This is a genomic window from Caldisericum sp. (assembly GCF_049967455.1).
Classification (GTDB): Bacteria; Caldisericota; Caldisericia; order Caldisericales; family Caldisericaceae; genus Caldisericum; species Caldisericum exile_A.
Genome location: NZ_JBMFSR010000001.1, coordinates 1 through 57,671, shown reverse-complemented (window position 1 = coordinate 57,671; position 57,671 = coordinate 1). Strand labels below are relative to the sequence as shown.

The 57,671-nt window shown below is 34.4% G+C and carries 49 protein-coding genes, 8 tRNA genes and 1 other RNA gene; 36 read left to right on the top strand and 22 right to left on the bottom strand.

What is annotated here, in order from left to right; genetic code table 11:
- Positions 1 to 32: 32 nt before the first annotated feature.
- From ACP5SP_RS00290 to ACP5SP_RS00130, 33 genes are all read left to right on the top strand, one after another.
- Positions 33 to 848, top strand: a complete 816-nt coding sequence (locus ACP5SP_RS00290; protein ID WP_416084494.1) for a DUF2877 domain-containing protein — start codon at positions 33 to 35, stop codon at positions 846 to 848.
- Positions 839 to 2,392 (top strand): acyl-CoA synthetase FdrA, encoded by a 1,554-nt coding sequence (fdrA, locus tag ACP5SP_RS00285; protein ID WP_424586396.1) that lies wholly within the window; start codon positions 839 to 841, stop codon positions 2,390 to 2,392. Before ACP5SP_RS00290 ends, fdrA begins: the two co-directional genes overlap by 10 nt.
- A 2-nt stretch (positions 2,393 to 2,394) precedes the next feature.
- Positions 2,395 to 3,822, top strand: coding sequence for a DUF1116 domain-containing protein (locus ACP5SP_RS00280; RefSeq protein ID WP_424586397.1), 1,428 nt, complete (start codon positions 2,395 to 2,397; stop codon positions 3,820 to 3,822).
- An 18-nt stretch (positions 3,823 to 3,840) separates the two neighbouring features.
- Complete coding sequence (locus tag ACP5SP_RS00275; RefSeq protein WP_416084497.1) at positions 3,841 to 4,656, top strand: cyclase family protein; 816 nt, start codon at positions 3,841 to 3,843, stop codon at positions 4,654 to 4,656.
- Positions 4,657 to 4,668: 12 nt separating this feature from the next.
- On the top strand, positions 4,669 to 5,550 hold the full coding sequence (locus ACP5SP_RS00270) for an FAD binding domain-containing protein (protein ID WP_424586398.1): 882 nt from the start codon (positions 4,669 to 4,671) through the stop codon (positions 5,548 to 5,550).
- 9 nt (positions 5,551 to 5,559) lie between these two features.
- The gene (locus ACP5SP_RS00265; RefSeq protein WP_424586399.1) at positions 5,560 to 6,024 is read left to right on the top strand and encodes a (2Fe-2S)-binding protein; all 465 of its coding nucleotides are present in this window, start codon (positions 5,560 to 5,562) and stop codon (positions 6,022 to 6,024) included.
- A gap of 9 nt (positions 6,025 to 6,033) precedes the next feature.
- Positions 6,034 to 8,376, top strand: a complete 2,343-nt coding sequence (locus ACP5SP_RS00260) for a xanthine dehydrogenase family protein molybdopterin-binding subunit (protein ID WP_424586400.1) — start codon at positions 6,034 to 6,036, stop codon at positions 8,374 to 8,376.
- A gap of 154 nt (positions 8,377 to 8,530) precedes the next feature.
- Positions 8,531 to 9,925, top strand: a complete 1,395-nt coding sequence (locus ACP5SP_RS00255) for a uracil-xanthine permease family protein (protein ID WP_428075805.1) — start codon at positions 8,531 to 8,533, stop codon at positions 9,923 to 9,925.
- 123 nt (positions 9,926 to 10,048) lie between these two features.
- Positions 10,049 to 10,126: transfer RNA gene (locus ACP5SP_RS00250), tRNA-Pro, on the top strand.
- A 6-nt stretch (positions 10,127 to 10,132) separates the two neighbouring features.
- Positions 10,133 to 10,209: transfer RNA gene (locus tag ACP5SP_RS00245), tRNA-Arg, on the top strand.
- 6 nt (positions 10,210 to 10,215) lie between these two features.
- A tRNA-His gene (locus ACP5SP_RS00240) sits at positions 10,216 to 10,292 on the top strand.
- A gap of 2 nt (positions 10,293 to 10,294) precedes the next feature.
- Positions 10,295 to 10,371: transfer RNA gene (locus tag ACP5SP_RS00235), tRNA-Arg, on the top strand.
- A gap of 3 nt (positions 10,372 to 10,374) precedes the next feature.
- Positions 10,375 to 10,451 (top strand) — tRNA-Arg (locus ACP5SP_RS00230).
- A 14-nt stretch (positions 10,452 to 10,465) separates the two neighbouring features.
- Positions 10,466 to 10,541: transfer RNA gene (locus ACP5SP_RS00225), tRNA-Lys, on the top strand.
- A gap of 25 nt (positions 10,542 to 10,566) precedes the next feature.
- A tRNA-Leu gene (locus ACP5SP_RS00220) sits at positions 10,567 to 10,651 on the top strand.
- Between the two features lie 59 nt (positions 10,652 to 10,710).
- Entirely contained in the window at positions 10,711 to 11,931 is a 1,221-nt protein-coding gene (gene tig / locus ACP5SP_RS00215; RefSeq protein ID WP_416084502.1) for a trigger factor, read from the top strand.
- Position 11,932: 1 nt separating this feature from the next.
- Positions 11,933 to 12,520, top strand: a complete 588-nt coding sequence (locus ACP5SP_RS00210; protein ID WP_424586402.1) for an ATP-dependent Clp protease proteolytic subunit — start codon at positions 11,933 to 11,935, stop codon at positions 12,518 to 12,520.
- An 8-nt stretch (positions 12,521 to 12,528) separates the two neighbouring features.
- Entirely contained in the window at positions 12,529 to 13,746 is a 1,218-nt protein-coding gene (gene clpX, locus ACP5SP_RS00205; protein WP_424586403.1) for an ATP-dependent Clp protease ATP-binding subunit ClpX, read from the top strand.
- Positions 13,747 to 13,761: 15 nt separating this feature from the next.
- Positions 13,762 to 16,101 (top strand): endopeptidase La, encoded by a 2,340-nt coding sequence (gene lon / locus ACP5SP_RS00200; protein ID WP_416084505.1) that lies wholly within the window; start codon positions 13,762 to 13,764, stop codon positions 16,099 to 16,101.
- Positions 16,067 to 16,819, top strand: a complete 753-nt coding sequence (locus ACP5SP_RS00195; RefSeq protein ID WP_428075803.1) for a helix-turn-helix domain-containing protein — start codon at positions 16,067 to 16,069, stop codon at positions 16,817 to 16,819. The genes lon and ACP5SP_RS00195 overlap by 35 nt, the downstream gene beginning before the upstream one ends.
- On the top strand, positions 16,816 to 18,105 hold the full coding sequence (gene rimO, locus ACP5SP_RS00190; protein ID WP_428075801.1) for a 30S ribosomal protein S12 methylthiotransferase RimO: 1,290 nt from the start codon (positions 16,816 to 16,818) through the stop codon (positions 18,103 to 18,105). Before ACP5SP_RS00195 ends, rimO begins: the two co-directional genes overlap by 4 nt.
- On the top strand, positions 18,102 to 18,644 hold the full coding sequence (gene thpR, locus ACP5SP_RS00185) for an RNA 2',3'-cyclic phosphodiesterase (protein ID WP_424586406.1): 543 nt from the start codon (positions 18,102 to 18,104) through the stop codon (positions 18,642 to 18,644). Before rimO ends, thpR begins: the two co-directional genes overlap by 4 nt.
- A 35-nt stretch (positions 18,645 to 18,679) precedes the next feature.
- On the top strand, positions 18,680 to 19,696 hold the full coding sequence (gene recA / locus ACP5SP_RS00180) for a recombinase RecA (RefSeq protein ID WP_424586407.1): 1,017 nt from the start codon (positions 18,680 to 18,682) through the stop codon (positions 19,694 to 19,696).
- Entirely contained in the window at positions 19,659 to 20,087 is a 429-nt protein-coding gene (locus tag ACP5SP_RS00175) for a regulatory protein RecX (protein WP_416084510.1), read from the top strand. The genes recA and ACP5SP_RS00175 overlap by 38 nt, the downstream gene beginning before the upstream one ends.
- A 17-nt stretch (positions 20,088 to 20,104) precedes the next feature.
- Entirely contained in the window at positions 20,105 to 21,652 is a 1,548-nt protein-coding gene (gene rny / locus ACP5SP_RS00170; RefSeq protein WP_428075799.1) for a ribonuclease Y, read from the top strand.
- 19 nt (positions 21,653 to 21,671) lie between these two features.
- The gene (gene uvrC, locus ACP5SP_RS00165; RefSeq protein ID WP_424586409.1) at positions 21,672 to 23,279 is read left to right on the top strand and encodes an excinuclease ABC subunit UvrC; all 1,608 of its coding nucleotides are present in this window, start codon (positions 21,672 to 21,674) and stop codon (positions 23,277 to 23,279) included.
- A complete protein-coding gene (locus ACP5SP_RS00160) occupies positions 23,269 to 23,619 on the top strand; it encodes a phage holin family protein (protein WP_424586410.1) in 351 nt (116 codons plus the stop codon). Before uvrC ends, ACP5SP_RS00160 begins: the two co-directional genes overlap by 11 nt.
- A complete protein-coding gene (gene hflX / locus ACP5SP_RS00155) occupies positions 23,606 to 24,871 on the top strand; it encodes a GTPase HflX (protein WP_428075797.1) in 1,266 nt (421 codons plus the stop codon). Before ACP5SP_RS00160 ends, hflX begins: the two co-directional genes overlap by 14 nt.
- 32 nt (positions 24,872 to 24,903) lie before the next feature.
- Positions 24,904 to 25,611, top strand: coding sequence for a hypothetical protein (locus tag ACP5SP_RS00150; protein WP_428075795.1), 708 nt, complete (start codon positions 24,904 to 24,906; stop codon positions 25,609 to 25,611).
- A 1-nt stretch (position 25,612) separates the two neighbouring features.
- Positions 25,613 to 26,638 (top strand): tRNA preQ1(34) S-adenosylmethionine ribosyltransferase-isomerase QueA, encoded by a 1,026-nt coding sequence (gene queA / locus ACP5SP_RS00145; protein ID WP_424586412.1) that lies wholly within the window; start codon positions 25,613 to 25,615, stop codon positions 26,636 to 26,638.
- An 8-nt stretch (positions 26,639 to 26,646) separates the two neighbouring features.
- Positions 26,647 to 27,759 (top strand): tRNA guanosine(34) transglycosylase Tgt, encoded by a 1,113-nt coding sequence (tgt, locus tag ACP5SP_RS00140; RefSeq protein ID WP_424586413.1) that lies wholly within the window; start codon positions 26,647 to 26,649, stop codon positions 27,757 to 27,759.
- Positions 27,760 to 27,845: 86 nt separating this feature from the next.
- Complete coding sequence (locus ACP5SP_RS00135; protein ID WP_428075792.1) at positions 27,846 to 31,514, top strand: glucodextranase DOMON-like domain-containing protein; 3,669 nt, start codon at positions 27,846 to 27,848, stop codon at positions 31,512 to 31,514.
- 56 nt (positions 31,515 to 31,570) lie between these two features.
- A complete protein-coding gene (locus ACP5SP_RS00130) occupies positions 31,571 to 32,743 on the top strand; it encodes an ROK family protein (RefSeq protein ID WP_424606402.1) in 1,173 nt (390 codons plus the stop codon).
- Here ACP5SP_RS00130 and ACP5SP_RS00125 read toward each other — a convergent pair.
- Genes ACP5SP_RS00125 through hisS form a run of 3 tightly spaced genes read right to left on the bottom strand, consistent with a single transcriptional unit; the run spans position 32,727 to position 36,277 of the window.
- Entirely contained in the window at positions 32,727 to 33,290 is a 564-nt protein-coding gene (locus ACP5SP_RS00125) for a hypothetical protein (RefSeq protein ID WP_416084520.1), read from the bottom strand. The two genes, ACP5SP_RS00130 and ACP5SP_RS00125, sit on opposite strands and share 17 nt — an antisense overlap.
- Complete coding sequence (gene aspS, locus ACP5SP_RS00120; protein WP_416084521.1) at positions 33,283 to 35,031, bottom strand: aspartate--tRNA ligase; 1,749 nt, start codon at positions 35,029 to 35,031, stop codon at positions 33,283 to 33,285. The genes ACP5SP_RS00125 and aspS overlap by 8 nt, the downstream gene beginning before the upstream one ends.
- Positions 35,024 to 36,277 (bottom strand): histidine--tRNA ligase, encoded by a 1,254-nt coding sequence (gene hisS / locus ACP5SP_RS00115; RefSeq protein WP_428075789.1) that lies wholly within the window; start codon positions 36,275 to 36,277, stop codon positions 35,024 to 35,026. The genes aspS and hisS overlap by 8 nt, the downstream gene beginning before the upstream one ends.
- Positions 36,278 to 36,363: 86 nt before the next feature.
- Between hisS and ACP5SP_RS00110 the strand changes: the two genes are divergently transcribed.
- Together ACP5SP_RS00110 and ACP5SP_RS00105 are read left to right on the top strand one after the other, a co-directional pair.
- Positions 36,364 to 37,218 (top strand): VIT1/CCC1 transporter family protein, encoded by an 855-nt coding sequence (locus tag ACP5SP_RS00110; protein WP_416084523.1) that lies wholly within the window; start codon positions 36,364 to 36,366, stop codon positions 37,216 to 37,218.
- Positions 37,219 to 37,227: 9 nt separating this feature from the next.
- On the top strand, positions 37,228 to 37,959 hold the full coding sequence (locus ACP5SP_RS00105; protein WP_424586419.1) for a tetratricopeptide repeat protein: 732 nt from the start codon (positions 37,228 to 37,230) through the stop codon (positions 37,957 to 37,959).
- Here the strand turns inward: ACP5SP_RS00105 and ACP5SP_RS00100 are convergent.
- The 13 genes from ACP5SP_RS00100 to ACP5SP_RS00040 form a co-directional block, all read right to left on the bottom strand.
- Positions 37,946 to 39,157 carry an MFS transporter gene (locus ACP5SP_RS00100; RefSeq protein WP_428075787.1) on the bottom strand — a complete coding sequence of 404 codons (1,212 nt, stop codon included), beginning with the start codon at positions 39,155 to 39,157 and terminating at the stop codon, positions 37,946 to 37,948. The two genes, ACP5SP_RS00105 and ACP5SP_RS00100, sit on opposite strands and share 14 nt — an antisense overlap.
- Before the next feature lie 100 nt (positions 39,158 to 39,257).
- The gene (locus ACP5SP_RS00095) at positions 39,258 to 39,560 is read right to left on the bottom strand and encodes a LapA family protein (RefSeq protein ID WP_424596449.1); all 303 of its coding nucleotides are present in this window, start codon (positions 39,558 to 39,560) and stop codon (positions 39,258 to 39,260) included.
- Positions 39,560 to 40,672 carry an alanyl-tRNA editing protein gene (locus ACP5SP_RS00090; protein ID WP_428075785.1) on the bottom strand — a complete coding sequence of 371 codons (1,113 nt, stop codon included), beginning with the start codon at positions 40,670 to 40,672 and terminating at the stop codon, positions 39,560 to 39,562. The genes ACP5SP_RS00095 and ACP5SP_RS00090 overlap by 1 nt, the downstream gene beginning before the upstream one ends.
- On the bottom strand, positions 40,669 to 41,484 hold the full coding sequence (gene dapF / locus ACP5SP_RS00085; protein WP_416084528.1) for a diaminopimelate epimerase: 816 nt from the start codon (positions 41,482 to 41,484) through the stop codon (positions 40,669 to 40,671). Before dapF ends, ACP5SP_RS00090 begins: the two co-directional genes overlap by 4 nt.
- Positions 41,462 to 42,721: a UDP-N-acetylglucosamine 1-carboxyvinyltransferase gene (gene murA, locus ACP5SP_RS00080; protein WP_428075783.1), complete on the bottom strand. Its 1,260-nt coding sequence runs from the start codon at positions 42,719 to 42,721 to the stop codon at positions 41,462 to 41,464. The genes dapF and murA overlap by 23 nt, the downstream gene beginning before the upstream one ends.
- Positions 42,708 to 43,835 carry a non-hydrolyzing UDP-N-acetylglucosamine 2-epimerase gene (wecB, locus tag ACP5SP_RS00075; RefSeq protein ID WP_424586424.1) on the bottom strand — a complete coding sequence of 376 codons (1,128 nt, stop codon included), beginning with the start codon at positions 43,833 to 43,835 and terminating at the stop codon, positions 42,708 to 42,710. Before wecB ends, murA begins: the two co-directional genes overlap by 14 nt.
- Positions 43,835 to 44,809, bottom strand: coding sequence for a glycosyltransferase family 4 protein (locus ACP5SP_RS00070; RefSeq protein ID WP_428075781.1), 975 nt, complete (start codon positions 44,807 to 44,809; stop codon positions 43,835 to 43,837). Before ACP5SP_RS00070 ends, wecB begins: the two co-directional genes overlap by 1 nt.
- On the bottom strand, positions 44,806 to 45,432 hold the full coding sequence (gene upp, locus ACP5SP_RS00065; RefSeq protein ID WP_424586426.1) for a uracil phosphoribosyltransferase: 627 nt from the start codon (positions 45,430 to 45,432) through the stop codon (positions 44,806 to 44,808). Before upp ends, ACP5SP_RS00070 begins: the two co-directional genes overlap by 4 nt.
- 10 nt (positions 45,433 to 45,442) lie before the next feature.
- On the bottom strand, positions 45,443 to 46,690 hold the full coding sequence (glyA, locus tag ACP5SP_RS00060) for a serine hydroxymethyltransferase (protein ID WP_428075779.1): 1,248 nt from the start codon (positions 46,688 to 46,690) through the stop codon (positions 45,443 to 45,445).
- Positions 46,691 to 46,701: 11 nt separating this feature from the next.
- Positions 46,702 to 47,190 carry a ComF family protein gene (locus ACP5SP_RS00055; protein WP_428066278.1) on the bottom strand — a complete coding sequence of 163 codons (489 nt, stop codon included), beginning with the start codon at positions 47,188 to 47,190 and terminating at the stop codon, positions 46,702 to 46,704.
- Between the two features lie 136 nt (positions 47,191 to 47,326).
- A complete protein-coding gene (gene csaB, locus ACP5SP_RS00050; protein WP_424586429.1) occupies positions 47,327 to 48,337 on the bottom strand; it encodes a polysaccharide pyruvyl transferase CsaB in 1,011 nt (336 codons plus the stop codon).
- Positions 48,334 to 49,773: a WecB/TagA/CpsF family glycosyltransferase gene (locus ACP5SP_RS00045; protein WP_416084535.1), complete on the bottom strand. Its 1,440-nt coding sequence runs from the start codon at positions 49,771 to 49,773 to the stop codon at positions 48,334 to 48,336. The genes csaB and ACP5SP_RS00045 overlap by 4 nt, the downstream gene beginning before the upstream one ends.
- Entirely contained in the window at positions 49,770 to 51,062 is a 1,293-nt protein-coding gene (locus ACP5SP_RS00040; protein WP_424586430.1) for a nucleotide sugar dehydrogenase, read from the bottom strand. The genes ACP5SP_RS00045 and ACP5SP_RS00040 overlap by 4 nt, the downstream gene beginning before the upstream one ends.
- A 117-nt stretch (positions 51,063 to 51,179) precedes the next feature.
- On the opposite strand from ACP5SP_RS00040, the gene ACP5SP_RS00035 reads away from it, so the two are divergent.
- Positions 51,180 to 51,256: transfer RNA gene (locus ACP5SP_RS00035), tRNA-Arg, on the top strand.
- A gap of 3 nt (positions 51,257 to 51,259) precedes the next feature.
- On the opposite strand, the gene hutU is transcribed toward ACP5SP_RS00035, so the two are convergent.
- The 6 genes from hutU to tmk all read right to left on the bottom strand — a co-directional run bounded on the left by hutU (position 51,260) and on the right by tmk (position 57,588).
- Positions 51,260 to 52,912, bottom strand: a complete 1,653-nt coding sequence (gene hutU, locus ACP5SP_RS00030; protein ID WP_424586431.1) for a urocanate hydratase — start codon at positions 52,910 to 52,912, stop codon at positions 51,260 to 51,262.
- A gap of 9 nt (positions 52,913 to 52,921) precedes the next feature.
- Positions 52,922 to 55,450, bottom strand: coding sequence for a cation-translocating P-type ATPase (locus ACP5SP_RS00025; RefSeq protein ID WP_424586432.1), 2,529 nt, complete (start codon positions 55,448 to 55,450; stop codon positions 52,922 to 52,924).
- A 15-nt stretch (positions 55,451 to 55,465) separates the two neighbouring features.
- Positions 55,466 to 55,753 (bottom strand): MoaD/ThiS family protein, encoded by a 288-nt coding sequence (locus ACP5SP_RS00020; RefSeq protein WP_416084539.1) that lies wholly within the window; start codon positions 55,751 to 55,753, stop codon positions 55,466 to 55,468.
- 29 nt (positions 55,754 to 55,782) lie between these two features.
- Positions 55,783 to 56,048, bottom strand: an RNA gene (ffs, locus tag ACP5SP_RS00015) — signal recognition particle sRNA large type.
- Positions 56,049 to 56,068: 20 nt separating this feature from the next.
- Positions 56,069 to 57,001, bottom strand: a complete 933-nt coding sequence (locus tag ACP5SP_RS00010) for a PEGA domain-containing protein (protein WP_424586433.1) — start codon at positions 56,999 to 57,001, stop codon at positions 56,069 to 56,071.
- Positions 56,998 to 57,588, bottom strand: a complete 591-nt coding sequence (tmk, locus tag ACP5SP_RS00005; protein ID WP_416084541.1) for a dTMP kinase — start codon at positions 57,586 to 57,588, stop codon at positions 56,998 to 57,000. The genes ACP5SP_RS00010 and tmk overlap by 4 nt, the downstream gene beginning before the upstream one ends.
- Between the last annotated feature and the right edge of the window lie 83 nt (positions 57,589 to 57,671).

Sequence of the window (57,671 nt, the reverse complement as noted above, 5' to 3'; positions counted from 1 at the left end):
GGGGAATTATTTCTTTTTACAAAAAGGTAGAAATGAAGGTAATTTCGGTGGGAGATAAGATAGATTTAAGAATTGAAATTTTGGGTGTCCATTCTTCATTTGCACGAGCTGTTAATCTATATACTAATAGCGGAATTGTATTTTTAGTTTCAAAAGATGTTGGTGGAGGACCTAATTCAATTGTTTTACAAAGTGATTTGGTTATGAATTTTTCTCTTGGTGAATTAAGGGAAGCACTGTCTAAGGATAAACCCTTTATATATGATTCATCTTTCTCATTGCCGCACAAAGATGTTGATTTAATAGTTAGGAATGTCGAAAAGGTTAAAAATCTTTTAATACAACATTCGCATCCTTTAAGTTCCGCTTTTATAATCAATCCGTCAAGAAAGGTATTTTTTGAGGGAAAATTCAATTTGAATCTTGCAAATGAATTAGAAGAGAATTTTAATCGTTTGATAAATTTTGATTTTAATTCGATTTTGTTACTTAAGGGTTTGGGCTATGGTTTTACTCCTCAGGGTGATGACTTAATTGAGGGGTTTTTGGCCGCATTATACGTGTATGAGAAATTATTCGAAATTGATCTTTCTCAAATTAGGAATTACATTCGTATTTTGGCAAAAACTCAAAATGAAGTTTCCAATACATTCCTCAATTTTACATCTCAAGGATTTTTCTATGAGAGATTTAAAAACGTACTTGAATCAATTTTTACTGGGCGTAATTTGGAGATACATGTTTTAAAGATGTTATCCTTTGGTGAGACTTCTGGTTCTGATATTCTTACAGGTTTCATTAAGGGTTTTGGAAAACTTTTAGAAGGAGGTAATCAATTATGGCAGTAAAAGGTATATTAAAAAAGGGTGAATACTATGACTCGGTTACATTGATGTTGGTTCAAAAGGATGCCTTGAATATTCCAGGAGTTGAAGATGCAGCTGTTGTTATGGGGACTTTGCAAAATAAATCAATTCTCGATAACTCAGGAATGTTGATTGACGAATTTAAAAATGCAAACGATTCGGATCTTTTAATAGTTGTCAAAGGTAAAGATGATGAAACTTTAACAAAAGCTTTAGTGGAAATCGAAAAGCTACTAAAAAAGAGCAGATCAAAATCTGAGGAGTCTCAGGATTATGTACCAAAGAGTTTGGATGGTGCTTTAAAATTAATGAGAGATGCAAACTTAGTACTTATTTCTGTTGCAGGTAAATACGCGGGAGATGAAGCAATTAAAGCATTATCGAAAGATTTGCATGTTATGATTTTCTCAGATAATGTTCCTAAGGAAAAAGCATTGCTTGCAAAGAAGATCGGTTACGAAAAAGGTCTTCTTGTTATGGGACCAGATTGTGGAACTGCAATAATAAATGGTGCACCTCTTGGTTTTGCAAATGCTGTCGAGAGAGGTGATATAGGCATTGTGTCTGCGGCGGGGACTGGTCTTCAGGAAGTCTCTTCAATTATTTCAAATGCTCACGGTGGAATATCGCAAGCAATTGGAACAGGCGGAATAGACATGAAAGAGTATTATGGAGGATTATCATTTCTTACCGGTCTTAAGGCATTAATTGAGGACGATGAGACTAAAGTAATTGTTCTAATCTCGAAACCTCCTCATGAAAGTATTCTTCAGAAACTTAAGGAAGTTCTAAAAAATAACAAGAAACCTGTAGTAGGATGTTTCCTTGGTGCATCGAAAGAATTAGTTGAAAGTCTTGGTGTATATCCTGTTTCAACACTTGAGGATGCAGCGCTTCTTGCGGTGAGTCTTTCGAAAGGAACATCCTTCGACACTTTTAAAAAAGAGATAGAAGAAAGAGAAGAACTGATTAAGAAAGAAGCGTATGAACTTGCAAAACAACTCAAACCTGGTCAGAAGTATTTTAGAGGACTTTTCCAGGGTGGTACACTTGCTTATGAAACAGAATTAATACTAACGAATATGATAGGAGAAGTATATTCGAATGTTCCCCTTAAACCGGAATTTAAGCTCAAGGATTCCTGGAAGAGTGAAAAACACACAATAGTTGATCTTGGAGAAGATGAGTTTACAGTTGGTAGACCTCATCCTCAAATTGATTTCCAGTTAAGAAACAAGAGAATTCTTGAAGAAGCAAAAGATAAAGAAGTTGCAATAATTTATCTTGATGTGGTTATTGGATATGGAACCAATATGCATCCTATTGAAGATCTTGTGCCTGTGATTGAGGAAGTTAAAAAGATAAGCGATGCACTTGTTATTGTTAATGTTACAGGAACAGACAAAGACCCGCAGAACAAAAGAGCACTTATTTCTGCATTGAAGAATGCATCTGCACATGTTTACGAGAGGAATGCTTATTCATCTAAGGTAGCAGGCTACGTCATAAAGGAAATAGGAGGTTAATAATGGGCAAGGTAAACGAGTTGTTCAAAAGCGAGTTAAAGGTTATTAATATTGGATTATCTGCTTTTGCTGAAAGCCTACAGATGACTGGTTATAAAGTTGTTCATGTAGAGTGGTCTCCGCCTCTTTTTGGAGAAGATGTTAGGGAAGCACTTGATAAATTTAATGAAATAGTAGTATCCAAGAAAGTAGATGTAGAAAAAGCTAATGAAGAGGCCTTTAAGAGACTTGTTTCTGCAAGACCAAAACTTGTGCGTATGGGAAAGGCAATCGACCTTATACCCGGTATGAAGAAGAATATGCTGCTACATGCTGGTCCCCCAGTGACTTGGGACAGAATGTGTGGTCCAATGAAGGGGGCAGTTCTTGGTGCGATAATTTATGAAGGATGGGCTGAAACTCTTGAAGAAGCCGAAAAACTTGCACAATCAGGAAAAATTGAATTCTCTCCGTGTCACCAACATCAGGCAGTAGGACCTATGGCAGGTGTTGTCTCTCCTTCAATGCCAGTTTTTGAGGTTGTTAATGAGACATATGGTAATAAGGCTTACACTAATATGAACGAAGGACTAGGAAAAGTTCTTAGAATGGGTGCATATTCAAAAGAGGTAATTGAAAGACTAAAGTGGATGGAGAAGGTTCTCTACCCAACTATTTCAAGGGCAATTGAATATCTTGGTGGAATTGATCTCAAAAACATTCTTGCACAGGCTCTTCATATGGGAGACGAAGGGCATAACAGAAACAGGGCTGCAACATCCCTTTTGTTTAGACAACTTGCTCCTGCAATTGTAAAAACCACTAATGATCCAGATGTTGTAGAACGTGTTCTTAAATTTATTGATGGTAATGATCATTTCTTCCTTAATCTTTCAATGGTAACTGCAAAAGCAAGTCTAGATGCTGCAAGAAATATTGAAGGTTCTACAATGGTTGTTGTAATGGCAAGAAATGGAACAGATTTTGGAATTCAGGTTTCTGGTTTAGGTGACGAATGGTTTACAGCACCAGCAGAAGTTCCTCCTAATGCACTTTACTTCCCCGGATTTACCAAAGAAGATGCAAATCCAGATATTGGTGATAGCTCAATAACAGAAACTGCAGGATGGGGTGGCTTTGCAATTGCTGCTGCACCTGCAATTGTTCAATTCACTGGTGGCACACCTCAAGAAGCGGTTAATAAGACGAAAATGATGTATGAGATAACCATTGGTGAAAATACAACTTATCAAATTCCTTACTTGAATTTCAGAGGTACACCGACTGGTATAGATATAAAGTCTGTTGTTGAAAAAGGAATTCCGCCTTTTATCGACACAGGTATTGCTCATAAAATGCCGGGCATCGGACAAGTAGGCGCAGGACTTGTTGATGCACCAATTGAAGTATTTAAAAAGGCATTAATTGCTTTTGTAAAAAAATATTCATAATAAGGGAGGCAAAATATCATGACAACAGAAGAATTTATTAAGTTAATGACTGAAGAAGTCAAAATGTATGATTTAACTCAACCTCTTAGTGTACACACACCACCGTGGCCGAGTTATATGCCACTTGGGATTCAATATTTCAAACGTATTGCTGGTGCCGATAGAGGTCAAGGTGCAAACGGACAGATTATCACATCGAGCAATCATGTTGGCACTCACATGGATGGAGAAATTCATTTTTATGGGGCAGGTAGAGCCATTGGTGCTGTACCACTTGAAGAATGGGTAGGTGCTGGGGTTGTTGTAGATATTTCTGATGAAGTGGGGGATTACGATCTATATACTCCAGAAATGCTTATGAGGAAAGCTGATATAAGACCAGGAGATATTCTTATTATTAATACTGGGTACCATAGATATGCATGGTATGAAAAAGAAGCAGACGAAGTGCGATATATGGTAAAGCACCCTGGACCAAGTCCTGATTTTCCTGATTGGGCATTGAAGATGCAATTCAAATGGATTGGTGTTGACTGTGGAAGTGCAGATCACCCAATGAATACAATACTAAGGAATTGGCATCCAAAATTGTTCCTTGAAGCTGAGAAAAAATTAAAAGAAAAGTATGGTAAATCCTGGGATGAAATGTTCCCACCTGAAGAATTCTACCAAATTATGCATCTCAAACTCTTCCCAAGGGGATTAGTTCATGCAGAAAATCTTGGTGGAGACATTGATAAACTCAGCAACAAAAGAGTTTATGTCGGAGCTTTTAACGTTAAGGGAATTGAAATGGAGTCAGCCTGGACACGTATAGTTGCGTGGGCTCCATAGTAGGAGGTTTATATGAAGACCTTTGAGTACTTTAAACCGAGAACAATTGAGGAAGCGCTGCGGTTACTAAAGGAATTTGGTGGAAAGGCAAAACTGCTTGCGGGTGGTACTGATGTTGCAGTTATGGTTGATGATGGGATGCTTTCTCCAGATTATATCATTGATCTAAAAGGACTTGATATCCTAAAAGGAATTGAAGTTAGGGAGAATAACTATCTTTGGATTGGAGCACTAACAACTTTTTCTGAAATAATTCACTCTGATTTGGTTAAGAAGTACTTTCCAGTGCTTTTTGAAGCTTCAAAAACTGTTGCCTCGGTTGGTGTAAGAAATAGGGCAACACTTTTGGGCAATATCTGTTCTGCAGTTCCCTCTGCTGATTCAGCGCCAACACTTCTTATTCTTAATACCCTTGTTGAGGTTAAAGGAGACAGTGATAGACTTATTCCTATAGTAGAGTTTTTTACAGGTCCAAGAAAGACTGTTCTTCAAGTTACCGAAATTGCTACAGGAATTAGAATTCCTCTTGAACCAAGAAAGTATGGTGCAAACTATATCAAACTTGGTCGTTATGATGGCGAAGATCTTGCACAGGTTGGCGTTTCAACATTTATCTCTGAGGATCTCGAATATCGTGTATCATTCGGCGCTGTTGCTCCAACACCAGTTAGAGCCTTTGAAGTTGAAGAATTCTTAAAAGGAAAAGAATTAAGTGATTCGCTTATACAAGAGGCTATTCCCATTGCGCTTAAATCTATATCGCCAATTTCAGATGTTAGAGCAAGCAAGGAATATAGATTGCATGTAAGTGGTGTTCTATTCAAGAGATCTCTAAAAGCTTCATATGAAAGGCTCCATGGAAATGGTCCTATTTATGGGACGAATTTAGTTTAGGAGGGTAACATGCAGAAAAAAGAGATAAATTTTATATTAAATGGTAAAAAGGTGTGGGTTGAAGTAAAACCATACGAAAAACTCCTTGAAGTTTTACGAGATAAACTTGGAGTTAAGAGCCCTAAATACGGTTGTGGGAGAGGTGAATGTGGAGCTTGCTCCGTTTTGCTTGACGGTAAAGCAATTAGGTCATGCATAGTTTATGCAATTGAAGTTGATGGTCATGAAATAACAACTCTTGAGGGTCTTCAAGCAAATGGTCTTACGCCACTCCAAAAATCATTTCTTTCACATAATTCTTTTCAGTGTGGTTTTTGTGCGCCAGGCATGATAATTCAAGCAACAGAACTCTTAAATGAAAACCCTCATCCAGATGAAGAAGAAATTAGAGAATACATTGCAGGAAATCTCTGCAGATGTACAGGATACAATTCTATTGTTGAAGCAATTTTGGATGTAGCAAAAAAGGGATAGGAGGGAGTTATGAAAGAATTAGAGCTTAAATACGTCGGGCATGAAGCAACCAGGCTTGATGGGCTCGAAAAAATTACTGGAGCAGCCAAATACGTAGATGATATCGACCTAGGTCCTGCAACCCTTTATGTTTCAATTTTGAGAAGTCCATATGCACATGCTATAATTAAGAGAATTGACACATCTAAAGCTGAAGCACTTGATGGCGTTTATGCGGTAGTTACAGGAAAAGATTTCCCATATAGGTACGGTCTTTATCTTAAAGATAATTATGTTTTTCCTCTTGATAGAGTTCGTTACGTTGGACAACATGTTGCAGCGGTAATTGCTGCAACTCAAGAAATTGCAGATGAAGCAGTTAAACTTATAGAAATAGAATATGAACCACTTCCTGTAATTCAGGATCCCCTTGTTGCAATTAAGGAAGATGCACCTTTAGTTCATCCGGATCTTGGAAATTACGAAGTTGTTCCCTGGCTTTATCCTCAACCAGGTACTAATATAGCCCACGTAAGAAAAATTCGAAAAGGTAATATTGAAGAAGCATTCAAAGAAGCAGATTTTATTTTGGAAGATTGGTATGTTGTGCCCCATGTAGTTCATGCACCTATTGAAACGCATGTATCTGCAGCATTATATACTCCTGATGGCAGATTGACAATGTGGAACTCTTCACAATCACCACATACCCAGCGAAATATAATTGCTCGTTCGTTTAAAATGAAGCATAAAGATATTAGAGTTATCGCTCCTTATGTTGGTGGTGGATTCGGAGGAAAAGCAGGTGTAAATATGGAAGTTGTTGCTGCAGCTTGTGCATTGAAAGTTCCTGGGCATCCTGTGAAAATAAGGTATACAAGGAAAGAAGAGTTCTATGATACCTCGATGCGTCAAGAACTTCATGCGTATATTAAGATGGGTGTGAAGAAAGATGGGACAATTGTTGCATTAAAGCATCAACTCTATTGGGATGTTGGAGCATCTGCTGAGTATGGTTCAAACGTAGTCAATGCAACAGGATTTTCAGCCATCGGACCTTATAGAATTCCAAATGTTTGGATAGACTCATTTGCAATTTATACCAATAGACCTCCCTGTGGAGCGTATAGAGGCTTTGGATATTCAGAATTTCACTTCGGACTTGAAAGCCACATGGATAGAGTTGCAAAAGCTATTGGTATGGATCCTGTTGAATTTAGAAAGAAGAATGCAATACAAGAAGGTGACACGGTTGCCTATGGTGTTGAAATGGGACCAACTGGAATACTTCAGTGTATTGATGAGGTTGCAAAGGCAATAGAGTGGGATAAGCCATCTCAAAAACCATCTGAACCTCACAAAGTTAGGGCAAAAGGGTTTGCGGCAGTTTGGAAAGCACCAGCAATGCCCGCAAATGAGTCGTCTGCTGCTTTTATTAAGTTTTCTGAAGATGGGAGTATTAATGTGCTTGTGTCAGGAATGGAGCTTGGGCAAGGGTTCTTAACTGCAATGGCCAAAATTGCAGCAGAAGAACTTTCGCTTCCTCTCGAAAAAATTAGAGTTGAACTTCCAGATACCGATAGAAACCCATATGAGTGGCAAACTGTTGCTTCACATGTGACCTGGTCTTGTGGAAATGCTGTAAGGCGTGCGGCAATTGATGCAAAAGAGCAAATTCTTGACGTAATTTCGAGGGCTTACCATATAGAAAAAGCAAATCTTTATCTTGAAGACGGGAAGGTTAAGTGTTATACAAAACCTGATTTCGAGGTTCCATTTGAGAGTTTTGTAATTGATGGAGTACAGATGCATGATGGGACTTATCGTGGAGGTCCAATTCTTGGTAGAGGATCGTTTATGCCAGAGTTTACCTCGGCGAAGGTGAATCCTGAAACAGGCCAGGGTGGTCATCCTAATGTTCACTATACAACTGGTGCAGGTGCCGTCGAGATTGAGATTGATACTGAGACTGGAAGAATTAGGGTTTTAAGAATGGCTGAGGCTTTTGATGCAGGAAAGGCAATAAACCCAGATATTGTGAAGCAACAGATAGAAGGCGGTTTTGTGCAAGGTTTAGGAACTGCACTCTGGGAAGAAGTCAAGTTTTCAGATGATGGAAGAATTCTCAATCCTAACTTTACAGACTATAAGATTCCAACTGCACTTGACGTGCCGAGAGAAATGCATCCGATTATAGTTGAAGTGCCTCAACCAGATGGTCCATTTGGAGCAAGAGGGATTGCTGAACATACAATGATCCCTGTAATGCCCGCTATTGCAAACGCTGTTGAAAATGCGCTAAATATAAGAATAAAGAACCCACCAATAACTGCTGAGAAAATTATAAATGGTCTTAATGAAAAATCCTCTTAGTTTTGAAGTATAAATGTCAAAAATGTGGGTGTCGTGTTAGGCACCCACTTAAGTTGGGAGGAGGTGATAGAGGTAAGAAAATATCGAAAAGTGCTTAAAATTTAGAAGTTCTGAAAAGGCTAAAAACAAAAAAATTTTAAAAAGGAGGTTTAAAATGGCAGAAGAACAATTCAAGGCAACAAGAATTGTACCATGGCCAGTGGATTCCTATCCGCCATGGGGATTTTCTATTGTAGCTGGCTTGCAGCACATTCTAACACTTTTTGGGGCAACAACACTGGTTCCCATTCTTTTTGGTCAGGCGATGGGAATGAATCCTCAACAACTAGGTATTTTTATTGCTACTGTTTACATGGTAACAGGAATTGGAACACTTTTACAGTGTGATTCAAGAATTGGATCTGGACTTCCGATTGTTCAGGGATCATCATTCTCCTTTATTCCTGCTGCTACTGCAATTTTTGATAATGTTAAAAAAGGTGGCGGTGGTGTAAATGAGATGATGACAGCCCTTGGAAGTGCTTTAGTTTATGGTGGTATTTATGAGTTAATTGTTGGTTATTCGGGTTTAATTGGTTTGTTGAAGAAGGTTATTACTCCTGTTGTAATAGGACCTACAATTATGCTAATAGGTTTTAGTCTTGCATCAGTTGCAGTTAGTACAGCATCAAGCTTCTGGCCAGTCTCTATTGCCGGAGTCATTTTAATTTTTACCTTCGCTTTAATTGTAAAGAATAGCAAAATTAATTCATTTCCTGTATTTATTGCAATTGCGATCCTTTATCTTTTTGCACTTATTGGTACTTTAGTAAAGCTATTTCCTGAAGGGCATCCTATGTTTGTGAATTTAAAAGCAATTGCAGAAGCTCCTTGGATTGTGTGGCCAAAACCATTAAGGTATGGTAATGTTTTTAAATTCGATTCATTTGGATTTGCTGCAATTCTTGCTGCCTATACTTCTTCAATGATAGAATCGTTTGGAGACTATCATAGTGTTTCTTATGCATCAGGTCTTCCAGATCCAACGCCTGAAATGATTTCAAAAGGAATTGGTTCCGAGGGTCTTGGATGCATTATTTCTGGTATCCTTGGTGGTGTTGGAACGACATCTTATACGGAGAATATTGGAGTTATTGCTCTTACAGGAATTGCATCAAGAAGAGTTATTAGAACAGGTGCGGTTATTCTTATTGTCTTTGGTTTCCTTTGGAAAGTAGGAACTATAATCGGTACCTTGCCGACTCCTATAATTGGAGCAGCATACCTTTCACTTTTTGGCCTTATTGGTGCTCTTGGAGTCCAGGTTTTTGCACGTGCTGATGTAACTTCAACAAGGAATCTTATGATCCTTGGGTTTGCATTCCTTTTTGGTCTTGGACTACCACCTGTCATATCTCAACATCCAATAACAATTCCGGGTGCAACATGGCTTGCAAATATACTTAATGGAATATTGCACACAAGCATGGCTGTCGGTGGAATTACCGCAGGAATTCTTGATAATATTATTCCAGGAACGGAAAAAGAAAGAGGAATTGGTGTAAGATAGTGCTTTAGGGCTTATGTTTGAGGGAAGACGAATCTGTCTTCCCTCTTTTTTATGAGAGCGGTTAAATATTATGCAAAACCTCTTGATTTTTTTTATAAACTAAATACAATATACTTGCCTGATCGGGGCGTGGCTCAGTTTGGCTAGAGCGTTTGGTTTGGGACCAAAAGGTCGAAGGTTCAAATCCTTCCGCCCCGACCATTAGGTGCGCCCATAGCTCAGCAGGATAGAGCAACGGATTTCTAATCCGTCGGTCGCTGGTTCAAGTCCGGCTGGGCGCGCCATTTATGGTGGGTGTAGCTCAACTGGTTAGAGTACCGGACTGTGGATCCGGCCGTTGGGAGTTCGAGTCTCCTCACCCACCCCAAGGCGCCCATAGCTCAGAAGGATAGAGCGGTGGATTCCTAATCCGCAGGCCACAGGTTCGAATCCTGTTGGGCGCACCACGTGCGCCTATAGCTCAACTGGATAGAGCAACGGACTTCGGATCCGTTGGTTGCGGGTTCGACTCCTGCTAGGCGCGCCATTTTATATATATGTGGGTTCTTAGCTCAACTGGTAGAGCAACGGACTCTTAATCCGTAGGTTGCGGGTTCGAGCCCCGCAGAACCCACCATTTTTATTTCAAGGACAATAAGAGTGCGAGGGTGGCGGAACTGGCAGACGCGCTGGACTTAGGATCCAGTGAGGAAACTCATGCGGGTTCAACTCCCGCCCTTCGCACCATTTTTTATTTTTACAGTTTTTATTAAAATATGTTGGACTATTTTATGGAGAGGTGAAAAATGGATTACATAGTAAAAGAAAAAACTCAGTCAAAAATTGTTGGAGAAATTACTCACAGTAAGGATGAAATTGAGAATGCAAAAAAAGAAGCTTATCTTAATCTTTCAAAAAAAATAAAAATTCCAGGTTTTCGTTTAGGAAAAGCTCCATATGAGGTAGGCTCTGCTTACATTGGCCCTGAGCGCTTGCTTGAAGAAGCTTTTGAACTACTCCTTGATAAATCTATACCTGAATTTCTTGAAAAGGAAAATATTGATCCTTTTACAAAGCCTTCTGTCGATGTAAAGGAATTTTCAAACGATAGAATTGTTTATGAGGTTACAGTTGAATTTCTTCCACAAATTGAATTTGATCCTGATAGAAAAATAGAGATAAAAAGAACAATTGAAATTAGTGAAAGTGAGATTGAAGAAAAATTAAAGGAACTTCAAGAAACTTTTACAGAACTTGAACCTAAGAATTCCCCTGTAGAAAATGGAGATATAATTGAAGTTGCATATAAAATTGGGGACAAAGAGGAACAAACCATAACAGTCGAAGTTGGAAAAGATAAGGTAGTTGGAAATTTTAATGAATTAGTTTTAGGGAAAGTTGTGGATGATGAATTTGAAGTTCAAACACAAAATACGGTCATAAAATTTAGAGTTGTTTCTATAAAAACAAAGAAAATCCCCGAAATAAACGACGATTTTGCTAAGGAAATTGGCTCAGATTCCTTAGATGCACTAAAGGAGAAAATAAAATCTGAACTTCTTGAGAATAAGAAACTCCAATTAGAAGAGAATAGGGGAAGAGAAGCATTACATGATCTTGCATTAGAGTTAAACGTTGAGCTACCCCAAAAGTACATTGAAGAAGAGGTTGAATCTCGTTATAAAGAGTATGAAACTGAGTATCTGAAGCATGGTTTGAAGCTCGAATCTCTCCTTGAAAAAGAAGGAAAAACCGTTCTTCAATTCAAGGAAGAAATTAAGAAAAATATTATTCAGGAATTATTGGAAACTCTTATATTGAGGGAAATCATAAGAAAGAAAGGGCTCACTGTATCTAAGGAAGAAATTGAAGAGGAGTTTGAAAGAATTCTTATGGAGGAACATATTGAGAAAGGTACAGCAAAACTGAATGATGAAATTGTAAGATATATAAAGAATGAGATTTTAAAAAACAAAGCTATTTCAATATTGAAGGAAAATACTATAATATTGTTTGGAGGTGAGTGATTTGCCAATTATTCCAAGTGTAGTTGAAACAACAGGAAGAGGTGAAGTAAGCTTTGATATTTACTCAAGGCTATTAAAAGATAGAATTATTTTCTTGACAGGAGAGATTGAAACAATTCATGCAGATTTAATTGTTGCTGAACTTCTCTATCTTGAATCTCTTGATTCAACTCAGGATATATATCTTTACATTAACAGCCCTGGTGGAGAAGTCATTCCTGGAATGGCCATATATGATACTATGCAGTATATAAAAGCGCCTGTTGCAACAATTTGTTTAGGGCAGGCTGCGTCTCTTGCTGCGGTTATTCTTGCTTCAGGAAGGAAAGGAAAGCGATACGCTCTTCCACATTCAAGAATACTTATCCATCAACCCTGGGGTGGTGCGCAAGGTCAAGCTACTGATATTGAAATACAGGCAAAAGAACTTATTAGGATAAAACGCATGATAAATGAGATACTTTCAAAACATACGGGACAACCGGTTGAAAAGATCCAAAAAGATACTGAAAGAGACTACTTTATGTCTCCTGAAGAAGCTAAAGAGTATGGGATTATAGACCAAATTATATCTATAAGAGAGCCATAGGATAAGGTATGGAAGAACCAAGATGTTCTTTTTGCGGAAAATCTTATAGTGAGGTTGATAAGCTAATCACTGGTCCTGATGGTGTATATATTTGCGATGAGTGTGTTGTAAAGGCATACAATCTACTTGTGCATGAAGGAAAGAAGAAACAGTCAAAAAAACATATACCTCTTCCAAGTGAAATAAAGTCATTTCTTGACGAGTATATAATTGGTCAAGAAGAAGCAAAACTTGTGATTTCCGTTGCAGCATACAATCACTATAAAAGAATTTTCCAAAATGAAGGAGAAGTTGAAATAGAAAAGAGTAATATTTTGTTAATTGGTCCAACTGGTTCTGGAAAAACTTTTATTGCGAAAGTATTATCAAAAATTCTTGATGTACCACTTGCAATATCTGATGCAACTAGCATTACAGAAGCTGGATATGTTGGAGAAGATGTAGAAAGTATCATACAGAGACTTCTTATTGCATCTGATTTTGATGTTTCAAAAGCAGAGAAAGGAATAGCATACATTGATGAGATAGATAAAATTGCAAGAAAAGGCGAGAACCCTTCTATTACAAGAGATGTGTCAGGGGAAGGGGTTCAACAGGGTTTGCTTAAAATCCTTGAGGGTACAATTGCAAATGTTCCTCCACAAGGAGGAAGAAAGCATCCACTCCAAGAATTTATTAAGGTAAATACAAAAGATATTCTTTTTATTGGAGGCGGAACTTTTGAAGGTATTGAAAAAATTGTTGAAGAAAGGATTAAAAAGAGAAGAATTGGTTTTGCACAAGAAATTTTAACTGATGATAACGAAAATTCAAGAATTTTGCCTCAGGACTTGATAAAATTTGGAATGATTCCTGAATTTGTAGGAAGGTTCCCAGTCATAGCAAAACTCAACAAACTTACAAAGGAAGAACTTGTTAGGATCTTAATTGAGCCAAAAAATGCACTTGTAAAACAGTACCAGAAGATGTTTGAGATTGATGGAGTTTCCCTTGAATTTGAGAAGGAAGCTCTTGATTATATTGCAGATAAAGCATTAGAACTTAATATTGGTGCCCGAGGTTTACGTTCAGTTATGGAACAATCAATGATAGAACTTATGTATAAGATACCTCAAAATAAATCTATCAAAAAGTGTATTATAACAAGAGCCTTTCTCGAAGATGATGTTGAACCAATTTTATTGAATGCAAAGAATGAAAGAGTCGCTCTTAAAGAGGCAGCGTAGAGTGGAGGTAAACTTATGAATGAAAGAAATTGGAAAAAAAATTATGCACCATATTTTCCACTAAGAGGAATAGTGATATTTCCAGGGATGGTCGTGCCACTTATAGTTGGCCGTCCAAAATCAATAAATGCAATAGAAGAAGCACTTGCAACCGATAAGTTAATTGTTGTCTCAACACAGAAAAATGGACTTATTGAAGAACCTGAACCTAAGGATGTATACGATGTTGGTGTTGGATGTGAAATTATTCAGGTCTTAAGACTTCCTGATGGCACATACAGGATAATAGTTGAAGGAATTGAAAGAGTAAAGATAACCCAATTCGACTTATCTCCAACAGTTTGGCATGTCTATGTTGAGCCCCTAAAAAGCACTTTTGAATCGTCTACAGAAACAGAAGCTTTGATGAGGCTTGTTTCCGATAAATTCGCTCTTTATTCAGAACTTAATAAAAAGGTTCCTCAGGATGCAATTCTCAGTTTGACAAATGTTGATTCTCCAGATAGGCTTATAATGGTAGTAGTGTCAAACCTCTTTATACCTGTTGAAGAAAAGCAAAAAATCCTTGAAATGACAGATGTAAAGGAACAGTTAAACTATCTACATGAAGTTCTTGAAAGGGAAAATACAATTCTTGAAATATCAAGAAAAATTGACGAAGAGGTACGAAATAGAATTGAAAAAAGCCAAAAAGAATACTTTTTAAGGGAAAAACTAAAGGAAATTGAACGAGAACTTGGCGAAGAAGGAGAAGGAGCAGGAACTATATCCGAGATAAAGAATAAGATGAAGGGAAGAAAGCTTCCCAAATATGTAGTGGATAAGATTAACGAAGAACTTGAAAAGCTCAAAAAGATACCACCAATGAGTCCTGAGAGTGGTGTGATTCAAAATTATATAGATTGGCTTCTTGCACTTCCATGGGATAAAGCAACAACAGATACAATTGACATAAAAAAGGCACAGGAAATTCTTGATAAAAATCACTATGACTTAAAAGATGTGAAAGAGAGAATTCTTGAATTAATTGCAGTCAAGAAACTAAAAAGCGATGTAAAAGGCCCAATTCTCTGTTTTGTTGGTCCACCAGGTGTTGGAAAAACCTCCCTTGGAAAATCTATTGCTGAAGCACTTGGAAGAAAATTTGTAAGAGTTTCTCTTGGTGGTATCAGAGATGAAGCAGAGATAAGGGGACATAGAAGAACCTATGTTGGTGCATTACCAGGAAGAATTATTCAAGGAATAAAGCAAGCAGGAGTGAAAAACCCAGTTTTCCTTTTAGACGAGATTGATAAAGTTGGGGCTGATTTTAGAGGGGATCCAACTGCAGCACTTCTTGAGGCATTGGATCCAGAACAAAATAATGCCTTTTCTGATCACTATATTGAATTACCATTTGATCTATCAGAGGTGCTTTTTATAACAACTGCAAATGTAGTTGATACTATACCTCCAGCGCTTCTTGATAGAATGGAAGTTTTGACATTGCCTGGCTATATTGATGAAGAAAAACTTCAAATTGCAAAGAAGTTTATTATCCCAAAGCAACTTGAAGCACATGGTCTTGAACCTCAGGACTTAGTAATTTCTGAGAAAGCAATTCTTAAAATTATAAATGAATATACAAGGGAAGCAGGCCTGCGAAATTTGGAAAGAACTATCACAAAGATAATAAGAAAAGTTGCAAAAGAAAAAGCTGAAAAAGGAAAAATCAGGAGAAGAATTACGGAAGAAAACTTGCGTAAGTACCTTGGTAAACCAGAGTTTTCAAGGGAGTTACAAGAAAAGAAAAGCCTTGTGGGTGTTGCTTGTGGTATGGTTGTGACACTTGCAGGAGGCGATATCGTTTATATTGAAGCAACAAAAATGTCAGGAAAGGGAAGTTTAATCCTTACAGGACAACTTGGTGATGTGATGAAAGAATCTGCTCAAGCCGCATTGAGTTACATTAGGGCTAATGCAGAAAAACTTGGTATTCAACCAGATTTTTATGATAAGTATGATATACATATCCACGTACCTGAAGGAGCTGTGCCTAAAGAAGGCCCATCTGCGGGAATTACAATGTTTGTTGCACTTGTTTCTGTTTTGAAAGGAGTCCCAGTTAATAAAGATGTTGCAATGACTGGCGAAATTACCCTTAGAGGTAGAGTGTTGCCGGTAGGCGGGATAAAGGAAAAAGTACTTGGGGCATACAGAGCAAATATTAGAACAATAATTTTGCCTAAAGCAAATGAAATTGATGTTGAGGATATTCCCGAAAAAGTTCGATCCAACATAAAATTTTACTTTATAGATAATGTTGAGGAAGCACTGAATATTGCACTGGAAAATGAGCATAGGGAAGATACTTAGAGAAGAACGTGAAAAAAGAAATTTAGCACTTGAGGACATCTCTAAGGAGACCCTTATAAGAGAATATTATCTTGAAAAAATTGAAAATGACGACTTTGGTTCTGAATTTGATGGTTTTATTCTTTCGTATATTAAGAAATATGCGGACTTTTTAGGAATTGATTCTCAACCTCTTTTAAGCGAGTACAAGGAGCTTTTTAAAAAAAAGGAAATCGTTTATAAAACAAAAAATAAGAATATTGGATTAATTGTATTAGTAATCGTTTTGTTAATTATTATTGGAATTGCTCTGGCTATTGTGCAAAAAAGTAAAAACAGTGGATCTTCATTTGCTCCGAAAGAAAATATCACTCAAACTGAAACTTTACCCCAAAAAACTGAGTCTCCTCCACAAACTAATTCTCCAGTACAAAAAGCTCCTTCAACACCAACCACTTCTCAAACAGAAAACCTTGTCTATCCTGTGAGCATTACACTAAAAGGCAATGGAAGGTGTTGGCTTGGCATTACTGTGGATGGAAAATATACGCAAAGATTTATAAATGCAAATGAGACTTTGGAACTGCATGCAAACAATTATATACAAATTCGGTTTGGAAATGCAAAAGTTGTTAGTGTTATCTATAATGGCAAAGATCTTGGAATTGTAAGTAGTAGTGAAACTGTTGTTGAATATAAATACACTCCAAATGGAGTAGAAAAGATAAAAATTCCATGAAAAGAGTTTCTTTAATTAGTTTAGGCTGTCCTAAAAATCTTGTTGATTCTGAAAGGGTACTTGGTGAAGTTTCCTCCAAGTATTCAATTACATTTGGTACTGATAATGCAGATATCGTTTTGATTAATACATGCGCATTTCTTAAGGAATCAAGAGAAGAAAGTGAAGAAGTAATAAAGGAATTTATAGAAAAGAAGGAAAAAGGGAAAATTGAAAAATTGATTGTTATTGGCTGTTATCCATCATTAGATGTTGGAAATCTTAAAAAGAAATTTCCTTTTGTTGATGGTTTTGTTGGAACGAATAATCTCAAAGATGTATTATTGGCGATAGAAAATGGTGGAGTTTATGTTGATAAGACCCCTGAATACGCAGATTTGCCCCGACTTCAGGTTACTTTATCGCATTACAGTTATCTAAAGATTGCTGATGGATGTTCTCATCGTTGTGCCTTTTGCCTTATACCAAAAATAAAGGGTGATACACATAGTTTTGATATAGATTTTCTTGTTCATGAAGCAGAAGCCCTCTCTAAAAATGGTGTCAAGGAACTTGTTTTGATTGCACAAGATACAACACAATATGGTATTGATTTGTATAAACAAGTTAAATTGGTTGATCTTTTGGAGGAATTAGAAAAAATAGATGGAGTATCATGGATAAGACTTCTTTACACATATCCTTCCCCTTATATGCATAAAGTAATTGACTACATTAAAAGATCAAAAAAAGTTGTGCCATACATTGATATGCCAATTCAGCATGCATCAGATAGGATGCTTAGAGCAATGTTGCGTATGTACTCTAAAAAAGACCTTGAACAAATTGTTGAAAGTATGAAATCATCTCACATAGCTTTTAGAACTTCTGTGATTGTAGGTTTTCCAACAGAAACAGAAGATGATTTCAAGGAACTTGAGAAATTTATTGAAAAATATGAGATTGACCATATTGGCATTTTTAAATACTCGAATGAATATGGTACAATAAGTTACAATATGAAACAAGTCGAGGAAGAAATTAAACAAGAGAGATTTGAAAGATTAAATGAACTGAAAGATAAACTTGCTATTAAGAGAAGTAAGTCATTTGTTGGTAAAGAGATATCTTTTATCGTTGATTATTATGATTCTACTTCTAAAAATTCTTATGGGCGCTCTATTTATGATGCTCCCGATATTGACAATGTTGTGATAGTAAAGGGAAAACTAAAACAAGGTGGAATTTACAGGGGGATTGTTAGACAGGTTAATCCTTATGAATGGTTGGTTGAGGTAATAAAATGAGAGTATTTATTGCTCTAAAAACAACATCCTATGAAGAGAGACTTTTTAAAATTTTGGAAGATATCAAAAAGGAAATTAAAGGTGATATAAAGTGGGTTTCAAAGAATAACCTACATGTTACAACAAAGTTTCTTGGAGAAATAGAAGAGTCGTTTCTAAAAGAAGTATTTAAAATTACTGAAGAAACTTCAAAATTTAGCAAACCTTTTTCGTTTGAAATTAAGGGTATCTCTGGTTTTCCAAAAAGAGACTTTGCAAGAGTTTTATTTTTTTCAATAGTTGACGTTGATAAGAATATTGAAAGTATAATGAGAAGACTTGACAAGGATTTTGAGAGGTATCATTTTAAGCGCGAAGAATCTTATGTCCCTCATATTACCTTTGGAAGATGCAGGACAAGCTATGTAAACCTGGACGAATATAAGTTTGGAGATTTTGGTTTTATCGTAAATGCTTTCGGACTTACAGTTTATGAAAGTATACTGATGAATACTGGGCCTATTTATAAGGAAATTGAAACTTTTAATTTTCACAATTAATCAGTATAATAAATAAAAAAGAGAGGTTGACGCGTATGGCAAATAATGAAAACGACAAGGAACAAGCTCTTAAACTTGCGATGATGCAAGTTGAAAAGGAATATGGAAAAGGTTCAGTAATGCGGCTTGGCGATAAAAAGGCAAATTTAATTATAGAAGCAATTCCTACTGGTATCTATTCGCTTGATCTTGCCTTAGGAGTAGGAGGATTTCCAAGAGGTCGTATCATTGAAATTTTTGGACCAGAGGGAAGCGGAAAAACAACCCTTGCGCTTGAGGCAATTGCAAATGCTCAGCGTATGGGCGGAAAAGCTCTATTTGTAGATGTAGAGCATGCCTTTTCGCCAGAATATGCGAAAAGTCTTGGCGTAAATATTGACGATCTTATAGTTTCTCAACCAGATTATGCAGAACAAGCACTCGATATTATTGATATATTTGTAAGATCTGGTGCTGTAGATATTGTGGTGCTTGATTCAGTTGCTGCCTTAGTCCCTAAAGCAGAATTAGAAGGAGACATGGGCGACTCCTTTATGGGAGTCCAAGCAAGGCTAATGTCCCAAGCTTTACGAAAACTTGCAGGAACAATTAACAAATCAAAAACATGCATGATTTTTATAAACCAGTTGCGTGAGAAAATAGGTGTTGTTTTTGGTAACCCAGAGGTGACTCCAGGAGGGCGTGCACTTAAATTTTATGCTTCCGTTAGACTTGATGTAAGACGTGTTGAATCGATTTCTGGTGATGGAGCAGATCGTGGCAATAGGATTAGAATAAAAGTTGTAAAAAATAAAGTTGCACCACCTTACAAAGAAGCAGTTGTAGATCTAATATTTGGTGAAGGAATTTCAAGGCTTGGAGACTTGTTTGATGTAGCTGTGGATAACGGAATTATCAAGAAAAGCGGCTCTTTCTTCTCCTATGGTGATATTAAATTAGGGCAAGGAAGAGACAACGCAATAAAAGTATTACAGTCGAATGAGGAATTACTTAGCAAGATAAAAAAAGAACTCGATGAAAAACTTTTTGCAAAGAAAGAAGAAGCCCAATAGTATTTTGAATTATGCATTAAATTTACTTTCAAGGAAAGATTATTCAGAGTATGAATTGAGAGAAAAACTTAGTATGTATTTTGATAGCGGCGTTGATGAAATTATAGATAAATTAAAGGAAAGAGGACTTCTTTCAGATGAACGATATGCTTTGAGGCTTATAGATAAGTATATAAAAAAGAAGTATGGTTTTTTAAAAATAAAAATGGAACTTGAAAAACGTGGATTAAAAAATTTTCAAGATATTTTGACCAATGCATACACAGCCGAATTAGAAAGAGATAATGCGAGATATTTCTTAGATAAAAAGCCAAAAGAAAAATTATATGCATATTTAATTCAAAAGGGTTTTAGGCCTCATATCGTTCAAGAAGTCCTCGCCGAAAAATAATAGAGGAGGTGAGGTTAATGTCAGTTCCGTACTTTTTATATGTCCTTGTTACTATACTTATGTTTGCTATTGGTGCACTTGTAGGATGGGTGATTCAGGGATACATTTATAAATCTAAAATAGGTTCAGTAGATGAATATTTAAAAAAGAAGCAAGAAGAAAATGAAAAAAAATTGGAAGTTCAGGAAAGAGAATTAAAAATTAGATCTAAGGAAGAGTTAGAGAAGAAAATACAGGAGTTGGAAAGTAAGTACAAAGAAAGGCAGAAGGAACTCCAGGAAATTGAAAACAGGCTATTAAAGAAAGAAGAGATTGTTGATAGACGTGCTCAATTTCTTGATAAGAAAGAAAAAGATCTTTTAAAGAAAGAAGAAGATCTTATAGCTTTAAATAAACAAATTGAAGAAAAATCTAAAAGTCTTGAGACAGAACTATTTAAAATTGCTTCTTTAACACGAGAAGAAGCAAGACAGATAATACTTAGAGAAGTTGAAGAAGGTTTAAAAAAGGACATAGCAAGGAAAATTGCTGAGGCTGAAGAAGAAATAAGGGCAACTGCAAAAGAAAAAGCAAAAGTCATACTTTCACAGGCAATGGAAAGTTGCGCAATTGATTATGTTGCAGAAACTACTGTATCTGTAGTACCACTCCCCTCTGACGAATTAAAAGGAAGAATAATTGGCCGTGAAGGGAGAAATATTAGGACTTTTGAAACTTTAACAGGTGTTGATTTACTAATTGATGATACGCCGGAAGCAGTAACACTGTCTTGTTTTGATCCTATCAGAAGAGAAATTGCCCGAAGAGCTCTTGAGAAATTAATAATAGACGGAAGAATCCATCCTGCAAGAATTGAAGAGTTTGTGAGTGAGGCAGAAGTGCAATTCGAAGAGAGTCTTATAAAGGATGCAGAAGATGCTTTAATGAGCATCTCACTTTATGGTTTTCCAAATGAATTGAAAAAGATTATAGGGGAAATGAAATATAGAACAAGTTATGGTCAAAATCTTCTTAAGCATTCACTTGAAGTTGCAACAATTGCAGGAATTATAGCACAAGAAATTGGAGAGAATGTTATACTCGCAAAAAGAGCAGGATTTCTGCATGATATAGGAAAAGTTATTTCGCAGGAGTATGAAGGGCCTCATGCACTTACCGGTGGTGAACTTTTAAGAAAGTTTGGAGAGAATGAAGCAGTTATCCATGCAGTTCAATCACACCATGGAGATATAAAACAAGAAACTGCCCTTGATGTTATAGTTCAGGTTGCTGACACACTTTCAGCAACAAGACCAGGTGCAAGGAGAGAGGATCTTGAAAATTACATAAAGAGGATGGAAGAGTTAGAAAGAATTGCAAGTTCTGTTCATGGTGTTAAGAAGGCATTCGTTGTTCAGGCAGGACGTGAGGTAAGAATACTTGTAAACCCTGAAGAGGTTGATGAAGAAACTTCTCAAAAAATTGCAAAGGATGTAGCAAGAACAATTGAAGAGTCTTTAGTGTATCCTGGTATTATTAAGGTAACTGTTGTGAGAGAAATTCGCTATGTAGAGTATGCAAAATAGTCTCAAATTCCCGGAGGAGTTGGAATTCTTGCCAGACTCATCCGGGGTTTATATTTTAAAGGATCAAACAAATAAAGTAATTTACGTAGGTAAAGCAAAATCTCTTAAAAAGAGGCTAAGTTCTTATAAAAATCCAAAGGATATAAAAGGTGAGGCAATTTTATCGAGGGTAAAAACAATTGAATTTATAGTAACTAATAATCCTGATGAGGCATTACTTCTTGAAAATAATCTCATTAAGAAATTTAAGCCACCTTTTAATGTAAGACTTGTTGATGATGAGAATTATCCTTACATTAAAATAACAGATGAGGAATATCCAAAAATTCAAAAAGTATATAGAGTTAGAGGCGAAAAAGGAAGCTATTTTGGACCATTTCCCCATGGGAAGGCAGTGGAGACTACTATTAAGACTTTGCGCAAGATCTTTCCAATTCGTTCGTGTAATTTGAAAATTAGTGAAGATAAGAAATATCAACCCTGCATGCTTTACCAAATTGGTCTTTGTTCTGCCCCCTGTGCTCATCTTGTAACTAAAGCTGACTATCTTAAAACGGTTGAAAATCTTAAAAAGTTTTTGAGAAGTGAGGATAGATCGATTATTAATACCCTTGCAAATGAGATGGAAAAAGCGAAAAGGGAATTACAGTTTGAGCGAGCAATTATATATCGTGACGCCATTAATGGTTTAAATGCAATTTTTTCCTCGCAGCGTGTTATAACTGAGGAGAATATCAATTTTGATCTTATTACAGGTGAAATTGATAAGGATAAGAGTTGTTTGGTAAAAGTAACAATAAGAAATGGAAGAGTTGTAAGCCTTTATCCATTCATTTTAGAATCTCTGGAAGACAAGGCCACCCTTATTGAACAGTTCTTAATTTCCTACCCTCAGCATGCGACATCTGATAAAATTTACGTTGATTGTTCTATAGAAAGTAGGCATTCACTTGAAAAATTTTTAACAGAAAAAACGGGACATAAAGTCCAAATTTTAAGGGTTCGGGGGACTGTGCCAAAGAAAGTTTTAGAACTTGCAAAGGATAATGCAAAGCTTCATCTTGAAAATTATCTCAAGAGAAGAGAAAATAATACCCCAACGATTTTGCTACAAATGAAGGAAACACTTGGCTTGAGCCATATTCCTGTAAGGATTGAAGGTTATGATATTTCAAATGTGCAAGGGAAATTTGCCGTTGGATCAATGGTTGTTTTTACTTCTGGAAAAAAAGATAAGGACGAATATCGGAGATTTAAAATAAAATTTATAGAAGGACCGAATGACTATGCTATGCTTTATGAGGTGCTCTTAAGAAGATTTACTCACGTAAATCCTAATTTTTCAAAGTCTTTTCCTAATCTTGTTCTTATTGACGGGGGCTTAGGTCAGCTTGAAGTTGGGAAAAAAGTTAAAGAAATTCTCAATCTTGATGTTGATTTTATATCGCTTGCAAAAAAAGAAGAGTTAATCTTTACCGAGAAAAGCAACGAACCGTTAAAACTTGATAGAGATTCTCCTGTCTTAAAGTTATTACAGCAAATAAGAGATGAATCTCACAGATTTGCAAGAGCATATTTTAAAGAATTGCATTCTAAAAGCATAAAGGAGGAAGAAAGTGAAGAATAAATTTTTGGTTAGCTTTATTGTGAACGCTGTTGCACTTTATCTTGTAAGTTTGATTATTCCTGGTATTTGGTTTGATAATACTCTGAGTATTCTTACTGCAAGTCTTATTTTCGGTATCGTAAACTCTATTATAAGACCATTCTTTATGTTTTTATCGCTTCCTTTAATATTTCTTACTTTAGGTCTCTTTACCTTTATTATAAATGGACTAATGCTTAAAATTGTATCTCTCATCGTTCCAGGTTTCCATGTTTATTCTTTTTGGGATGCGGTTTTTGCTTCTCTTCTTTTGTCTGTAATTTCAGTGATTTTGAAAGGGGTTCTTTTTGGAAAAGACTGAAAGAAACGCAATTCTTGTACATATCATAGACAAGGAAAATAAAGAACTAAGAGAAGAATATCTTGAGGAATTTAGACTCCTTGTAGAAACGCTTTCCTACGAGATAGTTGCTGAAACCACATATTCTTTGCGAGAACCTCGATACTCTACTTTCCTCGGCACTGGAAAAATAGAGGAGATAAAAAAACTTGTAGAACTTACAGAAGCTAAAATCGTTTTTATTGATAATACTTTAACATTTTTGCAGTTGAGGAATCTTTCAAGAGAGATTAGAGTACCAGTTATCGATCGACCACATCTTATTCTTATGATATTTTCTATGCGAGCAAGAACCACAGAAGCAAAACTTCAAGTTGAACTTTCGCAACTAAAAATGCGTCTTCCTGAAATTGTTCATGAAGAAGTAGATATGGACCAACAAACTGGTTCTGAAATTGGTTTGAAAGGTCCTGGTGAAAGAAGAACTGAATTAAAAAGACGTTATATTGCAAAAAGAATCCAGATTCTTGAGAAAAAGCTTGAAGAAATAAAAAAACATAGGTTTGAGATGAGAAAGCGAAGAACAAAAAGTAATATTCCAATAATTTCGATAGTTGGTTATACAAATGCTGGAAAATCGACACTTTTAAATGCACTTACAAAAAGTGAAGCCTATGTTGAAGATAAACTTTTTGCGACTCTTGACAGCCTTTCACGTCTAGGCGAAATAAAGCAAAATATTTCTGCCATCTTCGTTGATACCATTGGTTTTATAAGGGATTTGCCACCACAGTTAATTTATGCGTTTCGTTCGACTTTGGAAGAAATTCTTGATTCCTGGATAATCATACATCTTATAGATATAACAGATCCGCTTTTTAGAGAAAAAATGGAAATCGTCCTTAAAACACTTAAAGAATTAGGGGTAGAAGATATTCCTATCATAACCGTTTTTAATAAGATCGATAAAAGTGATATAGAATCTCTTGACTATCTTCAATCGATATACAAGGATGCAATTTTTATTTCTGCAAAGGAAGGTTTAGGCATTGATAAACTAAAAGAAAAAATTGTAAGTATGCTTAAAGAGCTAATTGTTAAAGTAAAAATTATTTTGCCTTATAAAGATGTTCATCTGCTTGATGAAATTTACAGTTCAGCAAATGTACTATCTCGAAAAGATACAGAAGAGAGTATAATCTTATATGTTGAAGGCTACTATTCAAATTTAGCAAAATTTAAAAAATATTTTGTTCCTCAAAAGACTCCTTGAAAAATATATAAAAATTGGTAAAATTACCTTGTATGAACACAAATTATATAGATCTTTTTGTATTTGTTTTTTTGTTAACCGAGTTTTTTATAGGGATAAACAAAGGAGCAATTCTTTTGATTTTTGATATAATTGGATTTGCCTTGGCGTTTATCTTGTCAAATTCACTTGCACCTAAATTATCTTTTCTTCTTTCTAATAATTTTCATCTTGATAAAGTTATTGCAGATAAAATTGCTCCTTTGGTGAATGTGCCTAATGGTCTTTCGAACGCTGGTGCTACTATTGAGAATGTATCTAAAACAATCGTAGATATGCGTCTTCCTAAAGTGCTCGAAAATTTCATAATTACAAATGGTATTAATCCTTCTTGGACTGTAAAAGACTTTATTACTTTTCGCTTTGCCCAGTTTCTTTTAAATGCAATTTCCTATGTTGTAATATTTATAGTTGTAATCTTAGTTGTAAAAGCATTTGCATTGATAGTCAGAAAAGTATTTAGAGTTAGTCCGTTTTTGAAGTGGATCGATGTAATACTTGGTGGAGTTTTACGAACTGCTCTATCATTTACGATAATTGCTGTTTTAATTCATCTTTTAGGATTTGTATTTTTATATCTTAATGTTTCGAATAATGATTTTTTTAAAATGCTTATAAGTTCTAGAACCTATTATATTTCAGAACATTACTTTCAATTTCTTTCGAATTACTTAGTGTCCGTAATTTCAAATTTTAAGTGATATGGGAAATCTGGATTTTCTTGATTACTATCTTGACAAAGAGCTTATTGCACAGCATCCAATTTATCCGAGGGATCATGCTCGCCTTATGGTTGTTCACAGAGATACAGGTGAAATTGAACATAGAAAATTTTATAACATTGTTGAATATTTAAAAAAAGGAGACTGCCTTGTTTTGAACAATAGTAAAGTCTTGAAGGCAAGGTTTTTGGGAACAAATAGAAAAACGGGTGGCAAAAGAGAAATTTTCCTTCTTAAATATCTTTCTAATAAACAATGGCTTGCTTTAACATCACCAAACGATAGAGTTCATGTTGGAGATGAAATAATAGTTAGTAAGGATCCTGAAATTGTTGTTAAAGTGATTTCTAAAGGTGAATTTGGTGAAAACATAATTGATTTTGAAAGTGCATTACCAATGGAGGAGATTTTAAAATATGGTGAAGTTCCTCTTCCTCCTTACATAAAGGCAAAAGTAAACTTGGAGGAATACCAAACAGTCTATGCAAGTCTTTTAGGTTCTGTTGCATCTCCTACAGCAGGACTTCATTTTACTAAAGAACTCTTAAAACAAATTGAAGAAATGGGAGTTTGTATTACATACATTACTTTGCATGTTGGTCTTGGGACATTTAAGCCAATAAAAGAAGATGATCTAAATAAGCACAAAATGCATGAAGAGGAATTTTTTATCTCAGAAGAAGCTGCAAAAGTTATTAATGATGCAAGAGCAATTGGTGGAAGAATAGTTGCTGTGGGCACAACGGTAGTAAGAGTGCTTGAAACAGCTTCAACGAGAAATCATATTTTAAAGCCTTACTCAGGTTCAACTCGCCTTTTTATTAAACCTGGTTATCCTTTTAAGATAGTAGATGCATTGGTTACAAATTTCCATTTTCCAAAGACGACGCTTCTTGCTTTGGTTGGTGCTTTTGCTTCAACAGAGTTAATTTTAAAGGCTTATAATATTGCAGTGAAAGAAAGATATAGATTCTACAGTTTTGGAGACGCAATGCTAATTTTGTGAGGTAGAAGATGTTTGATATTCAATTTAGAATTTTATCAGAGGATAATTGGTCAAGAGCTCGCATTACTCAGTTTGAAACACCGCACGGTATCATTGAAACTCCCGTTTTTATGCCTGTTGGGACTCAAGCAACTGTTAAGACTCTTACATCAGATGAGATTAGAGAAATTGGCTTTAAGATTATTCTTGCAAATACATACCATTTGTATTTACAGCCTGGTGCCTCAACAATTGAAAAAGCTGGAGGCATTCATAAATTCATGGACTGGGACGGTGCCGTTCTTACAGATAGTGGTGGATTTCAGGTACTATCGTTAAAAGATTTAAGAAAAATTACATCCGAAGGTATAGAATTCAAATCTTTTATTGATGGATCTAAACATTTTTTTACACCTGAACTTGTTATTGAAACACAAGAGAAGATTGGTTCAGATATTGCAATTCCACTTGATATATGTGGAACTTATCCAAGTCCACACTCAGAAACAAAAAGAGAACTTGATATAACAATTGAATGGGCAAAAAGAAGTTTAAATGTACACAAAAGAGAAGATCAGATTCTTTTTGGAGTGATTCAGGGAGGATTTTATAAAGACCTAAGAAAGGAAGCAGTCGAAAGGATTTTGGATCTTGGTTTTCCTGGGGTTACCCTCGGTGGTCTGAGTATTGGTGAAGAGAAAGAACTTACGGCGGAAATGGTGGACTATACAGTCTCTCTTTTACCTAATGATAAGCCGAGATATTTTATGGGGGTTGGAGATCCAATAAGCATTCTTGAGTATGTGCGACTTGGTGTTGATATGTTTGATTGCGTTTTGCCTACAAGAATTGCAAGGAATCGGAGCCTTTTTACAAAAACAGGTACAATAAAAATAACAAAATCAATTTACAAAGAAGACTTTACACCTATTGAGGAAAGTTGCGGATGTTATACATGTAAGCACTATACAAAGGCATATTTAAACCATCTTTTTAAAGCAAAGGAGCATCTTGCAGGTCGTCTTGCAACTATTCATAATTTGTATTTCATGAATTGGTTAATAAAGGAAATTAGAAAATCAATAAAAGAAGGATATTTTAAAGATTTTTATCAAGAATTCAAAAGCAAGTATAAAGATTGAAACTTTAGGAGTGTCTAATTTGAATTTGAAATTACCGGATTTTCTGTATAATTTATTATAAATTGTAAATAATAAAGGAGTTAGGTATGAAAAAAATATTGGTGACTGTAGTATTATTTTCGATAATCCTTCCTTTTTTTGCAGGATGTGTCCCAAAAGTAAAACCGCTCAACGTTATTATCGTTTTTCACAACCACCAGCCTTTTTATAAAGATCCGGAATCAAATACGTATATCCTTCCTTGGGTAAGACTACATGGTGCAAAGGATTATTATAGGATGCCTTTCCTTTCCTCTCAATATAAGGATATCCATATAACTTATGATTTATCAGGAAGCTTGATTGACCAAATAAAAGACTATCTAAATGGTAAAGTAGATAAATATCAAATTGTTTCACAGGTTGATCCGAACAAACTTACCGTTGATCAAAAGTTTTTTATGCTATCGATTCCCGGTGGTTTCTTTGATATCAATTGGGATCATATTGTAAAAAAGGTTCCGCTTTACACCGATTTGCTTAATAAAAGACAGGAAATTTTTAGGAAATATTCAGTAGAAGATAAAGAAAAATTAGTTAATTCTTTTACAAGTCAAGATTATCTGAATCTTCAAACTCTGTTTAATCTCTTTTGGCTTGATACAGACTATATTAAGAATGATCCAGAACTTTCGCAACTTTTTGATAAAGCCTTTAAGAAAGAAAACTTTACTATTAATGAAAGAAATCTTGTTTTGAAAAAACAGATGGAAATAATGTCAATGATTTTACCTGAATACAAAAAATTGATGGATGAAAAGTTAATTGAGCTTGTAACTACGCCATTTTCTCACCCCATTTCACCACTTCTTTTGGATTTTGGTTTAGCTAACGAGCTTAAAGATCAGTTGAGTGCCTCTAATAAACTTTTTAAAGAAACCTTTGGATCAACACCATCTGGTATATGGGCTTCAGAATGCGCTCTGAATGACGAAGTTTTGCGAATATTTAATAATGTTGGTTTAAAATGGACTATTTCAGACATTGAGAACCTGCCCCAACTTGGTATAGACAAAAATGATCCTGTAAAAGCGCATCTTCCATATACAATTAATGGAGTAACTGTATTTTTCAGAGATAAATATTTATCAGATGGAATTGGTTTTAGATATTCGGGAAAATCTGTAGAAGAAGCGGTCTCTGATGTAGAAACAACGCTTACAAATTTGCAAAAACTTAACTCTACAGGCGATCTTGTTTATACGATTGCTCTTGATGGCGAAAATGCTTGGGAATACTACGAAAATGATGGAAACGATTTTTTAAAAGCTTTTTACTCTAAACTTTCTGCACTTGAGAATAAAGGGATTATAAAAGTAGTAACTCCATCTGAATATCTTTCTAAATTTAAAGGACATGAAATTTCTCTTCACAAAGTAACGTCACTTGACCTTGCAAATAAAGACGTCTCTAATGTAAACTCATACTCTAATCTCCCTAAGAGAGAATATGATGGTTATTTTGGTGAGTCAAGTTGGATAAATCCGACACTGGATACATGGATAGGCGAACCACAAGAAAATATAGCATGGATGTGGCTCCTCGATGCATACAAAAAGTTCAAAGAAAAAGAAAATTCCCTGAGTTTTGATGTACGAAATCAAGTTAAAAGAGACTTAATGATTGCCGAAGGATCAGATTGGTTCTGGTGGTATGGAAGCGATCAAAATTCAGGAAATGACCCCGCGTTTGATAGACTTTATAAATTGTACTTAGGTGAAATCTATAAGAAACTCAACTATCCAATTCCAGACTATCTTTTTGGAAATTATTTTCCAGATGGAGAGCCATATATATCTACAGAATTATCTTTGAAAGACACTGAGCCAGTTTCAATAAATAACCTTGCAAACGTAAAAATAGGCAATATGATTTACGATCAAAAAAATAATGTCCTTAACTTAGAGCTCAACTCAAATAACTACATTGTTGCTGTATACAATGGGAAGTCCTTAAATGCATTTTTAAGTGAACAAATAAAACCAACCTCTTTTCTTATAAATAATTTTCCCTATACAAATGCAAGTATAGGTATGCCTGTTGATTTTGAAATATATGGTGAAAAAAAGCTATATTCTATCGACTTAAATGACCTAAATTTAAGCAAAATGTATGTTGTCGTTGTAAGTATAAAAAATGGAAATGTAAAAGCGGAGACTCTTCCTATAAAATTAAAATTCCCAGTAAAAATAGGTGGAGTTCTTATTGGCGAACTTTACGATCAAGCGAATGATGATAATGGACCTGGAACATATACATATCCTCTTAATGAGGTATTTCAAAATAAAGGGCACTTATTTGATTTAATATCGTTTAAGATGTATGATGCAAACGATAACTATATTCTCGTCTATGAAATGGGTTCTATTGGAGATAACCCATGGAATGGTCCAAATGGTTTTTCATTCCAAATTATTGAAACTTATTTTGACTTGGAAGATGGGGGCAGAACCGAACCTATAGATGTGAATGGTCCTAATGTAATGATTGACGAAAATCATCCTTGGGATGTTGCAATTAGAATCGCAGGTTGGTCCTATGGCAACTATATACAAAATGCTAAAGGAGAAGTGATACAGGGCGAACTTGGGCTTTCTGTTGATAATGAAAAAAACACAATAACTGTTATTATGCCTAAAAAATATTTACCTATAAATCCTAATTATAAGCCTTATGTTTGTGTTATTTCTGGAAGCCAGGATGGATATGGAGCAGGATATTTTAGAGCAATTACTCTAACGGCAACCGAATGGACCTTGGGTGGGGCAGATCCTAATGCATTGAATGCAGGAGTGCTTCCAAAGGTAATTGATATTTTTACACCAAAAGATAAAACTCAAAAAGAATTTCTTACCTCTTATGACATTAATAATAAAAAACTTGCTATAATTCCAATGCTTCCACTCGAAAAAGCCAAAGAAGTTCCGAATCTTATTTCTTCTTATAAATTAAATATAGGTAACGTTACTCCTCCAAATTCTGAATTTTCACTTGATATAGAAGTCAAAAATGTTGGAAAAGGGGATCAAAAAGATCTTGAAGGCAATGAACTTTCATTATATATTCCCGATTTTGTTCAAGTTAAAAAAGTCATCGCAAGTTCCTTTAAGAGTAGCAAAGATTACAAGGAAATTACGTTTAATGGTAGCATTAAGTCAGGTGGTGTTGAAAATATAAAGATAATTTTTGTTTTGGCAAATAATGTGCCAAATGCATATAAAGCAGATTTTAAGGAGATTTTGAGTTTTGATGGAGATGGCATAGGCAAAAATTCCACAACTTCTACATTTGAGTTTTACTTTTACACAAAATATAAATTAGAAATTGAACTTCCTTTCAATATGAATTATCTTTTAAGAAATGGCGAAAAATTCCAATTTAAGAACGGGAATATTAGAACAGAGTATATAGATAAATTAAAAGATGTAACCACTTCAATAGAAGACCTTTGCAACTCTCTTGGCATTAGTTACAATTTTGATGGGAAAAAATTAACCCTTGTGTTTATGGATAATAAATATGAGCACTGGATAGGTCAAAATAAGGCTCTTCTGAATGGTTATGCAATTCCATTAGTTCCAGAAGAACCAGACGTGAGGAGTTATGTAGAGAATGGAGAGTTGAAATTCCCCGTTAAAGCACTTGCATACGCTTTCAAATTTAAGTATAATATAGACAGTGTAAATAAAACTGCAAATCTCTACTACCTCCCATAGATTTAGAGTGAAGGAGGTTCTCCTTCACTCTTGTAAGTTTTAAAGGAGGCAAAATATTGAAAGGTAAAAATCAGAGGGATCTAAAAGAGGAAAATACCTCGACAGTTCTAAAATTAGTTAAAGACAACCCAGGTATTTCAAGAATATCTGTTGTACGAAAAACCGATCTAACACCGCCAACTGTTTCAAGAATCATAAGTTTTCTTTTAAATCAAGGTGTGGTTTCTGAAACTCCTGGAGAATCAAACAAAGTTGGAAGAAAACCGTATTATCTTAAATTTAATGGGAACAAATTTAAAGTTTTTGCAGTTGAAATGTCCTATACACAAGTTAAGTTTGCAATGATTGATTTGGATGGGAAAATTTACCATGTTGAAACTGTTGACACATCCACAGATATCTCAAATAAAGAACTTTTCGATCTAATCCTCCAATATTTTAAGGAATTTGAAGATAAGTTAAGTAAAATTTTTGCAATAGGAATTTCTGCACCAGGACGAGTTGATCCAGAAGGAGGAAAAATAATCAGAATTCCAAATCTTAAAAATCTTTCAAATTTCTCAGTCGGTGAAATAGCAAGAGTGATTGATAGGCCTGTTTTCGTTATGAATGATGCCAACGCTGAAGCACTTGCTGAAATGTTTTTTGGATATGGGCGTAATGTTAACGACTTCTTACTTGTTCATATTGGTTTTGGAATTGGTGGTGGGATCGTTTTAAATAGGAAACTTTATAACGGAAATTTTGGTGTATCGGGAGAAATTGGCCATATATCAGTTGATATGGATTTTGGAATTGAATGTGATTGCGGGAATAAAGGCTGTATTGAACTTTATGCAAGTGTAAACGCAATACTAAAAGCAGTCCAGAAACAAATTAGAGTAGAAAATCTTACTTTGGATAAACTCTATGAGCTCCTTAAAAAGAAAGATAAACTTGTGCTTAACATAATACAAGAAAGAAGCAGGATGTTAGGGAATGTGCTTGTAAGTGTTGCAGATATTCTTGCACCTCAAAGAATTATCATTGCTGGACCTGTTGTAAAGATTTCTGATTATATTATTCCACAGATTAAGGACACATTAAAGAAACGTTCGTTTTATGGTTTTGGGGAAAACATTGAAGTTGTGTCATCGGCATTAAAGGAAAATACAGGACTCATAGGAGCGATGTCTGTAGTTTTAAATGAATTTTTAGAACATCCCTATGAATTTATAGCCCAAAAATAATGCTCACAATTGCAATGCTTAAAAAAAGCAAAGTAATCACACCTAATGTATAACTTTGAGTGTTGACAGGTGGATATTCTTTTGAAATCAAAAATTCTTTAGTTTCTTTATGCAGAAGAAGATAATTAAGATATATAAGCCATGGAATTTGAATTAAAAGTATAGAGATTATTTTTTCTGGGGTAAGTCTTGCAATTCCAAGAACAATATAAGGAGTAAAGGCGCGGATTTTATATTTATTTGTTAGAAAAAAGGCAAAAGATTTGAAATTAAGCATTAATTCAATTATGAAAATGTCGAATGCCATGTTTAAAGTTGTTATTACTATCAATATTTTCCTTGAAATTTCTTTTCTTAATAGGAGAAGAATTGAAGGAATTAAATAAATTAAAAGCACGGTTAAAGACAATATAATGACAGTTTTACTCAAGCTGCTTTCTACAACCTTAAACCTAAAGAAAAGATTTATAGAAAAAAACATAAAATAAATAAGACTTATGAAGAGTATATATACGGCAATCTTATACTCTTTTGGCATTCTATCCATCTTTTAAGTCTATACCTAATTCATCGAGTTGTTTTATATCTACTTCGCTTGGAGCATCTGTTAAAGGACATGTACCAGATGTTGTTTTAGGAAATGCTATTACATCACGAAGGCTATTTGCTTTACTGAGGATCCAAACAAGTCTATCAAGGCCAAAGGCAATACCACCATGAGGCGGTGCTCCTAAACTAAAAGCCCTTACTAAAAATCCAAATCTTGTTTCAATTTCTTCCTCGCTTAAGCCAATTGCCTTAAATACTCTTTTTTGTAGCTCAGGATCATGGATTCTTATACTTCCTCCTCCAAGTTCATTTCCATTAAGGACAAGGTCATATGCAATTGCTCTAACGTTTTCTTTGTCAGTTTCTAACTTATCAAGATCTAAAGGATTTGGCATTGTGAATGGGTGATGTTCTGCAACATATCTACCCTCTTCTTCGCTATATGAGAAAAATGGAAAATTTACAACCCAGAGGAAATTGAATTTATCCTTATCTATTTTGTTGAATTTTTCTCCAAAGAATAATCTAATTCTTCCAACTTTTTCAAAACCATCCTTTTTGTCGACAACAAAAATGGTAATAAGTGAATTATCTTTTGCGTAATTTAGAATTTCTTTCCTTTCATTTTCATTTAAAAATTTTGCAAATTGCGAGGTAATCTCTCCTCCTTGTATTTTAAAATCTACAAAACCATTTACACCAAATTGTTTAACTGAATCTTTCAATCTATCAACTTCGCTTCTTGATATATTATTAGCATCATCTATTGTGAGACCTAAAATTAGTTTTGAACCGTTGTTTTCAAAGACTTTTATTTTGGTATCTTTGAAAGTGTCTGTAAAATTAATTATTTTCATTTCGAATCGTGTATCAGGTTTGTCTGAACCATAAAATCTTATTGCGTCCTTATAGTCAATTCTTGGAAATGGTGTAGAGATTTCTATACCCAACACTTCTTTAAAGAGATTTTTATACATATCTTCTACAAGTTCAATTATATCATCTTGCTCAACAAACGACATTTCCATGTCAATTTGGGTAAATTCTGGTTGTCTATCAAGTCTTAGATCCTCATCTCTAAAGCATCTTGCAATTTGAAAATATTTTTCAAAACCACTTATCATAAGAATTTGTTTAAAAAGTTGTGGTGACTGGGGTAGTGCGTAAAATTTTCCTTTATTGAGTCGTGAAGGAACCAAAAAGTCTCTTGCACCTTCAGGAGTACTTTTTGTAAGGTATGGTGTTTCAACTTCAATAAAGCCTTTGGATGAAAGATAATTTCTTACACTCTGAGTTATTTGCGCTCTAAGCTCAAAAATTTTTCTCATTTCTTCACGTCTTAAATCTAAATATCTGTATTTTAAACGAACAATTTCATCAACATCCTGTGGTGAAAATGGATTAAATGGGAGATCTTCTGCTTTTGAAAATACTTCAAAATCTTTTAGTTGTATTTCAACCATCCCAGTTTTCAATTTGGGATTAGGCGCTTCTCTTTTCTTTACAATTCCTTTGATACCTAAAACTGACTCAACCTTAAGAGATTCAATACTTTCAAATTTTTCCTTTGAGATATCATTAGGATTAACGACCACCTGAACGATACCTGATCGATCTCTTATATCTAAAAACAATATTCCACCAAGATTTCTTTTTCTGTGCAACCATCCATTTACTACAACAACGTTTCCAACTATACTTTCGTTTACATTTCCTGCACCTATTGTTCTTTTAAGCATCTTTTAACAACTCCTTTAACGATTCTTTTAGTTCGTCAATTTTTATCTTTATTTGATTACCACTTTTTAAATCTTTAATACTTATGCTATTTTCTAAGACCTCGTTCTCGCCCATAATTAGAATGAAATCTGATCCTCTTTTACTTGCTCTTTCAATTTGTTTTTTTAGTGAGTCTCCTTTCGGGTCAATTTCAACAACAAAGTCTGGGATTAAAGAATTTCTTATTTCAAATGCATTACTACCAAATTTTTTGTCGTAAGTAATGTATAATTTTTTCTTCTCAGGTGTTTTAAATTTATTTCCTTTAAGAATCTCAATAAACCTTTCGACACCCATTGCAAAACCGACACCAGGAGTTTTTCTTCCGCCAAGATCCTCAACGAGATAGTCGTATCTACCTCCCCCAAGAAGTGCGTTTTGTGCACCAAGATCTTCTGAAATAACTTCAAAAACCGTTTTGGTATAGTAATCAAGGCCTCTTACAAGTGTATTATCTACTTCAAATGGAATCTTAAGTTCAGTAAGTAATCTCTGGACTTCTTCAAAGTGCTTCCTACATTCATCGCAAAGGTAATTGGTTATTCTTGGAAGAATTTCTTTAAGGGAGTCTTCTTCTTTTTTGCAATCAAGAACTCTTAAAGGGTTTGTATAAAGCCTTCTTTTGCAATCTGGACAAAGCTCATCATAATGAGGTTTTAAAGCCTCGGTAAGCGCTTCTTTGTATTTTGGTCTGCAGACTCTACAGCCAATACTATTAATTTTAACTTTGAGGTTTTTTATATTGAACTGTTCAATTATCTTAAGTGCAATTTGAATCACTTCTATATCAAGCAGTGGAGAGATATCACCCAGAACCTCGACTCCAAGTTGATAAAACTCTCTATATCGGCCTTTTTGAGGATTTTCATATCTGAAGCATTGACCAAAATAGAAAAATTTAAGAGGCAATGGGTTTGTTTCCATATGATGTTCAATAAAACTCCTCGCAACAGATGCTGTCATTTCGGGACGCAATGATAATGTCCTGCCACCTTTGTCTTCAAAAGTGAACATTTCTTTTTCAACAATGTCTGTTGTATTTCCAACAGATCTATCAAACAGTTCTGCATACTCAACCGTTGGAAGAACTATAAGTTTATAGCCAAAAGAATTTGCTATATCATATCCTACTCTTTGGATTTCATTAAACAACAGCGCATCTAATCCTAATATGTCTTTGAAACCTTTTACTGTTTTAATTTCCATTTCCATCTCCTATATAGTGAATTTTACAAAATTTTGTTTAAAAATCAAGTTTTTGGCTTGTGTTAGTTTTTAAATATAATTAAAGTATGAATAAGAAACTTGTAGAAGCTCAAGTAAGCGAAATAACAGGTGCTAAAATATATAATTTTCTTTCTGAAAAACTAAAAGGAAAAAACAAAGAGATACTTAAGGAAATTTCAAAGGATGAGTTTAAACATTATCTTCTTTTGAAGAAAATCAATCATATTGATGTTAAAGAAAATTTGTTGCAATTTATTTTTTATAAAATTCTTTATTATATTTTTGGGGTTATATTTGTAATTAAACTAATGGAAAGAAGTGAAGATGATGCAGTAGAAATTTACAGAGAAATATCAAAAGATGATGAAGAGTTTTTATCAGTTTTAGAGGATGAAGAAAGGCATGAGGATGAGTTGATAAAATTAATCGAAGAAGAAAGAGTTCATTATGTCAGTTCTATTGTTCTTGGTCTGAATGACGCTCTTGTTGAAATTACAGGCACAATATCTGGTCTTTCATCGGCACTTCAAAACTCTCGAACGATTGGAGTTGCTGCACTTATCACTGGCGTTGCTGCTTCTTTATCAATGGCTGCATCTGAATATATTTCAAAAAAGACCGATGTTCTATCAAATAGAAATCCACTCAAAGCAGCAGTTTATACTTTTATTGCATATTTTCTCGTTGTGTTAGGGCTTGTCTTACCGTTTTTCTTTGTAAACAATTTTATAATTGGATTTATTTTTTCAATTGTGTTTGGCTTTTTAATAGTAGTTGTATTTTCCTTCTATGTTTCAGTAATTCAGGATACAAGTTTCAAAAGAACATTTTCAGAAATGTTTTTGGTCATTATAGGAGTTATTATAATTACATTTCTTTTGGGTTATATTGCAAGAAAATTATTCAATGTTAGTATTTAAGGAGGATAAATGATTAAAAGGGTTCCTAAGATTTTTATTTCCTTCATTATTCTTGGTTATATTTTTGCGTTTTTTTCACTGTTTGATCCAACGAAAAGACTTTTTGGTTTGATTTCTTTTGTAATTGCAGCAATTCTTCATATAGTGTTTATAACTACAAATGAGTATCAGTCTTCAAGACATCTTGCGCTTGCCTCTAAGTACATTGAAAAGAATATTCCCGAAAAGTCTTACGAAGAAATCCTTAAATCCGCAAAACTCTATGAGAACGAAGAGGAGCTTTACAAGTTATTTTACAATAAAACAAAGTATAAGGATACTGTTAAAAAAGTCGCAAACATTATTTATGAAAATATAAATGAACATGATACGCCTTATTTAAGGTTCATTGGGTCAATGCTTGAGTACATTGCAGGAGATCTTGAAAAGGCTAAAAGATTACTTATAGAAATTGAAGAGGAGAAACTAACAATAAAGATGGTAAGATTATTAGGTTCGATATTCTATGAAAGTAAAGATTTTGATAAAGCCATTGAGTATCTTTCTTTGTATGATCCGCCTTATGCTCCTATGAATGAAGATGAACTTGCCGTCGTTTATGGCTTAGGTATTTCTTACTTACAAAAAGGTGATAGAAAAAAGGCGCAAGAATATCTTGAGCGTGTTGAATTAAGAAATCCTAAGTTTGGAAACGTGTCTCAAATTTTAAAATCTTTAGAGAGCGATTCTAAAGAATCATAATTTTTGCATTTTTCTTTGACAGAAAATAAAAGGAAAGAGTTCCAAGTGCATAAAAAAGGAAAAAGGAAAGTATTGAGTATTTATAATTTCCTTTTAGAACCGCAAATATTGAGGCACCTAAAAACCACGCAAAATTCCAAGATATTTCTTTTACACTTGAAGCAATTGCTTTTATCTCGTCATCCATTAATTCCATGTAATAGGAGGAATATATTGGAATTGAAGCATTGATGAAGATTCCTCTAAGAAGATATGAAACAATTGCTAAAATTCGGTTTTTAAAGAGAAGCAATAATATAAAAGGAAGTGAAAGGCTTTGAAGAACTATTATAGTGTAGAATTTTTTAGAGTTTTTTGTTATAAATGGCACCATTAATGAGGCAATAGCAATAAGAATACTTTGAGCACCGAATACAATTCCAAGTTTTTCATAACTAATGCCTTGATACTCAATAAAATAAAGATTGAAAAAAGGGATCATTGTACCTGCACCAATTCCCATTAGAAATTCACTTATTACAAAAATACTTATAATTTTGACACCTTTTCCGTCTCTAAAAATTTTTATGAGCGGATCTCTGATTTTGGATATTATACTTTCACCTTCTTCTACAATCCACTCTTCATCAATTCTATTTATAAATAAAAATCCACTTAAAGTAAGAATTGACGCAATTATTAAGGCATTTCTTAAACCAAACATGTGATTTTCATTCAATATTTTTGGCAAAGTGCTTCCCAAAATCTCTCCAACAAAATTACCAAGAACGATACTTCCAAAGCTTAGTCCAAATAAATGAGTTTGTTCATAAGAGGTGCTATTCCTTGATAGGAATGGTGCTTCATTTACAAGAAAAAGCGACGAACCAAAGCCTATTAGGAATAGAAAAGAAATTAAGGCAAAAATATTTTTAGTCAGAATTAATCCGAGTTCTCCCACAAACTGAAGCATTACACCTACGATGAAACTTTTTTTATGTCCTGCTATGTTTGAAATTAATCCAGAAAATAGAGATAGAATTGTAATACCTAAAAAATATATACCATTGAGTAAACCAATAATTTCTTTTTTGATTCCAAAGTTTATCAAGTAAAGATTTAAAGCAAGGAAAAATATGCCTGTTCCGATTGAAATTATAAAACTTGCAACAATATAGCATCTTGCATTCTTATTATTGAGGAAAACTTTTCTTAGCATAGTTTCACATCCAAACTTTCGAAAACAAAGTATATAACAAAATATTATAATAAAATTTTAGTTATATAACAATAGAAATAAAATGAATCAGTAGTTATTTTTAGTTTTGTTTTTCTTTCACTTCAGTTTCTTCTTGTGATTTGTCCGATTTTATTAGCTTTGACTCACACTCTGATAGTTTTCGCTTTAAATTTGAAATCTCTAAATAATGGACAGTTAGAGAAACTAACCAAACAATAACTGCTCCAGCGAAGAACATTATAATTCCAAATAAACCAACTGTTGTTTTAAACTTAAATAGAAGGAAATTTATAACTATCTCATTATAATTTTGTGCAATTAAAAGAATTGTCGCAAGAAGTATTATAAGAATCAAGACAATGAAAAAATTTAATTTTTTCATTAGTTACCTCCTTTTAATTCTAATAGCCTTTTTAATGCTTCATCTTTTTTAACTATTTCAATAGTGTAAAAAGTAATTCCATTTATATCAAAGCTTTTGTAAGGCAAGTGGATATTAGCGTTAATGATTGCAACCAAAAGACTTTCTTTGTCTATTAATGCGAGGAAACCACTTTTACCTGCACTTTGTGTCTTATGAACAATTACCTCAAAACTTTTTCTTGAAATATTTTCAAAAACTTCCTTAATTTCGCTTTGGCTATATAATTTTACTATAACTTCGTTTATAAATTTTTCTTCCAAATATTTATTGAGATCTAAAAGCTTCTTATTTTCAATTATCAATTTGTTGATTTTTGTTTTAAGTTCTGATTCTCCTGTTGTTAAAATTCTTGAAATTTCGTCAATTATCTTTGTTTTTTCCTGGAAAGTTCTTAAGGTTCTTAATCCCGATGTAAAGTAGATTCTTGTCAAATCCTTTTTGGTTTTTTCTACCTTTATAATTTTAATTATCCCTATTTCTCCAGTTTTTCCAACATGAGTTCCACCGCACATTGAAACGTCAAACCCTTCAACTTCAACTATTCTAATAGGACCTTTGATTTCCAATTTTTTCCTCAAGTTTAACTTTTCGAGTTCATCTTCATTAATGTAATATTTTTTTACCTCTCTATTTTCAAGAACAATACGGTTAGCTAATAGTTCAGCTTCTTCAATTTTTTCATCGCCCAGTTTTTCTATATTTAAATCAATTGTTGAATAATTTTCGCCCATATGGAAACTTAAAGTCTCTATATTGTAAAGCTTTTGGAATGATTGTGATAAAATGTGTTGTGCCGTATGTTCTCTTGCAATTTCTAATCTTCTTTCTTTGTCGACAATACAGGTAGGATTTTCTTCAATATCTAAAGTTTCAACCTCGTGTAATACTTTTGAATTGTCTTCCTTTACACTAAGAACTCTTGCATTTCCAATAAATCCTCTATCGCCAAGTTGACCTCCTTTTCCGTCTGGGTAAAAATTAGTTTTTTCAAGTTCAACATAAAATTTTCCTTTGCTTTCAAATTTACCTATAACTTTTCCTTGAAACTCGAGTATATCATAACTAATCATAATTCTATATCTCCCTTAAAAACATAATGTGCTTCTCCCTCTAAGTAGTTTTCCTTTTTGCCGAGTTCAACCTTGAGTTCTCCACCTAATGCTTTTACATGGACAATATCTTTCCCACCTAAAAATTTGTTAAAAACATACGCAGATGCAACGGCTCCAGTTCCACAAGCAAGAGTCTCTTCATATACGCCACGTTCTATAGTCCTAATTTTTATAGTTTCTTCGTTTAAAATTTCAATAAAATCAACATTAATACCATAAGGAAATAATTTGAAGTTCTTTGAAATTTTAAGACCCTTTTCTTTTGGTATTCTTTTGATGCTCTTTAAGGGAATTACTGCATGGGGTTCGGAAGAATTTACAACGAATATTTTAAAAGAAAATAGTTCATGAATTAGTTCATATTCATTTCTGGGACCGTTAACAAAATTTCCAAGTTTTTGCATTGGTCCCATAGAAACTACAAACCTATTCTCAGAAACCTTTTTTACCTTTTTAACTCCTGCCAAAGTTTCAATTGTTATGTTTCCAATTCCATAAAATCTTTCAAAATAAAGTCCAATGCAACGAGCACCATTGCCACACATTTGTGATTCACTGCCATCTTTTTCAAGTACTCTCATTTTAATGTCTGCAACATCACTTTCTTCGAGATACAAAAGAGAGTCTCCACCAATTGAAGCATGTCTATCAAGAAGAAGTTTTGCATACTCTTCAGGATTTTCTAACTTATTAAAGCGTCCATCAATTACAATAAAATCATTAAGTGCTCCTTCAAATTTATAGAATTTAAGAATTTTTCCTTTCGACATCTCCACCAAGCCCTTTTATTTTCTCTATATAACTTTCATATCCTCTATCGATGTGCACAGGTTCTAATACTTTGCTTGTTCCTTTTGCAGATAGTGTTGCTAAAAGAAGTGACATACCTCCTCGTAAATCTTTAGCAGTTACAACAGAGGGTTTTAATTCTTTAACACCTGTAATAAATGCAGAAATTCCTTCAACTCTTATGTTTGCGCCCATTTTTAAAAGATCGTCTACAATCCTAAATCTGTTTTCAAAAACTGTTTCAGTGACAACACTTGATCCATTAGCAAGAGTAAGCAGTGTCAAGATTTGAGATTGTACATCAGTTGGAAAGCCTGGGTATGGAAGAGTTTTTACTGATGTAGGTAACAGTCTTCCTTTATAGCTTGCAGTAATTTCATTCTCATTGACTGATACATCAAGACCAATTTCTTTTAATTTCATTATGACCGCCTCAAGATGGTAAGGTAAGGTATTTTTAATCTTAATCTTACCTTTAGTTAAGCCTGCAAGGATAAGATATGTAGCAGCCTCGATTCTATCGGGAATTATTGAATATTCGACAGGTTTTAATTTTTTTACTCCGTGTACCACGATTGTGCTTCCAGTTCCGTTAACTTCTATATTTGCACCTGCGAGGTTGAGAAAATTTATTAGATCCTTTATTTCTGGTTCTCTTGCTGCATTTTCGATTATTGTTTCTCCTTCGGCAAATACCGAAGCAAGGATTATATTTTCCGTTGCCCCTACACTTGGCATATCTAAAAATATCTTGTTTCCTTTAAGTCCTTTGGGAGAATGTGCCTTTAAGATACCCTTATCCCAACTAATCTCCACTCCAAGGCTTTCGAGGCCTTTTATATGTTGATCAATGGGGCGCTTTCCTATATTACATCCACCTAAGCCAGCAATAGAAGCTTTCATATGCCGTGCAATAAATGCACCTAAAAGCGTCTGAGTTCCTCTTATATTTTCCGTTTCTTCTGGAGGAATTTCTGGTTTAAACGAAGACGATGCATCTATTTCAACTTCATGTTCTCCTTCTAAAACATTTACTCCAATCTTTTTAAGTTGAAAAAGAAATTTTTTCACATCAAGTATATTGGGGATATTTTTAATATGACACTTTCCTTCAATAAGCAAACATGCTGATAGAACCGGAAAAGCAGCGTTTTTAGAACCAGAGATTAAGACTTCTCCTTTGAGTATTTTTCCACCGTTAACTTCAAGATATTCCATTTTTTCCTCCGTTCGAAAGAAAATCAAAGACTATTTTAGCTATTCTAATTCCAGCCTTACCGTCACCAAATGGATTTTTATTTGAAATCATTTTTTCATATTCTTCTTTATTTGTAAGAATTTTTTTGACTTCTCTGATTATTTTTTCTCTGTTTGTTCCAACAAGTCTTACAATTCCACTTTCTATTGCTTCTGGTCTTTCTGTAGTATTCCTCATAAGAAGTACAGGTTTTCTAAGTGTTGGTGCTTCTTCTTGAATACCGCCAGAATCAGTAAGGATCAATGTAGCTTTTGATAATAGTTTAATAAAAGTAAGATAATCCATTGGCTCAACAAGAATGATATTTTTAGTGTCTTTTAGAATTCTATTTACTGTTTCTCGAACAATTGGATTTTTATGTACAGAAAACACAATTTTATATTGGTTTCCGAATTCTTCAGCAATAGATTTAATTGCATAACAAATTTCTTCCATTGGTTTACCCCAATTTTCTCTTCTATGTGCAGTTGCCACTATATACTTTTCATCCTCATTAATTGGTAAGTTAGTTTTTATATCTTTTTGTAAGATTTCTATTAGTGCATCTACAACAGTATTTCCTGTTACATAGATTGATCTTTCTTCTACACCTTCCTTGAGTAGATTTTCCTTTGCTTTTTCAGTTGGTGCAAAGTATAAATCAGTTAAGGTATCGGTTAATTTTCGATTCATCTCTTCAGGAAAAGGAGAATATTTATTATGCGTTCTAAGACCAGCTTCAACGTGTCCTATAGGAATTTTCTCATAAAATGCAGCAAGGGCTGAGGCAAAAGTTGTTGTTGTGTCTCCATGCACAAGAAGAATATCTGGGCGATCAGTATCAAATATGTCCTTTAAGCCTGTTAGGACCTTGTTAGTTATCTTTGTCAGTGTTTGTTTCTCTTCCATTACTTTGAGGTCATAGTCAACCTTAATATTAAAAAGTTCAATTACTTGTCTTAGCATTTCTTGATGTTGGCTTGTAATAACTACTTTTGTTTCAAATTCTTTGAATTTATTTAGGGCTTTATAGACAGGATACATCTTGATTGCTTCAGGTCTTGTTCCAAAAATCAGAAAAACTTTCTTTTTCATTATTTCACCCCAAATACAAGTAAGACTCCAGCTAAAGAAAGTATTAAAGTAATTGTATAGTATATTAAAGCAATTTTCTTTTGAGAAAAGCCTTTTTTTAAAAGCCTGTAATGTATGTGTTCTGTATCATACCTGAATGGAGATCCTCCTTGCATTATTCTTCTTATGATTGAAGTTGATACTTCCAAAATTGGTATACCAAGAACAAATATCGGGAGAGCAACTGAAATTAATGTTGTTGTTTTATATGCACCAACAATAGAGATTATTGAAAGCATATATCCTAAAAGTCCTGCACCTGAGTCACCTAAAAAGATTCTAGCTGGGTGAAAATTATAAATGAGAAATGCAACAAGGCTTCCACAAAGGCCAATTAGAATTAAGGCAAGGTCTAAGTGCCCTTTATACATGGCAGTTATTGCAAGGAAGAACGAAGCTATAGCAGAAACTCCAGCAGCAAGCCCATCGAGTCCGTCTATTATGTTTATTGCATTAATTAGACCAACAATCCAAAGCACTGTTAAAATACTACCAAGAATGCCCAACTTAATTATTGTATCGGTAAAGGGAATTGTTATCTGTGTGAATTGAGTTCCTGTAAAAATTGCAATAAATGCCCCCAAAAATTGAATTAAAAACTTTTGTCTAACCGTTAGACCATATTTATCATCAAACAAAAGTCCAAAGAATAAAACAGTTGCACCTAAAATTATTCCTAAAAATTGTCTGTTGAATTTTTGAAGGATGAAAAAGAGGATTAAAATTGTTATATAAATTGAAATTCCTCCTGAACGTGGTACTGGCTCTTTGTGTATTTTTTTTCTATCATTCGTTTTGGGTAAATCTATTATTGCAAATTTGTCTCCAAGAAAGATAGCAAGAGGTGTTGAGAAGGAAGAGAGGAAAAACCCTATGAGAAAATAGTAGGAAATATTGAAGAAGTTTTCATCAATAAAGGCGATAATTTCTTTCATTTCGTTCCAAAAAGCCTGTCTCCTGCATCTCCCAATCCGGGCACTATATATCCGTGTGAATTCAACCTTTCGTCAACTGCTATAGTGTATATCTTTACGTCGGGGTGGTCTTGTTCTATTTTCATGATTCCTTCAGGAGCAGAGATGAGGCATACAAAATATATTTTTTTTGCTTTTGCTTCCTTAACAATTGAAATTGCCTTTGAAGCAGATCCACCTGTTGCAAGCATTGGGTCAACAATAAAAACTGAAGAGTTTTCAATATTTATTGGAAGTTTGCTGTAGTATTCAACAGGTTCAAGCGTTTGTGGATCTCTATAAATACCAATGTAGCCAACGCGAGCCTGAGGGATGAGATCAAGAATACCTTCTGCCATTACAATTCCTGCACGGAGTATTGGAACTATTGCAATATCCTCGTCAATTATATAACTTTTTGTTTTTTCAATGGGGGTCTCTATTTCTACTTCTTTAAGTTTTGTGTCTCTAAATATTTCGTAAACCATAAGAGCAGAGAGTTCCTTTACTAACTCTCTAAACTCTTTTGGGTTAGTTTCTTTTTTTCTTAGATAAGTTAGTTTGTGCTGTATAAGTGGATGCTTTATTAAGTTTACATTCTCCATTTCTCCTCCTTTAAATGTATGATATGTTATTGTAAATAGGAAATTGCTTAGTTAACTCTGACACTTCGTTTCTTATTGCTTCTAATTTCTTTTCATCATTTCTTGAGCTAATTGCTCGGTCGATAAGATCTGCTATAAGTTCCATTTCGGCTTCTTTCATTCCTCGTGTAGTAAGTGCTGGAGTTCCTAATCTTAAGCCACTTGTTTCTGTTGGTGGAAGAGGATCAAAGGGGATTGACTCTTTATTGGTGGTGATATTTACTGAGTCTAAAAGTTTCTCAGCCTCTTTTCCGGTTATATTTTTGGATCTCAAATCAATAGAAATAAGGTGGTTATCTGTACCGTTTGTAATTAATCTAAAACCTCGTTTAATTAGTGCATTTGCAAGAGCCTTTGCATTTGCTACTACTTGTTTTTGGTATTCCTTAAACTCATTAGTCTCCGCTAATTTTAATGCAACAGCCTTTGCTGCAATTACGTGTTCAAGCGGTCCTCCTTGAATTCCAGGGAAAACTGATTTGTTAATTATTTTTTCATGTTCTTTTTTGAATAGGATCATTCCACCTCTTGGTCCTCTTAGCGTTTTGTGAGTAGTTGTCGTCACAAAATCAGCGTAAGGAACTGGGCTTGGATGGACTTCCGCAGCTACTAAACCTGCAATGTGAGCCATATCAACCATGAGGTATGCTCCAACGCTTTTGGCAATTGTTGCAAACTTTTCAAAGTCAATAAATCTTGGATATGCACTTGCACCAGCAATGATAATCTTAGGTTTATACTTCTTTGCAAGATCTTCTACCTGATTATAATCAATAAGTTCTGTTTCTTTTTCGACACCATAATGGACTGCGTTAAAGTACTTGCCAGTTATGCTCACGGGGCTTCCATGACTTAAGTGTCCCCCTGCAGAAAGGTCCATACCAAGAAGTGTGTCTCCTGGATTCATTGTTGCAAAATACACTGCAAAATTTGCCTGTGTTCCTGAATGGGGTTGAACATTTGCACCTTCTGCTTTAAATAGTTTTTTTGCTCTTTCTATGGCTAAACTTTCCACTATGTCAATAAACTCACACCCACCATAGTATCTTCTATTTGGATATCCTTCTGCATATTTGTTGGTTAATACAGAACCTTGGGCTTCGAGAACTGGTTCCATTACGTAGTTTTCTGATGCAATGAGTTCAAGTTTTGTCCTTTGTCGTTCAAGCTCATTTTGCATTGCTTGCGCTAATTCAAAGTCTGCATCCTTAATCCTCATTTTTTACCTCCTTAATTAAATGTTTGGGACAATGCAATAAAATAGATGTTGCCATTTTTTAAAACTTTTTTGAAAGCATGCGTAATTTCTTTTGCAGTGGTTCCTGTTGTATAAACATCATCAATTATCAAAATATTTCCCATGATTGCTTCTTTAATGACAAATGCATCTTTTAAATTTTGAATTCTTTCATTTTTAGATAGGTTAGTTTGTTTTTTTGTTTCTTTAATCTTATAGATACTTCTAATAATAGGTTTTTGGGTAGCAAACGATACATCTTTTGCAAGGAGATATGTTTGATTATATCCTCGTTCCTTAAACTCCATTTTTGACATTGGAACAAAGCCTATAAAGTCAAATTCTATATTATTTGTTTTAATAAAATTAATGATAATAGAAGAGAGAAATTTTGACAAAGCCTTATAGCCATTAAACTTAAATTTTTTTATAAGTTCTTCCATTACCCCAGTATAACGTGTCATTCCATAATAGTATACCATTTCTTCTCTTGAAATGAGAGGGTATTCATTAAAAATGATTTTGTTTTTGCAACTTTCGCAAATGAAATTACTATCAAACAATTTTTTTCCGCAAACAACACAATGTGCTGGAGAAACTATCTCTAGAAAAAATTCTTTAACGTAGTAGTTGTAAAAGTAGTTCAAAATTTCTTTTTGCATCTTTTTTTGCAGTCGTTAATTTATCCTCAATTTTTGCCTCAAAATCATTCTTTTGCAATAAGTTAATAAAGGCTCTTGAGAAATATGATAATTTTAGGTCTTTTATATCTATGCCTTCTATCTCAAATAAATGTGATATGTTTCTTACCTTATCATCGTAAAAAATGGGCAAAATTGGTTTTTTAAGTAGTAAAGAGAACACAACAGAGTGATAACGCATTCCCACAATAAATTTTGCCCCTCTAAATATTGCAAATACTTCATCAATATCTTCTGGAACTACAACCTTGAATTTCGTCTTTTCCTCGATTCGTTTTGCAACATCAAGGTCAATATTTTTGTAAAATGGCACTAAAATTGTCTCATATTCTGTTCTATAGTGCATAAAGCGAGCAATATCTGCAACTTCTTCGAGATCTATTTTTTCGTTACCCTTTATCTGAAGAATGTTGTATGGTTCATCAAAATTAAATTCTTTTTGTGTTGCTGGCTCATACAAGAATGCAAGATCCTGCGTTACAAAAATTTCTTTTCTTACCCCAATGCTTTTGAGGAGTTCTTTAGATTCATTGTCTCTTACTGTTATTAGATCTACAGTATCGAGAATACTTTTTAATATTTTCCTGTCAACATTTTTTGTAATTGGGCCAACGCCTTGAGCAAAAACAGTGCTGTATTTCCGAAATATTTTAGGTAGTTTAAGAAGTGATAGATAGTAATAGAGACTTCTTGAGCTTGTCTTATCTTGGAGAAGTCCACCTCCGCCTGAAATAAGTATGTCAGAATTTTTTATTTCATTAATTATTTCAAAAATATTTGTTCTAATAATTTCATTTTCCTTTGACTTACTCTTTGTTAGAAAAACAGGTTTAATGTTTATCTTCGGTAGCTCTCTTTCAAGGACAGCTTTTATTGATTCGTCTCCCAAATTACCAAAACCAAAATATCCGGAAATAACCGCTTTCAATCGTCAATCCTCCCTACAATTAACTTAAAAGAAAGAACAACTAAATTTTTTAGTCTCCATATTCTTTCGGGCTGAGTAACTGTTCTGTAGAGCCATTCTACTCCAAGTTTTCTTACCCAAGCGGGAGCCCTTTTTACTTTTCCGCTCCAAACATCGAAAGAGCCGCCTACCCCAATATTGGCTGGTACATTTAAATCTTTGTTTTTGATAATCCATTTTTCCTGCTTTATTCCGCCCATTCCAACAAGAAGAATATCTGGCTTCGAATTTATAATTTCCTTTCTTATTTCATTATCATCTTTAAAATAGCCATTATGATAACCGACAATTTCTAAATTAGGAAATTTTTCTCTTATCTTTTTTATAGCAGATTGGAGTATTTCTTCTTTTGCACCCAAAAAGAATACTCTATATCCTTTTTTTTCAGCAAGACGTAATAATTCCCATGCAAATTCAATTCCTGGAATTCTTTGTGTTATTCTTTCGCCAAATCTTCTTGCACCAAGTACAACTCCAATGCCATCTGGAATAACAAGGTCTGCCTCTTTAAGTATGTTTAAAAACTCCTTGTCGCTTATTGCTCTTGAAAGCATTTCGCCATTTATGGTTACTATAAGGTGAAATTCTTTTTTGTTTATAAACCCTTGAACTATGTCAAGGTTCTCGATTAAAGATCTATTAGAAACTTTTATGCCTAAAAATTCAACTTCTTTTTTGGGAGTAAATCTCCTTTTATAGGCTTCTTTAAGAAATACAGGCAGTGTCAAAATACGTGGAAGTCTTTTTGGATCAAGTATAAATCTGTATAGCCATTCTAAGCCTAATTTTTGGATTATATTTGGTGCCCTTCTAAATTCGTTTGCGTAGACATTAAATGTTCCACCAACTCCCATAGCGAATTTTACATTCAGTTTTTCAAGATTTTTATAGATAAATTTTTCTTGTTTTGGAGATCCCATCCCAACAAAGAGAATATCAGCATTGCTTTTCGCGATATCTTCAATAATCTTATCTTCCTCATTAAAAAAACCATTATGAAAACCTGCAATTTGTAAGCTTGGAAAAGCCTTTTTGATATTTTCAATTGCCTTTTTTAAGCTTTCTTCTTTTGTTCCAAGAAAGTAAACTTTATAACTTTTTTCTTCAGCCACTTTCAGTAATTCAGTGAAAAGATCGATGCCTGTAACACGCTCTTTTATTTTTATACCTTTAAATACTTTGGCAGCAAATATAATTCCAACTCCGTCTATAAAGTTTAGGTCTGAATTTTTAATGATATTAAGTAAATCTTCGTCTTGGTATGCTTTTAGTGCCTTTTCAGGATTGATTGCTACAGCAAAATGAGGACATTTTTCATTAAGCATTCTTTCTATGTATTGAACTGCTTCTTTTTTGGTAAGATTATCAACTGGTATATCAAAGATCTCAATTCTCATATAGTATAATAATGGAACCCCAAGTTAGTTGCCTTTATTTTGTCTATTATTCCCTTTGCATCGAAAATGACTGCATCTTTTTTGAGGAAATTTTTCCACGTGTTTATATCGTAATTTACCTCGTTATGGATGATTGGTATAATTATGACATCTTTTCCTCTAAGTAATGTTTCAAAGTCTTTTTCGGCTTCGGAAAAATTTCCTTTAACCTTAGGGTCAAAAAATGTTACCTCTGCTCCTTTTCCTTTCAATATTTCTTTTAGCATTATTGCAGGGCTTTCCGATACATCAGATGAATTATCTTTCATTGCAATTCCAAGAAAGCCAATCTTTGCGTTATTAAGGCTTTTACCTAGATTTGTTAACGCTTTCTCTATAATATCTGCAATATCTTTAGGTCTTCTGTCATTGACACTGCGTGCTGCATGTAAGAGCGGCATTTCAAGCCCAATTTTATCAGTTAGATAGAAAATGTATTTTGAAGCAAAAGGAATGCAATGACCGCCTACACCTATCCCTGGAGTTAAAAGTTTTACTCTTTTGTGTGTATTTGCAATTCGTATAACTTCCATTGTATCAACACTTAATGCATTTGTTAGATTTGCAAGTTCATTTACAATTGCAATATTAACGTCTCTTGACGCATTCTCTATAAGTTTTGAAATTTCTACAACTTCAGGTGAACTTGCCTCAATTATGTTTGGATTTATTAGTTCGAGAAGTTTTTTTGCTCGTTTTGTTCCTTCCTCACTTAAACCAGAGACTGCAACAGGCATTGTTTGAAATTCCTCAAATGCCTTTCCTTCAGCAATTCTTTCAGATGAATAGGCAAGATAAAAATCTTTACCTTCTTTTAATCCGCTTACTTCCTCAATTAATGGTTTTGCAATATTTTTTGTGGTAAGGGGAGGAACAGTTGATCTTATTAGAACAAGGGCATCCTTTTTTAAATTTTTTCCTATAGATTTCATTGCGTTTTCAAAAACATTTAAATTAACAACTCCATTTTCTATTGGAATTCCAACAGTTACAATAATATTACGAACATCTTTTAAGCCCAACTCGTATGAGTCTGTTGGTTCGAACAGTCCGTTCTCTAAGCTTTCCTTTAGAATTTGTTCGATATGCTTTCCATTGTATTCTTCAAATACATGCGTTTTGCCATTTTTAAGTTGGTTAATGTAATCTTTGTTTATATCAATTCCAATAACCTTTATTCCATGAAGCGAATATGTTAGAGATAATGGTAAGCCTACAAACCCCAGTCCTATTACTGCAATCTTTTCCATTTAAAACCTCCGAAAAAATTGATTTCCAAAGGGTATTTTATATTAAAATACTTATTTTTCAAAATGATTTTTTGAATATTGCAAAAATTATTGATAGATTATATAATTAGAAAGGACGCGCCCATAGCTCAACTGGATAGAGCAACGGTCTACGGAACCGTCGGTTGCGGGTTCGACTCCTGCTGGGCGCGCCATTATTATTTCTTGAGCATTGGCATCTTTATGTTGTGTTTCTTTGCGGTTTCTATTGCAATTTCATACCCGGCATCTGCATGTCTTACAACACCACTTGCTGGATCATTATGTAGAACTCTTGAAAGTTTTTCGTGAGCTAAGTCTGTTCCATCTGCAACTATAACAAAACCAGCGTGTATTGAGTAGCCAATACCAACTCCACCACCATGATGTACTGATACCCAAGTTGCACCAGATGAAGCATTAAGTAACGCATTTAGAATTGGCCAATCCGCAATTGCATCAGATCCATCAAGCATTTTTTCAGTTTCTCTATATGGCGATGCAACAGATCCAGTATCGTGGTGATCTCTTCCTATTACAATTGGTGCCTTTAATTTACCATTTTTAACTAATTTATTTATTTCAATACCAAATGCTTCTCTTTCACCTTGTCCTAACCAACAAATTCTTGCTGGTAATCCTTGGAAATGAACTTTCTTATGTGCAAGATCAATCCATTTTTTAAGATGTTCATCGTAAGGGAAAAGCTTTAGAACAATTTCATCTGTTAGATATATATCTTCAGGATCTCCGGAAAGAGCAACCCACCTAAAAGGTCCTTTTCCTTCAGAAAACAATGGTCTTATATATTCAGGAACATAACCAACAATTTCAAAGGCATCTTTTGCTCCATGGTCAAAAGCATTTCTTCTTAAATTATTTCCATATTCAAACACCTTTGAGCCATGTCTTTGCATTTCAACCATCGTGCTTACATGTTCAACCATTGAATCATAAACTCTTTCAAGATATTCGCTTGGTTTTTCTTTCCGCATAGTACTTGCTTCTTCAACAGTTAATCCCTTTGGAACATAACCATTCAGTGGATCGTGTGCTGCGGTTTGATCAGTTAAAATATCTGGAATGAATCCCTCCTTTAGCATCCGCGGTAAGACATCAACAATATTGCCGAGTAAAGCTATTGAAATTGGCTCGTTTTTTTCCTTGTGTTCTAAAGCAATTTTAATTGCTTCCTCATAACTTTCAGTCCAGGTATCTAGGTAACCGGTCTTTAATCGTCTATCGATCATTTTCTTATCAACTTCAACTGCAATAATTATTCCATCATTAAGTGTGACTGCAAGTGGTTGAGCTCCTCCCATTTCCCCTAATCCTGCGGTTACAACAATTTTGCCTCTTAAGGTATTTCCAAAATATTTTTTTGCAACTGCATAAAATGTCTCATAAGTTCCTTGAAGGATTCCCTGAGTTCCTATGTAAATCCAACTTCCAGCAGTCATCTGTCCATACATTGTTAGACCACGTTCTTCAAGTTCTCTGAAATACTCCCAGGTTGCCCATTTTGGCACAAGCATTGCATTTGAAATCAATACTCTTGGCGCCCATTCATTTGTTTTGAATACAGCAACAGGTTTTCCAGATTGAACAAGTAGTGTTTCATCATTTTCTAATTCTTTGAGGGTCTCAATAATGGCATCGAAGCACTCCCAATTTCTTGCTGCCTTACCTGTGCCACCATACACGATAAGATTTGCCGGATCCTTTGCAACATCTGGATCAAGATTGTTCATAAGCATACGCAACGGTGCTTCTGTTTGCCAACTCTTACATGTTAATGTTGTTCCTCTCGGTGCTTTAATAATTCTTTCCATACCTACCTCCTATCTACCATATTCATCTTTCCTTATTATCTTAGAAACTTCAGATATTACAAATGGAATAAAAGCGAGAAGGAGTATGTCTAAACTCTCTAAGACTGTGGGAAGCGTATTTTTAAAAATAAATCTTAACTGTGGTACATAAATTGTTGCTAACAATAGTATAATTCCGAATACAAACGAAAAGTTCATAAACATATTTGAGAATACGCCAATTTTAAAGAGATACCCTTCGAAAGAACGACCTGAATACGCTCTCAAAAGTTCTGAAATAACAAGGACCATATATGCTATTGTTCTTGCTTCATCAAGGTTTCCGGTTCTTTTGTAGCTAAGTATAAAACCTAGAAGAGTTGACAATGTAATTGCAATACTCTGAGTGATTATGATTCCATAGTGATAACGTGTAAGAATGGGTTCTTTTTTCCCACGAGGAGGTTTTTTCATCAAGTCTTCTTCTCCTTTTTCCATTCCTAATGCAAGAGCAGGAAAACTATCAGTTACAAGGTTTAGCCAGAGAAGATGTAATGGAAGTAGTGGTGGTGGGTATCCTAAAAGAAGCGCAAAAAACATAATCATAACTTCGGCAATATTGCAGGAAAGCAAATATACAATAAACTTTCTTATATTTTCAAATATTGTACGTCCTTGGAATACAGCAGAAACAAGCGTTGCGAAATTGTCGTCAAGAAGAACCATATCAGATGCCTCTTTTGCAACTTCAGTTCCTGTTAGTCCCATTGAAACCCCAATGTCTGCTTTTTTCAGCGCCGGGGCATCATTGACTCCATCTCCTGTCATTGCAACTACTTCGTTCTTTTTTTGAAGGGCCTCAACTATTCTCAACTTATCGAGTGGATTTATTCTTGCAAAAATACTTACGTTTTCAACAATTTTTGTTAACTCATCATCTGAAATATTTTCAAGATCGGAACTTGTCAAAACTTCTCCTTCTGGAAAGTCTAGTTCTTTTGCAATTGCATATGCAGTTATTGGATGATCACCAGTTATCATTACCGGTCTTATACCAGCGCTCCTGCATTTATCTATTGCATCTTTTACTTCCATTCTTAACGGGTCTTTCATCATTACAAAGCCAAGAAAAACAAGGTTCTCTTCAGTTGCTTCATGTAGGTTTGGAATTATTTTATCTGCAAATGCAAGGATTCTGAGACCTTTGGCAGCATTTTCTTCAACTATTTTTAGAAGCTCTTGTTTCTTCTCAATCGAAAGTTCTACAATTTTAGAATCTATTTTTGCAAATTTCGAAAGTTCTAAAATGACCTCAGAAGCACCTTTTGAAACAACAAGATATTCGTTTCCAAATTTATGTATAGTAGTCATTCTTTTGCTCTCAGAGGTAAATGGAATTTCCGAAATCCTTTCGAATTTTGACCTTACTTCTCGGATTTCTTTGTCGTCAATAAAATCTATGAGGGCAATTTCTGTTGGATCTCCCCTATCCTTTTCGGCATCATTACACAAAATCATTGCCCTTTTAAGTCTTTCACTAATATTTAACTCAGAGTTGATTTTTCCGTCTTCAAAAACTGCTACAATTTTCATTTTGTTTTGAGTTAGCGTTCCTGTTTTATCGGTGCAAATATACGTAACTGCTCCCAACGTCTCAACAGCGGGAAGATTTCTTATTACTGCATTTCTTTTTGCCATCTCAAATACACCAATAGCAAGAACTATTGTTACCACTGCTGGAAGTCCTTCGGGAATTGCTGCAACAGCAAGGGACACGCTTGTGAGAAGCATATCTAAAATTTTTCCACCTCTTAGCCAACCTAACATAAAGATGATTGCGCTTACAATAAGGAAAAGAATTCCTAGCAATTTTCCAATATTATCGAGTTGTACTTCAAGAGGTGTCTTCTCTTTCTTGGTTTCGCTTATTTTGGTTGCGATTTTCCCAAGTTGCGTATTTATTCCTGTTTCTGTAACTAAAACTCTTGCCTTTCCTTTAACAACTGTTGTACCCATATAAACCTTGCAATCTTCCGTTATTTCACCTAAACAGGAATTCTTTTTTACAGGAACTGACTCACCTGTTAGCATTGATTCATCAACAAAAAGGCTAACCTCTTTTACTACGATTCCATCTGCTTGCACTTTATCGCCAGCTTCTAAAAGTAAAATATCAGAAGGAACGATTTCATTTGAAGGTATTTTTGTAATTTTTCCATCTCTTAGAACAGTACTTGTAGGACTTGTTAGTTTCTTGACTTTCTCAAGCGCATTTTCGGCTCTTTGTTCCTGAATGACACCAAGTATTGCATTTAGAATGACAATTGCAAGAATAACAATTGAATCAACAAATTCTCCAAAGAAAGCAGAAATAATGCTTGCAAAAATTAAAATTATGATAAGGAAGTTTTTAAATTGATTTATAAATTTTTGAAGTAAAGTTTCTTTTCTGCCTTCGGGCAATTCATTTTTTCCAAATTGCTTAAGTTTTTCTTCTGCTTCCTGAGTAGTTAACCCACTCTCAATTAACTCTTGCCTAAGATTTTTAAGGTCAATCATGTTTTACTCCCGTTTTTACCCGCCACCGTCAGGTGGAAAGAAATCAATCATGCCGCCATCTTTTAAGGTTAAACTAACCAAGTCAAAATCTTCGAATTTTGTGTTTTCATTTAGAAGAGTTTCGATATTTCTTCCGTTTATGAGTATTATCAGTCTTCCAAATTTAACATCTTCCTCAAGTTTTGGAAATTTATCCTTGAGTTCATTTATTAATTCTTTAACATTGTCAACTTTTAAATGCAGTCTTTCTACGCCAAACTTTTCTTGCAAATCACCATGTAAAAAGACTGTTACTCTTGCCATAATGATGGCCTCCTTAATTAAGACTAAGGCCGTGCGTCTGCGGTTGACATTTTGTTACAAGCTGTACTGATTTACGAGACTCCAGCAAGATTTTCTCAAGCCAAACATTAGACTCTCTTACCGCTGCGTCCTTCCGGAACTCACGGGGTTTAAGAGTCAATGTTGCTTGAGGTCCTGCCTTCATCGCCCTTTCAATCAGCCTTGGCTTACAACAAAATGCCTTCCTGCAGATTGTCAGCCCCTGTTTAGCGGGTTCAGGGTTACAGGGCACCGCTATCTCCCCGCTTTAGCACGACCTAATATATTATAGGAGTTTTAAGGTAATTTTAAAAGATTAATTGAAATGACAGTTGGTTGATTTTCTATCACTGAAACTTCTGTCTCATATGGAAGATAACCATCTAATTCTATACGAATTTTATGTTTTCCTTCCGTGATAGAAGTTTGTTCAAAAGGAGTGATACCCATATCAACTCCATCGACAAATACTTTTGCACCAGACGGATTACTTGAAATTGCAATATAGTACTTTGCCTTTGTAAGGGCAATATCACGCTTTAAAGTGATTCCCTTCTTAATTTCCACTTCTTCTATATAGGGTTCATATTGAGGAAGGCTTACTCTTAAAATATATTTTCCTTCAGGTAAATCTTTTAGATCAAGTGGTGTTTTACCAACTTCAGCATTGTTAAGGAATACTGTTGCTTTATCAGGAATAGAATTTACAATAATTTCAGTTGTAATAGGTTCGAGTTTTGCAAATAAGTTTATTGATTCATTCGAGTTTCCAGTGATTATTTGTTTCCAATTCTTGTAATTTTCGTGTTTTACTTCGATTATATGATTTTGATTTGCAATTAAATCAGAGATTAACATAGGAGTTTTACCTTTTAAAACACCATCAACATAAACAGGAGAATTTGTTGGATCAGAGTCAACGCTTACTGTGAAAACGGCATGTTCTAAAATTGTGTTTACAAGAGCATTAGGATTTGTACTCGAAAGCACTACTTCTTCCTTATATTCTTTGTATCCTTCAAGTTTTATCAGAACTTCATAAGTACCAAAGGGAAGTGAATTTATTACAAGAGGTGTCTCTCCTTTTAACTCTCCGTTAATATAGACTGAAGCCTTTTGAGGATAAGAATTTACCGAAATACTTCCGCTTTCTTTTGATAGCATTTTAAACAGGACAAAGCCAATTATAAAAACAAAAAGCAAAAGTATAAGAATTAATATTTTTTTCATTTTAGTTTCTCCAATACCTTATTAAGAATAATCTCTTCCAATTCTTTAACGGGTTTACTTCCATCAACTATAAAAAATCTCTCTTCAAGTCTGGCAATTTGTAGATATCCGTTTCTTACATTTCTAAGAAAATGAATTCCTAACTTTTCTATTCTATCTGCGTCTTTAATTCTTTCGAAACTCAATCTCTCATTAATATCAATAATAATTGTAAGATTCGGGATAATTCCTTCAAGTATAAAGTTGTGGACGTAATGAATGAAATCGATTGAAACGCCTCTTCCATAGCCTTGGTATGCAACGGAACTGTCATGAAATCTGTCTGAAATTACGATAAAGCCTTTCGATAAATTAGGCTTAACAATTTCTCTAACATGAGTTTTTCTATCGGATGCAAAAAGCAAGAATTCTGAAACAGGGTCCATTTCTATACTTAATATAATATTTCTTATGTAATTACCAAACTCAGTTCCTCCTGGTTCTTTTGTAAGGATTACTTCAAAACCGAGTTTCTCTAAATTATTTTTCAAAAGTTTTGCTTGTGTCGATTTTCCTGAGCCATCTATTCCTTCAAAAGTGATGAACATTATTTTCTCCTTGGATAAATGATAAGCCTCATATGTGGCTTCAGGCCAACAAGTTCTGTAACAAGCCCATATTTTTCGATAAG

Bases quoted from the DNA above. Each gene is read 5' to 3' on its own strand.
- ACP5SP_RS00290 (WP_416084494.1), top strand. From the start codon at position 33: ATGAAGGTAATTTCGGTGGGAGATAAGATAGATTTAAGAATTGAAATT.
- fdrA (WP_424586396.1), top strand. From the start codon at position 839: ATGGCAGTAAAAGGTATATTAAAAAAGGGTGAATACTATGACTCGGTT.
- ACP5SP_RS00280 (WP_424586397.1), top strand. From the start codon at position 2,395: ATGGGCAAGGTAAACGAGTTGTTCAAAAGCGAGTTAAAGGTTATTAAT.
- ACP5SP_RS00275 (WP_416084497.1), top strand. From the start codon at position 3,841: ATGACAACAGAAGAATTTATTAAGTTAATGACTGAAGAAGTCAAAATG.
- ACP5SP_RS00270 (WP_424586398.1), top strand. From the start codon at position 4,669: ATGAAGACCTTTGAGTACTTTAAACCGAGAACAATTGAGGAAGCGCTG.
- ACP5SP_RS00265 (WP_424586399.1), top strand. From the start codon at position 5,560: ATGCAGAAAAAAGAGATAAATTTTATATTAAATGGTAAAAAGGTGTGG.
- ACP5SP_RS00260 (WP_424586400.1), top strand. From the start codon at position 6,034: ATGAAAGAATTAGAGCTTAAATACGTCGGGCATGAAGCAACCAGGCTT.
- ACP5SP_RS00255 (WP_428075805.1), top strand. From the start codon at position 8,531: ATGGCAGAAGAACAATTCAAGGCAACAAGAATTGTACCATGGCCAGTG.
- tig (WP_416084502.1), top strand. From the start codon at position 10,711: ATGGATTACATAGTAAAAGAAAAAACTCAGTCAAAAATTGTTGGAGAA.
- clpX (WP_424586403.1), top strand. From the start codon at position 12,529: ATGGAAGAACCAAGATGTTCTTTTTGCGGAAAATCTTATAGTGAGGTT.
- lon (WP_416084505.1), top strand. From the start codon at position 13,762: ATGAATGAAAGAAATTGGAAAAAAAATTATGCACCATATTTTCCACTA.
- rimO (WP_428075801.1), top strand. From the start codon at position 16,816: ATGAAAAGAGTTTCTTTAATTAGTTTAGGCTGTCCTAAAAATCTTGTT.
- thpR (WP_424586406.1), top strand. From the start codon at position 18,102: ATGAGAGTATTTATTGCTCTAAAAACAACATCCTATGAAGAGAGACTT.
- recA (WP_424586407.1), top strand. From the start codon at position 18,680: ATGGCAAATAATGAAAACGACAAGGAACAAGCTCTTAAACTTGCGATG.
- ACP5SP_RS00175 (WP_416084510.1), top strand. From the start codon at position 19,659: ATGAAAAACTTTTTGCAAAGAAAGAAGAAGCCCAATAGTATTTTGAAT.
- rny (WP_428075799.1), top strand. From the start codon at position 20,105: ATGTCAGTTCCGTACTTTTTATATGTCCTTGTTACTATACTTATGTTT.
- ACP5SP_RS00150 (WP_428075795.1), top strand. From the start codon at position 24,904: ATGAACACAAATTATATAGATCTTTTTGTATTTGTTTTTTTGTTAACC.
- queA (WP_424586412.1), top strand. From the start codon at position 25,613: ATGGGAAATCTGGATTTTCTTGATTACTATCTTGACAAAGAGCTTATT.
- tgt (WP_424586413.1), top strand. From the start codon at position 26,647: ATGTTTGATATTCAATTTAGAATTTTATCAGAGGATAATTGGTCAAGA.
- ACP5SP_RS00135 (WP_428075792.1), top strand. From the start codon at position 27,846: ATGAAAAAAATATTGGTGACTGTAGTATTATTTTCGATAATCCTTCCT.
- ACP5SP_RS00125 (WP_416084520.1), bottom strand. From the start codon at position 33,290: ATGGATAGAATGCCAAAAGAGTATAAGATTGCCGTATATATACTCTTC.
- aspS (WP_416084521.1), bottom strand. From the start codon at position 35,031: ATGCTTAAAAGAACAATAGGTGCAGGAAATGTAAACGAAAGTATAGTT.
- hisS (WP_428075789.1), bottom strand. From the start codon at position 36,277: ATGGAAATTAAAACAGTAAAAGGTTTCAAAGACATATTAGGATTAGAT.
- ACP5SP_RS00110 (WP_416084523.1), top strand. From the start codon at position 36,364: ATGAATAAGAAACTTGTAGAAGCTCAAGTAAGCGAAATAACAGGTGCT.
- ACP5SP_RS00105 (WP_424586419.1), top strand. From the start codon at position 37,228: ATGATTAAAAGGGTTCCTAAGATTTTTATTTCCTTCATTATTCTTGGT.
- ACP5SP_RS00100 (WP_428075787.1), bottom strand. From the start codon at position 39,157: ATGCTAAGAAAAGTTTTCCTCAATAATAAGAATGCAAGATGCTATATT.
- ACP5SP_RS00095 (WP_424596449.1), bottom strand. From the start codon at position 39,560: ATGAAAAAATTAAATTTTTTCATTGTCTTGATTCTTATAATACTTCTT.
- ACP5SP_RS00090 (WP_428075785.1), bottom strand. From the start codon at position 40,672: ATGATTAGTTATGATATACTCGAGTTTCAAGGAAAAGTTATAGGTAAA.
- dapF (WP_416084528.1), bottom strand. From the start codon at position 41,484: ATGTCGAAAGGAAAAATTCTTAAATTCTATAAATTTGAAGGAGCACTT.
- murA (WP_428075783.1), bottom strand. From the start codon at position 42,721: ATGGAATATCTTGAAGTTAACGGTGGAAAAATACTCAAAGGAGAAGTC.
- wecB (WP_424586424.1), bottom strand. From the start codon at position 43,835: ATGAAAAAGAAAGTTTTTCTGATTTTTGGAACAAGACCTGAAGCAATC.
- ACP5SP_RS00070 (WP_428075781.1), bottom strand. From the start codon at position 44,809: ATGAAAGAAATTATCGCCTTTATTGATGAAAACTTCTTCAATATTTCC.
- upp (WP_424586426.1), bottom strand. From the start codon at position 45,432: ATGGAGAATGTAAACTTAATAAAGCATCCACTTATACAGCACAAACTA.
- glyA (WP_428075779.1), bottom strand. From the start codon at position 46,690: ATGAGGATTAAGGATGCAGACTTTGAATTAGCGCAAGCAATGCAAAAT.
- ACP5SP_RS00055 (WP_428066278.1), bottom strand. From the start codon at position 47,190: ATGGTATACTATTATGGAATGACACGTTATACTGGGGTAATGGAAGAA.
- ACP5SP_RS00045 (WP_416084535.1), bottom strand. From the start codon at position 49,773: ATGAGAATTGAGATCTTTGATATACCAGTTGATAATCTTACCAAAAAA.
- ACP5SP_RS00040 (WP_424586430.1), bottom strand. From the start codon at position 51,062: ATGGAAAAGATTGCAGTAATAGGACTGGGGTTTGTAGGCTTACCATTA.
- hutU (WP_424586431.1), bottom strand. From the start codon at position 52,912: ATGGAAAGAATTATTAAAGCACCGAGAGGAACAACATTAACATGTAAG.
- ACP5SP_RS00025 (WP_424586432.1), bottom strand. From the start codon at position 55,450: ATGATTGACCTTAAAAATCTTAGGCAAGAGTTAATTGAGAGTGGGTTA.
- ACP5SP_RS00020 (WP_416084539.1), bottom strand. From the start codon at position 55,753: ATGGCAAGAGTAACAGTCTTTTTACATGGTGATTTGCAAGAAAAGTTT.
- ACP5SP_RS00010 (WP_424586433.1), bottom strand. From the start codon at position 57,001: ATGAAAAAAATATTAATTCTTATACTTTTGCTTTTTGTTTTTATAATT.
- tmk (WP_416084541.1), bottom strand. From the start codon at position 57,588: ATGTTCATCACTTTTGAAGGAATAGATGGCTCAGGAAAATCGACACAA.